The organism is Pseudomonas alkylphenolica, assembly GCF_000746525.1.
Classification (GTDB): domain Bacteria; phylum Pseudomonadota; class Gammaproteobacteria; order Pseudomonadales; family Pseudomonadaceae; genus Aquipseudomonas; species Aquipseudomonas alkylphenolica.
The window spans coordinates 4,414,190-4,469,070 of record NZ_CP009048.1 but is presented as its reverse complement, the minus strand read 5'-3'; the positions used below and the strand labels follow the sequence as shown (position 1 = coordinate 4,469,070).

General features: G+C 59.8%; 56 protein-coding genes, 3 tRNA genes and 1 pseudogene (2 of these 60 running past the window's edge). 38 read left to right on the top strand and 22 right to left on the bottom strand.

The annotated features are described in order from the left end of the window. From truD to rpoS, 5 genes are all read left to right on the top strand, one after another. Positions 1-628: the 3' portion of a tRNA pseudouridine(13) synthase TruD gene (gene truD / locus PSAKL28_RS20500; protein ID WP_038613951.1), read on the top strand. 431 nt of this gene lie to the left of the window's left edge; the window shows 628 of its 1,059 coding nt (coding positions 432-1,059); the start codon falls outside the window, past its left edge; its stop codon occupies positions 626-628. After that, entirely contained in the window at positions 616-1,365 is a 750-nt protein-coding gene (gene surE / locus PSAKL28_RS20495; protein WP_038613949.1) for a 5'/3'-nucleotidase SurE, read from the top strand. Before truD ends, surE begins: the two co-directional genes overlap by 13 nt. Then, entirely contained in the window at positions 1,365-2,042 is a 678-nt protein-coding gene (locus PSAKL28_RS20490; RefSeq protein ID WP_038613947.1) for a protein-L-isoaspartate(D-aspartate) O-methyltransferase, read from the top strand. Before surE ends, PSAKL28_RS20490 begins: the two co-directional genes overlap by 1 nt. Positions 2,043-2,222: 180 nt before the next feature. Beyond that, a complete protein-coding gene (locus PSAKL28_RS20485) occupies positions 2,223-3,104 on the top strand; it encodes a peptidoglycan DD-metalloendopeptidase family protein (protein ID WP_038613945.1) in 882 nt (293 codons plus the stop codon). Positions 3,105-3,211: 107 nt separating this feature from the next. After that, positions 3,212-4,219, top strand: coding sequence for an RNA polymerase sigma factor RpoS (gene rpoS, locus PSAKL28_RS20480; protein ID WP_038613944.1), 1,008 nt, complete (start codon positions 3,212-3,214; stop codon positions 4,217-4,219). A gap of 531 nt (positions 4,220-4,750) precedes the next feature. Here rpoS and fdxA read toward each other — a convergent pair. Next, on the bottom strand, positions 4,751-5,074 hold the full coding sequence (gene fdxA, locus PSAKL28_RS20475; protein ID WP_003252355.1) for a ferredoxin FdxA: 324 nt from the start codon (positions 5,072-5,074) through the stop codon (positions 4,751-4,753). Between the two features lie 140 nt (positions 5,075-5,214). Next, a complete protein-coding gene (gene mutS, locus PSAKL28_RS20470; RefSeq protein ID WP_167335152.1) occupies positions 5,215-7,782 on the bottom strand; it encodes a DNA mismatch repair protein MutS in 2,568 nt (855 codons plus the stop codon). Positions 7,783-8,278: 496 nt separating this feature from the next. On the opposite strand from mutS, the gene PSAKL28_RS20465 reads away from it, so the two are divergent. Together PSAKL28_RS20465 and PSAKL28_RS27775 are read left to right on the top strand one after the other, a co-directional pair. Then, a complete protein-coding gene (locus PSAKL28_RS20465; protein ID WP_038613940.1) occupies positions 8,279-8,932 on the top strand; it encodes a hypothetical protein in 654 nt (217 codons plus the stop codon). 16 nt (positions 8,933-8,948) lie between these two features. Next, the gene (locus PSAKL28_RS27775) at positions 8,949-9,125 is read left to right on the top strand and encodes a hypothetical protein (protein WP_157687059.1); all 177 of its coding nucleotides are present in this window, start codon (positions 8,949-8,951) and stop codon (positions 9,123-9,125) included. Between the two features lie 46 nt (positions 9,126-9,171). Here the strand turns inward: PSAKL28_RS27775 and PSAKL28_RS20460 are convergent, their stop codons facing one another. Both PSAKL28_RS20460 and xisR read right to left on the bottom strand, forming a co-directional pair. After that, complete coding sequence (locus PSAKL28_RS20460) at positions 9,172-10,428, bottom strand: site-specific integrase (RefSeq protein WP_038613938.1); 1,257 nt, start codon at positions 10,426-10,428, stop codon at positions 9,172-9,174. After that, a complete protein-coding gene (gene xisR, locus PSAKL28_RS28775) occupies positions 10,398-10,571 on the bottom strand; it encodes an excisionase family protein (RefSeq protein ID WP_038616903.1) in 174 nt (57 codons plus the stop codon). The genes PSAKL28_RS20460 and xisR overlap by 31 nt, the downstream gene beginning before the upstream one ends. Positions 10,572-10,589: 18 nt before the next feature. Here xisR and PSAKL28_RS27175 point away from each other — a divergent pair. The 4 genes and pseudogenes from PSAKL28_RS27175 to recX all read left to right on the top strand — a co-directional run. Then, positions 10,590-11,015, top strand: a pseudogene (locus tag PSAKL28_RS27175) (lysis system i-spanin subunit Rz); the annotation flags it as partial. 59 nt (positions 11,016-11,074) lie between these two features. Then, positions 11,075-11,557 (top strand): CinA family protein, encoded by a 483-nt coding sequence (locus PSAKL28_RS20445; protein ID WP_038613935.1) that lies wholly within the window; start codon positions 11,075-11,077, stop codon positions 11,555-11,557. A 103-nt stretch (positions 11,558-11,660) separates the two neighbouring features. Further along, entirely contained in the window at positions 11,661-12,728 is a 1,068-nt protein-coding gene (gene recA, locus PSAKL28_RS20440) for a recombinase RecA (protein ID WP_038613932.1), read from the top strand. Positions 12,729-12,736: 8 nt separating this feature from the next. Then, entirely contained in the window at positions 12,737-13,204 is a 468-nt protein-coding gene (recX, locus tag PSAKL28_RS20435) for a recombination regulator RecX (protein WP_038613931.1), read from the top strand. 7 nt (positions 13,205-13,211) lie between these two features. Here recX and PSAKL28_RS20430 read toward each other — a convergent pair whose 3' ends face one another. Next, positions 13,212-14,330, bottom strand: a complete 1,119-nt coding sequence (locus tag PSAKL28_RS20430; RefSeq protein WP_038613930.1) for an LOG family protein — start codon at positions 14,328-14,330, stop codon at positions 13,212-13,214. 396 nt (positions 14,331-14,726) lie between these two features. Here PSAKL28_RS20430 and PSAKL28_RS20425 point away from each other — a divergent pair, with 396 nt between their 5' ends. Next, positions 14,727-14,927, top strand: a complete 201-nt coding sequence (locus PSAKL28_RS20425) for a hypothetical protein (protein ID WP_038613929.1) — start codon at positions 14,727-14,729, stop codon at positions 14,925-14,927. Between the two features lie 2 nt (positions 14,928-14,929). Here the strand turns inward: PSAKL28_RS20425 and PSAKL28_RS20420 are convergent, their stop codons facing one another. Next, a complete protein-coding gene (locus PSAKL28_RS20420) occupies positions 14,930-15,346 on the bottom strand; it encodes a quorum-sensing-regulated virulence factor family protein (RefSeq protein ID WP_038613926.1) in 417 nt (138 codons plus the stop codon). A 238-nt stretch (positions 15,347-15,584) separates the two neighbouring features. Here PSAKL28_RS20420 and PSAKL28_RS20415 point away from each other — a divergent pair, with 238 nt between their 5' ends. The 3 genes from PSAKL28_RS20415 to PSAKL28_RS20405 all read left to right on the top strand — a co-directional run bounded on the left by PSAKL28_RS20415 (position 15,585) and on the right by PSAKL28_RS20405 (position 17,655). Next, on the top strand, positions 15,585-16,295 hold the full coding sequence (locus tag PSAKL28_RS20415) for a tRNA-uridine aminocarboxypropyltransferase (protein WP_038613924.1): 711 nt from the start codon (positions 15,585-15,587) through the stop codon (positions 16,293-16,295). 265 nt (positions 16,296-16,560) lie between these two features. Continuing rightward, a complete protein-coding gene (erdR, locus tag PSAKL28_RS20410) occupies positions 16,561-17,211 on the top strand; it encodes a response regulator transcription factor ErdR (protein ID WP_038613921.1) in 651 nt (216 codons plus the stop codon). Between the two features lie 78 nt (positions 17,212-17,289). Further along, complete coding sequence (locus PSAKL28_RS20405) at positions 17,290-17,655, top strand: diacylglycerol kinase (RefSeq protein ID WP_038613920.1); 366 nt, start codon at positions 17,290-17,292, stop codon at positions 17,653-17,655. On the opposite strand, the gene PSAKL28_RS20400 is transcribed toward PSAKL28_RS20405, so the two are convergent. Continuing rightward, a complete protein-coding gene (locus tag PSAKL28_RS20400) occupies positions 17,652-18,578 on the bottom strand; it encodes a LysR family transcriptional regulator (protein WP_038613917.1) in 927 nt (308 codons plus the stop codon). The two genes, PSAKL28_RS20405 and PSAKL28_RS20400, sit on opposite strands and share 4 nt — an antisense overlap. Positions 18,579-18,697: 119 nt before the next feature. Between PSAKL28_RS20400 and fpr the strand changes: the two genes are divergently transcribed. Further along, complete coding sequence (gene fpr / locus PSAKL28_RS20395; protein ID WP_003222277.1) at positions 18,698-19,477, top strand: ferredoxin-NADP reductase; 780 nt, start codon at positions 18,698-18,700, stop codon at positions 19,475-19,477. 161 nt (positions 19,478-19,638) lie between these two features. Here fpr and tsaA read toward each other — a convergent pair whose 3' ends face one another. From tsaA to PSAKL28_RS20365, 6 genes are all read right to left on the bottom strand, one after another. Next, complete coding sequence (gene tsaA, locus PSAKL28_RS20390; protein WP_038613913.1) at positions 19,639-20,334, bottom strand: tRNA (N6-threonylcarbamoyladenosine(37)-N6)-methyltransferase TrmO; 696 nt, start codon at positions 20,332-20,334, stop codon at positions 19,639-19,641. Positions 20,335-20,341: 7 nt separating this feature from the next. Further along, positions 20,342-20,803, bottom strand: coding sequence for a YehS family protein (locus PSAKL28_RS20385; protein ID WP_038613911.1), 462 nt, complete (start codon positions 20,801-20,803; stop codon positions 20,342-20,344). A gap of 47 nt (positions 20,804-20,850) precedes the next feature. Then, positions 20,851-21,561: an rRNA pseudouridine synthase gene (locus tag PSAKL28_RS20380; RefSeq protein ID WP_038613909.1), complete on the bottom strand. Its 711-nt coding sequence runs from the start codon at positions 21,559-21,561 to the stop codon at positions 20,851-20,853. A gap of 130 nt (positions 21,562-21,691) precedes the next feature. After that, the gene (locus PSAKL28_RS20375; protein WP_038613907.1) at positions 21,692-22,162 is read right to left on the bottom strand and encodes a GNAT family N-acetyltransferase; all 471 of its coding nucleotides are present in this window, start codon (positions 22,160-22,162) and stop codon (positions 21,692-21,694) included. A gap of 89 nt (positions 22,163-22,251) precedes the next feature. Continuing rightward, entirely contained in the window at positions 22,252-23,589 is a 1,338-nt protein-coding gene (gene rimO / locus PSAKL28_RS20370; protein ID WP_038613904.1) for a 30S ribosomal protein S12 methylthiotransferase RimO, read from the bottom strand. A gap of 202 nt (positions 23,590-23,791) precedes the next feature. Further along, complete coding sequence (locus PSAKL28_RS20365) at positions 23,792-24,646, bottom strand: lipopolysaccharide kinase InaA family protein (RefSeq protein WP_038613902.1); 855 nt, start codon at positions 24,644-24,646, stop codon at positions 23,792-23,794. A 207-nt stretch (positions 24,647-24,853) separates the two neighbouring features. Between PSAKL28_RS20365 and PSAKL28_RS20360 the strand changes: the two genes are divergently transcribed. Beyond that, positions 24,854-26,752 (top strand): potassium transporter Kup, encoded by a 1,899-nt coding sequence (locus tag PSAKL28_RS20360; RefSeq protein WP_038613900.1) that lies wholly within the window; start codon positions 24,854-24,856, stop codon positions 26,750-26,752. A gap of 101 nt (positions 26,753-26,853) precedes the next feature. Here the strand turns inward: PSAKL28_RS20360 and PSAKL28_RS20355 are convergent, their stop codons facing one another. The 4 genes from PSAKL28_RS20355 to PSAKL28_RS20340 all read right to left on the bottom strand — a co-directional run bounded on the left by PSAKL28_RS20355 (position 26,854) and on the right by PSAKL28_RS20340 (position 31,279). Then, a complete protein-coding gene (locus PSAKL28_RS20355; protein ID WP_038613898.1) occupies positions 26,854-28,146 on the bottom strand; it encodes a virulence factor family protein in 1,293 nt (430 codons plus the stop codon). Next, positions 28,146-30,788, bottom strand: coding sequence for a bifunctional lysylphosphatidylglycerol flippase/synthetase MprF (gene mprF / locus PSAKL28_RS20350; RefSeq protein ID WP_038613897.1), 2,643 nt, complete (start codon positions 30,786-30,788; stop codon positions 28,146-28,148). Before mprF ends, PSAKL28_RS20355 begins: the two co-directional genes overlap by 1 nt. Positions 30,789-30,994: 206 nt before the next feature. After that, positions 30,995-31,071 (bottom strand) — tRNA-Met (locus tag PSAKL28_RS20345). A 131-nt stretch (positions 31,072-31,202) separates the two neighbouring features. Further along, a tRNA-Met gene (locus tag PSAKL28_RS20340) sits at positions 31,203-31,279 on the bottom strand. A gap of 222 nt (positions 31,280-31,501) precedes the next feature. Between PSAKL28_RS20340 and dinB the strand changes: the two genes are divergently transcribed. Continuing rightward, positions 31,502-32,566, top strand: coding sequence for a DNA polymerase IV (dinB, locus tag PSAKL28_RS20335; protein ID WP_038613895.1), 1,065 nt, complete (start codon positions 31,502-31,504; stop codon positions 32,564-32,566). Positions 32,567-32,646: 80 nt separating this feature from the next. Here dinB and PSAKL28_RS20330 read toward each other — a convergent pair whose 3' ends face one another. The 3 genes from PSAKL28_RS20330 to PSAKL28_RS20320 all read right to left on the bottom strand — a co-directional run bounded on the left by PSAKL28_RS20330 (position 32,647) and on the right by PSAKL28_RS20320 (position 36,818). Next, positions 32,647-33,600, bottom strand: a complete 954-nt coding sequence (locus tag PSAKL28_RS20330) for a lipoprotein (protein WP_038613893.1) — start codon at positions 33,598-33,600, stop codon at positions 32,647-32,649. 18 nt (positions 33,601-33,618) lie between these two features. Continuing rightward, entirely contained in the window at positions 33,619-35,334 is a 1,716-nt protein-coding gene (locus PSAKL28_RS20325; protein ID WP_038613890.1) for a proline--tRNA ligase, read from the bottom strand. A 170-nt stretch (positions 35,335-35,504) separates the two neighbouring features. Further along, positions 35,505-36,818, bottom strand: a complete 1,314-nt coding sequence (locus PSAKL28_RS20320) for an OprD family porin (protein WP_038613888.1) — start codon at positions 36,816-36,818, stop codon at positions 35,505-35,507. 813 nt (positions 36,819-37,631) lie between these two features. Between PSAKL28_RS20320 and PSAKL28_RS20315 the strand changes: the two genes are divergently transcribed. Together PSAKL28_RS20315 and PSAKL28_RS20310 are read left to right on the top strand one after the other, a co-directional pair. Then, positions 37,632-38,057 (top strand): HIT family protein, encoded by a 426-nt coding sequence (locus tag PSAKL28_RS20315; protein WP_038613886.1) that lies wholly within the window; start codon positions 37,632-37,634, stop codon positions 38,055-38,057. Between the two features lie 3 nt (positions 38,058-38,060). Continuing rightward, entirely contained in the window at positions 38,061-38,267 is a 207-nt protein-coding gene (locus tag PSAKL28_RS20310; RefSeq protein ID WP_038613883.1) for a SlyX family protein, read from the top strand. A 67-nt stretch (positions 38,268-38,334) separates the two neighbouring features. Here the strand turns inward: PSAKL28_RS20310 and PSAKL28_RS28425 are convergent, their stop codons facing one another. After that, complete coding sequence (locus PSAKL28_RS28425; RefSeq protein ID WP_038613880.1) at positions 38,335-38,922, bottom strand: cold-shock protein; 588 nt, start codon at positions 38,920-38,922, stop codon at positions 38,335-38,337. Positions 38,923-39,243: 321 nt separating this feature from the next. Between PSAKL28_RS28425 and PSAKL28_RS20300 the strand changes: the two genes are divergently transcribed. The 18 genes from PSAKL28_RS20300 (at position 39,244) to PSAKL28_RS20215 (ending at position 52,885) form a co-directional block, all read left to right on the top strand. Then, positions 39,244-39,714 carry a Dps family protein gene (locus PSAKL28_RS20300; RefSeq protein WP_038613877.1) on the top strand — a complete coding sequence of 157 codons (471 nt, stop codon included), beginning with the start codon at positions 39,244-39,246 and terminating at the stop codon, positions 39,712-39,714. 260 nt (positions 39,715-39,974) lie between these two features. Continuing rightward, the gene (locus PSAKL28_RS20295) at positions 39,975-40,292 is read left to right on the top strand and encodes a ribbon-helix-helix domain-containing protein (RefSeq protein WP_038613875.1); all 318 of its coding nucleotides are present in this window, start codon (positions 39,975-39,977) and stop codon (positions 40,290-40,292) included. A gap of 93 nt (positions 40,293-40,385) precedes the next feature. Continuing rightward, on the top strand, positions 40,386-40,607 hold the full coding sequence (locus tag PSAKL28_RS20290) for an FmdB family zinc ribbon protein (protein WP_038613872.1): 222 nt from the start codon (positions 40,386-40,388) through the stop codon (positions 40,605-40,607). 94 nt (positions 40,608-40,701) lie between these two features. Further along, on the top strand, positions 40,702-42,477 hold the full coding sequence (gene aspS, locus PSAKL28_RS20285) for an aspartate--tRNA ligase (RefSeq protein ID WP_038616901.1): 1,776 nt from the start codon (positions 40,702-40,704) through the stop codon (positions 42,475-42,477). A gap of 120 nt (positions 42,478-42,597) precedes the next feature. Continuing rightward, a complete protein-coding gene (locus PSAKL28_RS20280) occupies positions 42,598-43,344 on the top strand; it encodes a YebC/PmpR family DNA-binding transcriptional regulator (RefSeq protein WP_038613870.1) in 747 nt (248 codons plus the stop codon). A 117-nt stretch (positions 43,345-43,461) separates the two neighbouring features. Next, positions 43,462-43,986: a crossover junction endodeoxyribonuclease RuvC gene (ruvC, locus tag PSAKL28_RS20275; protein ID WP_038613867.1), complete on the top strand. Its 525-nt coding sequence runs from the start codon at positions 43,462-43,464 to the stop codon at positions 43,984-43,986. Positions 43,987-44,094: 108 nt separating this feature from the next. After that, on the top strand, positions 44,095-44,703 hold the full coding sequence (gene ruvA, locus PSAKL28_RS20270) for a Holliday junction branch migration protein RuvA (protein WP_038613864.1): 609 nt from the start codon (positions 44,095-44,097) through the stop codon (positions 44,701-44,703). Continuing rightward, a complete protein-coding gene (gene ruvB, locus PSAKL28_RS20265) occupies positions 44,704-45,759 on the top strand; it encodes a Holliday junction branch migration DNA helicase RuvB (RefSeq protein ID WP_038613862.1) in 1,056 nt (351 codons plus the stop codon). It abuts the gene before it with no gap. 125 nt (positions 45,760-45,884) lie between these two features. Then, entirely contained in the window at positions 45,885-46,340 is a 456-nt protein-coding gene (gene ybgC / locus PSAKL28_RS20260) for a tol-pal system-associated acyl-CoA thioesterase (RefSeq protein WP_051939500.1), read from the top strand. Between the two features lie 2 nt (positions 46,341-46,342). Next, complete coding sequence (gene tolQ / locus PSAKL28_RS20255) at positions 46,343-47,038, top strand: protein TolQ (protein ID WP_038613859.1); 696 nt, start codon at positions 46,343-46,345, stop codon at positions 47,036-47,038. A 14-nt stretch (positions 47,039-47,052) separates the two neighbouring features. After that, positions 47,053-47,505: a protein TolR gene (tolR, locus tag PSAKL28_RS20250; RefSeq protein WP_028943072.1), complete on the top strand. Its 453-nt coding sequence runs from the start codon at positions 47,053-47,055 to the stop codon at positions 47,503-47,505. Next, positions 47,505-48,581 (top strand): cell envelope integrity protein TolA, encoded by a 1,077-nt coding sequence (tolA, locus tag PSAKL28_RS20245; RefSeq protein ID WP_038613857.1) that lies wholly within the window; start codon positions 47,505-47,507, stop codon positions 48,579-48,581. Before tolR ends, tolA begins: the two co-directional genes overlap by 1 nt. Before the next feature lie 47 nt (positions 48,582-48,628). After that, positions 48,629-49,879 (top strand): Tol-Pal system beta propeller repeat protein TolB, encoded by a 1,251-nt coding sequence (tolB, locus tag PSAKL28_RS20240; protein ID WP_051939498.1) that lies wholly within the window; start codon positions 48,629-48,631, stop codon positions 49,877-49,879. 52 nt (positions 49,880-49,931) lie between these two features. Next, positions 49,932-50,429, top strand: a complete 498-nt coding sequence (gene pal / locus PSAKL28_RS20235; protein WP_028943075.1) for a peptidoglycan-associated lipoprotein Pal — start codon at positions 49,932-49,934, stop codon at positions 50,427-50,429. 6 nt (positions 50,430-50,435) lie between these two features. After that, a complete protein-coding gene (gene ybgF / locus PSAKL28_RS20230; RefSeq protein ID WP_038613853.1) occupies positions 50,436-51,251 on the top strand; it encodes a tol-pal system protein YbgF in 816 nt (271 codons plus the stop codon). A 159-nt stretch (positions 51,252-51,410) separates the two neighbouring features. Next, positions 51,411-52,058 (top strand): 7-carboxy-7-deazaguanine synthase QueE, encoded by a 648-nt coding sequence (gene queE, locus PSAKL28_RS20225; RefSeq protein ID WP_038613850.1) that lies wholly within the window; start codon positions 51,411-51,413, stop codon positions 52,056-52,058. A 15-nt stretch (positions 52,059-52,073) separates the two neighbouring features. Beyond that, positions 52,074-52,748: a 7-cyano-7-deazaguanine synthase QueC gene (gene queC, locus PSAKL28_RS20220; RefSeq protein WP_038613848.1), complete on the top strand. Its 675-nt coding sequence runs from the start codon at positions 52,074-52,076 to the stop codon at positions 52,746-52,748. A gap of 61 nt (positions 52,749-52,809) precedes the next feature. Continuing rightward, positions 52,810-52,885: transfer RNA gene (locus PSAKL28_RS20215), tRNA-Lys, on the top strand. 136 nt (positions 52,886-53,021) lie between these two features. On the opposite strand, the gene PSAKL28_RS20210 is transcribed toward PSAKL28_RS20215, so the two are convergent. Further along, positions 53,022-54,881, bottom strand: partial view of a TonB-dependent receptor gene (locus PSAKL28_RS20210; RefSeq protein ID WP_038613846.1) — the 3' portion only. 354 nt of this gene lie beyond the right edge of the window; the window shows 1,860 of its 2,214 coding nt (coding positions 355-2,214); its start codon lies beyond the right edge, outside the window; its stop codon occupies positions 53,022-53,024.

The window sequence follows — 54,881 nt, the reverse complement described above, 5'->3', positions numbered from 1 at the left end:
GGCGTTGAATGCACGCCTGGAGCAACTGCGTAGCCAGGGCGTTCCCAACTATTTTGGCACCCAGCGCTTCGGCCATGCCGGCGGTAATGTTCACGATGCCCGCGACTGGGCCGGGCGCCAGGCGCTGCCGGAACAGCGCAATGTGCGTTCACGGCTGCTTTCCAGTGCACGCAGTTACCTGTTCAACCAGGTGCTGGCGCAACGCGTAGCCGACGGCAGCTGGCAACGCGCCCAGGTCGGCGACCTGTTGGCGTTTACCGACAGCCGTAGCTTTTTTCCGGCTGGCGAAGCGGAGTGTTCCGATCCGCGCCTGGCCATTCTTGACCTGCATCCCACCGGCCCGCTGTGGGGCGAGGGGCAGTCAGGCGCCAGCGGCGCCACTGGCGAACTCGAACAGCGCATTGGTGAGCAGCATGCGTCGTTGTGCCAGTGGTTGGCGCGGGCGGGCATGAGTCACGAACGCCGCATCCTGCGACTGCCCATTGGCGGTCTGACGTGGCATTATCCCGAGCCTGATATTCTGCAACTGGAATTCGTCCTTCCGGCCGGATGCTTTGCCACCGTGGTGGTGCGCGAGCTTGTTGATCTGGTGTCGGCAGGGCAGACGGACAGCCCATGCGTATTCTGATTTCGAACGACGACGGCGTTACCGCCCCCGGACTTGCCGCGCTGCATGCTGCGCTGGCGGACTATGCCGACTGTGTGGTGATTGCCCCGGATCAAGACAAGAGTGGCGCCAGCAGTTCGCTGACGCTCGACCGCCCCTTGTGCCCGCAGACCCTGGCCAATGGCTATATCAGCCTCAATGGCACGCCGACCGATTGCGTGCACTTGGGGCTCAACGGTCTGTTGGAACAGACACCGGACATGGTGGTATCGGGAATCAATCTGGGCGCCAACCTGGGCGATGACGTGCTGTACTCCGGTACGGTGGCCGCCGCGCTGGAAGGGCGCTTCCTCGGTGGTACTTCCTTCGCTTTCTCGTTGCTCTCGCGCCTGCCGGACAACCTGCCGACCGCCGCCTATATCGCGCGCAAGCTGGTCGAGGCGCACAAGACGCTGGAATTACCGCCGCGAACAGTGCTCAATGTGAATATTCCCAATTTGCCGCTCGAGCATATTCGCGGTATCCAGTTGACGCGCCTGGGGCATCGCGCCCGCGCTGCGGCGCCGACCAAGGTGGTCAACCCGAGGGGCAAGGAAGGCTACTGGATCGCGGTGGCCGGTGATGCCGAGGACGGCGGCCCGGGCACGGATTTTCATGCGGTGATGCAGGGTTATGTGTCGATCACCCCGTTGCAGCTCGACCGCACGTTCAACGACGCTTTCGAGCGTCTGGATGGTTGGCTGGAGGGGCTGCTCTGATGCGTGAACAGGAGGATCTGATGCGCCATGGTATCGGTTTTACCTCGCAACGAACCCGTGAGCGGCTGATTCAGCGGTTGATCGAAGAAGGCGTGTCCAACCCCAAAGTGATCGATGTGCTGCGGCATACGCCGCGTCACCTGTTTGTCGACGAGGCGCTGGCACACCGCGCCTATGAAGATACTGCACTGCCGATCGGCAACAACCAGACGATTTCCCAGCCCTTCATGGTTGCGCACATGAGTGAGCTGCTGCTGCAGGCGGGCCCCCTGGACAAGGTGCTGGAGATCGGCACCGGTTCGGGCTATCAGACCGCTATTCTCGCGCAACTGGTCGAGCGGGTGTTCTCCGTGGAGCGCATCAAGGTGCTGCAGGATCGCGCCAAGGAACGACTGACCGAGCTCAACCTGCGCAACGTGGTGTTTCGCTGGGGCGATGGCTGTGAAGGCTGGCCGGCGCTGGCGCCTTACAACGGCATCATCGTCACGGCGGTGGCTCAGGAAGTCCCGCAGGCCTTGCTTGACCAGCTCGCCCCGGGCGGGCGCATGGTCATTCCGGTGGGGCCAACAGGCGACACCCAGCATTTGCTGCTGATCGTGCGTGAAGAGCATGGATTTTCGCAGCAGGTGCTCGGCGCCGTGCGTTTCGTGCCGTTGCTGACCGGCCCGCTGGCCTGATCAGGACTTTTTTTCAGCACCAGCGAATTCCTCCGGTATTGCCCTGTCTATCTGGCGGGCTACCCTGTTCTGTCAGGGTTCACATTTTGCGCAAGCCTGGCATCCGCAAGGCGCATGTGCTCGGTTATAATTGAAACAATATTGCATTTTCGCAACAGTCACCATGAGAGGGAGCGGCGGGTGGGGCACACAATCAATCAGCAGCGCAGGGGATTTTCGAGCGTCAAGCTTCTGGTGATTGCACTTGCCGCGGGTTCACTGCTTTCGGGTTGTTCCAGCACGTCGACCAACAGTGCGCGAGTGGTCGATCGCAACGCGCCGGTGGCCAAGCGTCCTGTTACCACCAGTGGCCAGTATGTGGTGCGCCCTGGTGACACCCTGTACTCCATCGCCTTTCGTTATGGCTGGGACTACAAGGCCCTGGCTGCCCGCAACGGCATCGCCGCACCGTATACCATCCGCCCAGGCCAGGCGATCCGCTTCGATGGCCGCACCAGTGGACCTGCCAGCGCGACCACCACCGTGGTCACCACTTCATCATCGCCTTCGAGTAAAACCACGATCACCACGCGCCCGGCCGGCACTCCAGCCAAGCCTGCGACAGCGCCTGTGACGACTCCCGTGACATCCACGCCAGCGCCTGTAGTAACCACTACCGCGCCGGCTCAGGTGCCTGCTGCCGAGCGAGCCGTAGGCGGTTGGGCATGGCCGGCCACGGGTGTGCTGATTGGCAAATTTGCTTCAAACGGCAGTTTGAATAAAGGCATTGATATCGCCGGTGATTTGGGACAGCCTGTTTTTGCTGCGTCTGATGGTTCAGTTGTCTACGCCGGGAGTGGCTTGCGGGGCTACGGCGAGTTGGTCATCATCAAGCACAGCGACACCTACGTCAGTGCCTACGGTCACAACCGCAGGCTTTTGGTTCGGGAGGGACAGCAGGTCAAAGTTGGGCAGACAATTGCCGAAATGGGTTCCACGGGCACAGACCGGGTGAAGCTGCATTTTGAGATTCGCCGCCAGGGCAAACCTGTTGATCCGCTGCAATTCCTGCCGCGTCGTTGATTGCTAGTACCCGGCCTGTTCCTCGCGTAGAGGGGACAGGCTCCAGCGTTGCCAAGGATATCGGCGCCGCTCGAGTCTGAGTTCGAACTCAGCAAAGGACTATAACAATGGCTCTCAGTAAAGAAGTGCCGGAGTTTGACATCGACGATGAAGTGCTCCTGATGGAGACGGGCATCGTTTTGGAAACGGATGTGGTGTCAGACGAACCTGCTGTATCTTCGGTTCGGACCAGGGCCAAACAAGGCTCTACGCTCAAGCAGCACAAGTACATCGATTATACCCGTGCGCTTGATGCAACCCAGTTGTACCTCAATGAAATCGGCTTTTCGCCTTTGCTCTCGCCAGAGGAAGAGGTTCATTTTGCGCGCCTTTCGCAAAGTGGTGATCCGGCCGGGCGCAAGCGCATGATCGAGAGCAACCTGCGTCTGGTGGTGAAGATCGCCCGGCGTTATGTGAATCGTGGGCTTTCGCTGCTGGACCTGATCGAAGAGGGCAACCTGGGGTTGATTCGCGCGGTCGAGAAATTCGACCCTGAGCGTGGTTTCCGTTTCTCTACCTATGCCACCTGGTGGATCCGGCAAACCATCGAACGGGCAATCATGAACCAGACCCGCACGATTCGCTTGCCGATTCATGTGGTCAAGGAGCTCAACGTTTACCTGCGCGCGGCACGCGAACTGACCCAGAAGCTCGATCACGAACCGTCCCCGGAAGAGATCGCCAGCCTCCTGGAAAAACCCGTTGGAGAGGTCAAACGCATGCTCGGGCTCAACGAGCGTGTATCGTCGGTGGATGTGTCCCTGGGGCCGGACTCCGACAAGACCCTGCTCGATACCCTGACCGACGACCGCCCTACCGACCCTTGCGAGCTGCTCCAGGATGATGACCTGTCCCAGAGCATTGACCAATGGCTGAGCGAGCTGACGGACAAGCAGCGCGAGGTGGTGATTCGCCGTTTCGGCCTGCGTGGGCACGAAAGCAGCACTCTGGAAGATGTCGGGCTGGAGATAGGCCTGACCCGTGAGCGAGTTCGCCAGATCCAGGTGGAGGGCCTCAAGCGCTTGCGTGAGATCCTCGAGAAGAATGGCCTGTCCAGTGAGTCGCTGTTCCAGTAAGCACTGCTTGTAGCAAAGAACGCCTCGACATGATCGAGGCGTTTTTGTTTGTGTACGAAACAGACCACAGGGAGGCATTTCCTGTTGTTACCAGGGAAACATCCGGGTTTAGTCGAAAGCCTCAATCGCTGTTGGCACTGTTGTTTTCCGTGTAAGCCTTCGCTTACCCGTTATGTAAGTCATCGCTATAGGTTTTAGTAAAACGTTGTCGTTTTCCCTGTGGTTATTTTTATAAGCTATTGATAAATAACAAATCTATTGTTTGTTTCAGATACATTTCTGCAGCTTTTTGAGAGCTTTGACCTGTTGAAGGAAATACTGCAAACGCTAGTATCTCAACTGTGTCTACGGACTGACACAGGCTATCAAGGATGACGGCCAGGGACATCGCAGGACGCGATTCATCAGGATGATGAAAGGGAACAAAGGGACTACGGAAAAAATGTGGGCGGGTTAAACCGCCCCCTTTTTTTGCCTGCAATAAACATAAAAAAAGGCCCTCCAGGGGCCTTTTTTAGTGAGCCGGAGTGCTTAACGCTCCAGATCGGCGATCTTGCCTGGTTTGCCATCCCACTCTTCAGCGTCCGGCAGGGCATCCTTACGCTCGGTGATGTTTGGCCAGATCTCTGCCAGCTCGGCATTGAGCTCGATGAAGTTCTCCATGCCACTTGGCACTTCGTCTTCCGAGAAAATGGCTTGGGCAGGGCATTCAGGCTCGCACAGTGCACAGTCGATGCACTCATCCGGGTGAATGACCAGGAAGTTCGGGCCTTCGTAGAAGCAGTCCACCGGACAGACTTCTACGCAGTCGGTGTACTTGCACTTGATGCAGTTGTCGGTGACGACGAAGGTCATTTCTAATTCTCTCCTCAGGCGACGGCAGCGATACCCTTCCAGACAGGGTCGCTCGGTTTGGTCGTTCGGCTGCAGGCCAGGCTAGTAACCTGCAGCACCGCCAAACCGCGCGGGATTCTATCAGCTTGTGCGGGCTCGCGTTATAACAGAGTCTTCAGTGTATAGAGCATTTCGATAGCTTGACGCGGCGTCATGTTGTCCAGGTCGAGCTTCCCGAGCTTCTCGATGGCCGGGTGTGGCAGGCTGGCAAACAGGTCGCTCTGGTGCGGAACATCTTGCGCACCCTTTGGCACTGCAGGCATTTCATGCGGCAGGCTGGCGGTTTCCAGCCGGCCCAGGTGTTCGCGCGCGCGCTGGATCACCGGCGTCGGTACGCCCGCCAGTTGCGCCACGGCCAGGCCGTAGCTCTGGCTGGCAGGGCCCGGCAGCACATGGTGCAGGAACACGATGCGCTCGTTGTGCTCGGTGGCGTTCAGGTGCACGTTGGCCACCAGAGGTTCGCTCTCCGGCAGCACCGTGAGTTCAAAGTAGTGAGTGGCAAACAGCGTGTAGGCGCGCAGTTGCGCCAGACGTTCGGCGGCAGCCCAGGCCAGGGACAGGCCGTCGAAGGTACTGGTACCACGGCCGACTTCGTCCATCAGCACCAGGCTGCGATCGGTGGCGTTGTGCAGGATGTTGGCGGTTTCGCTCATTTCGACCATGAAGGTCGAGCGCCCGCCAGCCAGATCGTCGCTGGAGCCGATACGGGTGAAAATGCGGTCGACCAGTGACAGCTCGCAGCTGGCTGCCGGTACGAAGCTGCCGATATGCGCCATCAGCACAATCAGCGCCGTCTGGCGCATGTAGGTGGATTTACCGCCCATGTTCGGGCCGGTGATCACCAGCATGCGGGTGTTGTCGTCCAGTGCCAGGTCGTTGGCCACGAACGGTGTGGTCAGTACTTGCTCGACCACCGGGTGGCGACCCTGGCTGATGCGCATGCACGGCTCGTCGACGAAGGACGGGCAGTTCAGGTCCAGGTTCAGTGCGCGCTCGGCGAGGTTGCTCAGCACATCCAGCTCGGCCAAGGCCGCGGAGGTGTCTTGCAGGGGCGCCAAATGACCGATCAAGGTTTCCAGCAGCGCGTCGTAGAGCATCTTCTCGCGGGCAAGGGCGCGACTCTTGGCCGACAGCGCCTTGTCTTCGAAGACTTTCAGTTCCGGGGTGATGAAGCGTTCGGCACCCTTGAGCGTCTGCCGCCGAATGTAGTCGGCAGGTGCCTGTTCGGCCTGCTTGCTTGGCAGCTCGATGAAGTAGCCATGCACACGGTTGTAGCCGACCTTGAGGTTGGCCAGGCCGGTGCGGGTTTTTTCCCGTGCTTCCAGATCGATAAGGAACTGGCCGGCGTTCTCGCTCATGGACAGCAATTCGTCCAGTTCGCTGTCGTAGCCGGTTTTCAGCACACCGCCGTCACGGATGACCGCGGGCGGGTTGTCGATGATGGCTTTTTCCAGCAAGTCGGCCAGTTCCGGGTAGGTGCCGGTGATGGCCGCCAGGCGCGCCAGGTGCGGTGCTTCGAGCTCCGCCATAGCGTTTTGCAATTCAGGTAGAGCGCCCAAGGCATCGCGCAGGCGCGCCAGGTCTCGTGGACGGGCGTTGCGCAGGCCGATACGGGCAAGGATCCGTTCGAGGTCGCCGATTTCCTTGAGCTGCGGCTGCAGTTTTTCAAAGCGGTAGCTGTCGAGCAGGCAGCGAATCGAACCCTGGCGTGCCTGCAGCACTTTCAGGTCGCGCAGCGGACGGTTCAGCCAGCGCGTCAGCAGACGGCTGCCCATGGCGGTCTGGCAGCGGTCGATGACCGACTGCAAGGTATTGTCGCGGCCACCGGCCAGGTTTACGTCCAGTTCGAGGTTACGGCGGCTGGCGCCGTCGAGCACCACGGTATCGTCCAGGCGTTCATGCTTGAGGCTGCGCAGGTGCGGCAGGGCAGTGCGCTGGGTTTCCTTGGCGTAGCCCAGCAGGCAACCGGCAGCGCCGATGGCCAGGGTCAGCTTCTCGCAGCCGAAGCCTTTGAGGTCCTGGGTTGCGAACTGCTGGCAGAGGCTCTTGCGTGCCGAATCGCGGTCGAAGTCCCACGGCGCACGGCGGCGGGCGCCACGGCGTTTTTCGGCCGGCAGGCCTTGTGGCCAGTCATCCGGGATCAGCAGCTCGACCGGATTGATGCGTTCAAGCTCGGCCAGCAGGTTTTCCCAGCCCTTGATCTCCAGCACGGTGAAGTTGCCGCTGGTGATATCCAGCACGGCCAGGCCGAACAGGCGCTCGTCACCCAGTACGGCGGCGATCAGGTTGTCGCGGCGCTCATCGAGCAGCGCCTCGTCGCTGACCGTGCCCGGGGTGATGATGCGCACCACCTGGCGCTCGACCGGGCCCTTGCTGGTGGCCGGGTCGCCGATCTGTTCGCAGATCACCACCGATTCGCCCAGCTTTACCAGCTTGGCCAGGTAGCCCTCGGCCGCGTGGAAGGGGATACCGCACATGGGGATCGACTGGCCCGCCGATTGCCCGCGGGCAGTCAGGGTAATGTCCAGGAGTTTTGCGGCCTTCTTCGCATCTTCATAGAAGATTTCGTAGAAGTCGCCCATGCGGTAGAACATCAGTTGATCCGGATGCTGGTTTTTCAGCTTCCAGTACTGCTGCATCATCGGGGTGTGTGCGGAGAAATCGGAAATTGCTTTATTCATCAGGTGGTTAGAGCGACTGTCTCAAAATTGTGGGGCAAATTTGGGGCTTTCTGCTTTCTGCTTTCTGCTTTCTGCTTTCTGCTTTGCGATTTGCAGGTCTAAATGCCACGGCGCGTATGGCCCTGGTCAAATTCTGTGTCACCTGATTGGTGAGTCCCTACATTCCCATTTTGCGCAAGATCGTAGGTTAACACGGGTGCAGAGGCGGCACACGCACCACCGTAGCCGGGTCACATTGCCGATTAGCTATTCGATTCGCCCCACTTAGATCAATTTTTTGCCATTAAATGTGTCGTGTCACAAAGCTTTGCTTGACATCAAATGGCCGCATGACCGAACATTCGCGCATTCCATCGTTCCTGTTTGACTTTTAGGAATGATCGAAAAGCCCGGCTATAGCCGGGCTTTTTTCGACTGTATAGATGGCAAATGGCCATTATTCTGAATGGCTTTTTGCAAAGAACGTGTCATTTAAGGGTCACTCATGGAAGTAGGTGCGATCGCCGAGCAGGATGGAACTGCTGCTGAGTCTGTGATGTCACAGCTTCATGTCGTTAAGAATGATGACAGGGAAACTGTAGAGCTGACCTGCATTGACCCAGCGTCAGTAGGGCCTCTGATTCAGATGCTGCAGGACGCTCCGCTTGGAAAAAAGATCCGTATTTATTTGCGGGCAAATCCTGGTGGGAACGTCGGTCAGCTGCAGGACCTCATTGAAGCTCTGGCTCGTACCAATGCTGACGTTGAGATTGCGGTTGGCAGGTTTGCAATGAGTTGCGCCGCAGTGCTCTGGTTGTGGTTCGCCCTCGACCCGGTCAACCTTGCGAATGACCCAGGCGAAGGTCGCGTTGTTTCTGTTAATCCTCTGAAGCCTGCGGTGCTCATGTATCACCGCCCGCGATGGCCAGATGGCGACTATTACTGCTTCATTGATGACTTCAAGAACAAAACGATCCGAGATAGCGCTCGCGAACAGGTAGATATGTTTGATGACCTGTTCTATCGTTACCTCGATCATCTTGGCCTCAATGGGATTCACACAGCGACATTCTCAACGCCGCAGGCAACGTATAAACATGTGTTGCAGCACATGTTGGAAGCATATCAAAGCAACAAAGATTGCTTTATTCCCTTATAAGGAAAGGAATCAGGTCATGAAAAGCTTTAGCGCTAGTGAGTATCAGAAAAAGCATGCCACGACCCCTCGTAAAGACGGGTTGAGTGGTCGCGACTACACCCTAGCCCGCGTACGTCGTTTCCAAGAGGCTGATCAGAGCCTGAAGGATGCTTGCGCAGAGCTGGGTATTGAGAAGCCCGTCATGATGTGCTGATTTGCAATCCCACAACAAAAAGCCCGGCTATATGCCGGGCTTTTTGTTATGGGCGGGTATTTCTTGTGCTTTGCAATCGAATGCCTGTCCATATGTGCTGCAGTTCTGTCGGTGACTCGTCATCCATCCATTTTGCATAGACCTCAACAAGCATGGTGAAGTCTTTGTGCCCCATTTGTTTGGCGATGAATGCTAGGTTCCCGCGAGCAGTGAGGCACCAGCATGCATAGGTGTGGCGCGTTTGGTACGGTCGCCTGGCCCGGATCCCGGCGCGGCGCTGGATTGCGGCCCACTTCGTGTTCCAGGCGGTTGACACGAACCACACGTTGATCACCCGTTTCCTTGCCTGGGTACCAGGTGATAGAAGGGGGATGACTGACTCGTCCCGCCATTCATGGCGGTTCTGGTACACCCGGATTTGCCGCTTCGGGTGTCCAGCGACAATGCCCATCAGAACTTCGCACGCCTCGATCGCTGGCTGCATCAGCAGTACGGTTCGCGGCTTGCCGGTTTTGGGGACCTTGAAGGTGCCGGTGGCGGTGATGGCCCGAGTGATATCGATCCTGCCGGTCGTCAGGTCGATATCTTCCAAGGCCAGTGCGCACAATTCGCCGAGGCGTAGGCCGGTGTAGACGGCAAGCGTGATCGCCGCCTTGTCTTGTGGGTGTAGGCACCCTTTTGTGAGGAGTTGGTCGAATTCGTCGTGGGTGAGCGGATCGGGCTCTTTTTCGCTCATGGCAAACCGGGTGCATGCCGCAGCGAGTCCGCTCCTGCAGTAGCCATTGCTCTCGCACCAGGTGAGGAAGCCGGAGAACGTAGCAAGGTAATGGTTGGCTGTAGACGGCGCCCGGGTCTCGATCAATTGAGCGCGAAGCGCTTGTATGTCCTCGGGCAGCAAGATGCCAGCGAGGCGGTCCTTGCCGACCAGCTCGACACAGATGTCCAAGGCATAGCCATACTTTTCCTCGGTCATTGGAGTGATGTCCACTGCCTTCAGAGGTTTGTAACGCTCTACCAGTACGCTCAGTCGTTCGTCCTTGGCGCTGCTGTAGTTCGCGGCGTGCTTTGAGTCGGGAAAGTGACGGCCATATTCAAAGGTCCCCAGCTTGATCTCGTGAAGAATTGCCGCCCTGAGCAGGGCGGCATGTTTGATGTTGGCTTTGGTCACCGGTAGGCCGAGAGACTCACGGCAGCGTATGCGGCGCCACATGAAGACGATCCGCAGGTTACCGCCGTGAATCTCAATGCCGGTGTGCTTTGCCAGCTCGGCCTCTAGGCCACTTGTGATGCGCTCTCGGCCCATTTGTCATACTCTGCCATGTTGATTGCGATTCGCCCGTCCGGAGTTTTGCGCCAGACGCGGCCTTGTGCCCAGGTGCCATCCTTCACTTTGTGGCGGATGGCGTCTTCGCTGTACCCAGTAAGTTCGGCGGCACGTTTGATCATTACCCAGCGCGCTAGGCTCAGGCATGGCGATATAGCGCGCAACTGGCGCAGCAGGCACGGACCCACGCCCAGGAGCGCCAGCAACTGGCCGAAGCCCTGGCCAGCCAGGCGCTTGGCGAGCGTCAGCAGCGTCAGGTGCTGGAGCAGCAGATCCAGGCCAACGATCAATCCCATTATCAGGAGTTACTCGATGCGCAACAGACTCAAGCGCGCCTGCGTGACCGTCTTGCCACTGCTGATTTACGGCTGTCAGTCCTCCTTGGCGCCGACGCCGTCTCCGGTGTGCCTGCCGCCCCCGCCACCGGCGGCCTGGATCATGACCCCGTACGCGCCCGACTTGAGCCAGCGCATGCTCGACGAATTATCGCCATCACCGACCGCGGTGATCGGGGACTGATCGCCTTGCGGGCCTGTCAGGCTTATGTACGCGCGCTGCAGCGCTGAGGATTTGTGTCGGACGATAGCTGGTGTAGGGTAGGCGACAGTCTTTCAAGGAGCTTGCCATGGACCCGATCACTGCGCTTTCCGCCCGCCTGGGTGAACACCTGCGCCGCTTCAATGCCCAGGTGACCACTGCCGAGTCTTGCACCGGCGGCGGCATCGCCGAGGCCATTACGCGGATTCCGGGCAGTTCGGCCTGGTTCGAAGCCGGTTATGTGACTTACTCCAACCCCCAGAAGACCCGCCAGCTGGCGGTGCCGCCAACCCTGTTCGCCGAGGTCGGGGCGGTCAGCCAGGAAGTGGTCGAGGCCATGGTCCGCGGCGCCCAGGCTGCCAGCGGTGCGCGGTTCGCCGTGGCGGTCAGTGGCGTGGCCGGGCCGGACGGTGGGTCGCCGGCCAAACCGGTGGGTACCGTATGGCTGGCCTGGGCCGATGGCAGCCATGTCAGCAGCGAGCGTCGGCACTTCGACGGCGACCGCGACGAGGTACGCCGACAAACGGTAATCGCCGCGCTAGAGGGCTTGTTACAGCTTGGTGCAGAGTAAATCGCAATTCGGGGGTAGGCGGGAACAAAACCCTGTGGAATAATACTGGCTACTTATACAGGTGTTCTGGCCGTCAGGCCCTATCGATTACGTGAGGACTTCAATGGACGACAACAAGAAGCGCGCCTTGGCTGCGGCCCTGGGGCAAATCGAGCGTCAATTCGGTAAAGGCGCGGTCATGCGCATGGGCGACCACGAGCGTCAGGCGATTCCGGCCATTTCCACCGGTTCCCTGGGCCTGGACATTGCCTTGGGCATTGGCGGCCTGCCAAAAGGCCGTATCGTCGAGATCTACGGTCCTGAGTCGTCCGGTAAAACCACACTGACTCTGTCGGTCATCGCCCAGGCCCAGAAAATGGGCGCTACCTGCGCATTCGTCGACGCCGAGCACGCCCTCGATCCCGAGTACGCCGGCAAGCTCGGCGTCAATGTCGACGACCTGCTGGTCTCGCAGCCTGACACTGGCGAACAGGCCCTGGAAATCACCGACATGCTGGTGCGCTCCAACGCCGTTGACGTGATCATCGTCGACTCCGTGGCCGCCCTGGTACCCAAGGCCGAGATCGAAGGCGAGATGGGCGACATGCACGTCGGCCTGCAAGCCCGCCTGATGTCCCAGGCGCTGCGTAAAATCACCGGTAACATCAAGAACGCCAACTGCCTGGTGATCTTCATCAACCAGATCCGCATGAAGATCGGCGTGATGTTCGGCAGCCCGGAAACCACCACCGGTGGTAACGCGCTGAAGTTCTACGCTTCGGTCCGTCTCGACATCCGCCGTACCGGCGCGGTGAAGGAAGGCGACGAAGTGGTCGGTAGCGAAACCCGCGTCAAGATCGTCAAGAACAAGGTGGCACCGCCGTTCCGTCAGGCTGAATTCCAGATCCTCTACGGCAAGGGCATCTACCGCAACGGCGAGATCATTGACCTCGGCGTGCTGCACGGCTTCCTGGAAAAATCCGGTGCCTGGTACAGCTACCAGGGTAGCAAGATCGGTCAGGGCAAGGCCAACTCGGCCAAGTTCCTTCAGGACAACCCGGAAATCGCCGCTACTCTCGAGAAGCAGATCCGCGACAAACTGCTCAATGCCGGTGCTGTTGAGGCTGCTGGCAAGGCTGCAGCGGTCAACGCCGAGCCTGAAGACGAAACCGAAACTGAAGCCGGCTACTGATCGTCCCCATGTCCGTCGTACTCGACACTCCCGTCGCCGTAAGGCGGACAGCCATGGACCTGCTCGCACGCCGCGAGCACGGTCGAGTCGAGCTGACGCGCAAGTTGCGTCAGCGCGGCGCTCCCCCCGAATTGATTGACCAGGAGCTCGACCGCTTGACGGAAGAGGGCCTGCTCAGTGAAGCCCGTTACCTGGAAAGCTTTATCAGCTACCGCTCGCGTTCCGGCTACGGCCCGGCACGCATTCGCGAAGAGCTGAGCCAGCGCGGCCTGCAACGCGGCGATATCGACCAGGCCCTGCGCGAGAGCGGTGTGGATTGGGCGGGGCAGTTGCAGGATGTCTGGCAGCGCAAATTCTCCGGGCAGTTACCCATCGATCCGCGCAGCCGCGCACAGCAAACCCGTTTTCTGGTCTACCGTGGTTTTTCCATGGAAATGGTCGGCCGCCTGTTGAGCGGCCGAGGGCTGGACGACTAACTGAGGGTCAAGTGACTTTCAGTGCTTCGCGGGCCCGTTGCGTGGTGTGCATCGGCTCGGGCTTGGCCCAGTTTTCCGACAGGTTGATGAAGTCCACCAATTCGCGCAGGCGCCCCTGGTCGCGGCCGTTGAAGGCGAAGGTTAGCCGTGTCAGGTGACTGAAGCGGGGCTCATCGTGGTGCTCGCCGGCATACGCGTGCTGGTGGTACTGACCACTCAGGCGCAAATCGGCAAACCCCTCCTGTAGATCAAGCAACGCGCCTTCGCTGAGCGGGTGGTGCATGCGAATCACGAACTGGTTTTTCAGCCAGCGGCTGGAGTGGTAGTTGCTGTAGAACTGGTTGATCTCCTCCACGGCTTCTTCGGCACTCTGCACCAGACGCAGCAGCTTCAGGTCGCTGGGCAGGATGTAGCGGTTTTCTTCCAACTGCCGGGTAATGAAATTCAGTGCGTCCTGCCAGAAGGTGCCGCCCGGAGAATCCAGGAGCACCACCGGCACCAGCGGGCTCTTGCCGGTCTGGATCAGGGTGAGCACTTCCAGCGCTTCATCCAGTGTGCCGAAGCCACCTGGGCACAGCACCAGCGCATCCGCTTCCTTGACGAAGAACAGCTTGCGAATGAAGAAGAAGTGAAACGGCAGCAGCTTGTCGGTGCCGTCTACAGTGGGGTTGGCATGCTGCTCGAACGGCAGGGTGATGTTGAACCCCAGGCTGTGATCGACACCTGCGCCTTCGTGTGCGGCGGCCATGATGCCACCGCCAGCGCCGGTGATGACCATCAGGTTGGAACGGGCCAGGGTCGCGCCCAGTTCCCTGGCCAGTGCATACATCGGGTGTTCGACCGGGGTACGGGCTGAACCGAACACGGTGACCTTGCGCCGGCCCTTGTACTGCTCAAGGGTGCGGAAGGCATGGTCCAGCTCGCGCAAGGCTTGCAGGGTAATCTTGGCGTTCCAGCGGTTGCTGTCGTCATGGGCCATGCGCAGGACGGTCAGCATCATGTCACGGTACAGCGACAGGTTGGGGCTGTCGGGGGCAACCAGTTTCAGTTGTTCATCCAGCTTGCTCAGATCGATTCCCTGGTTCTTGAAGTGACTCGACAGCAGTTCATTCGGTTGGTAAGGCATTCAACGTCTCCTTCTGCAGCAAAACCTCTGACCGGACCTGTTTGGTTTCCGGCCGCGACACTACGTGTGTCGCTGGCTGCCGTGGCTCGAGTGTGCGCCTCGAGCATTGCAGTAGACCTGCAAGGTCTTAGTGCAGTGATGATGGGCTCTTTGTTGTTGTCGCTCAGCAATGCTAATGCACGGCGTCGGCAGGCATCCCCCGGTGCGAGCCCTGAAACGGGCGGGCGCTTGCTATCAATCTAGACCCTGGCAGGTATTTGTGCCGAAAGGATCTTCGCTGGGGCAGCGTGATGGGGCAGGTTGGAAACAGACCGCTCGTCAGTCGGGAGCCGATCCTGGCATGGGTCTGGTTAACTGGAAGCCTGAGCGACTGTCGCGGTGCAGGGAGGCTGTCACATGCAACGGCTTAATCTGGAGCTCGATGCGCAGCTGTTCGAGCTGCTCGAGCGCTCGGCCCAGGCCAACAACCTGAGCCTTGAAGAAGAGTGCCTGCGTCGCCTGGGGGGTGGGGTACGGCACTCACGTTACGTCCAGGCCCTGGTGGCCGAACTGCGCGCCGATGAAAAGCAACGGCGCGACAGCGAGCAGGTGGCTTAGGCTTACTTGCTTGGCTTCACACCACAACTCTTGGCATCGAACGCCTGTTCACTGACCGGGCGGTTGGTCTTGTACTCGGTGAAGCGGTAGGTCAGCACCGCACCTTTGGCCAGCAACTGACGGTAGCCGGTGTTCTTGCAGACGCTGTCACCCAATTGGCTGCGCACCCGGTTTGGGTCGGCCTTCATTTTTTCAGCGTGGCTGGGAAGTACGCTGAGGTGGTTGATCAGTTGCTTGCCTTCGACGGTGTAACCCTGGTCGAGGATGTCTTCGTTGATCGCCCGCGGCGTGCCCACGCTGCTTTCAGTGGCAACTTTTTGCAGCATCTTGCTCAGCTCGTACTCCTGCTTGGAGGCCGCATTGGCAGCCAGGGGCAGGGCGAGCAGCAGGCTCAGGGACGGGGCGATGAAGCGCAACATGGGTTTCTCCTGGTTCGGTAACTGGCAATTGGACCGGCAACTGCGCACGGTGTTCCGTCACGCGCGAAGTCGTGGCGCCAGCGGGTAGCGTCAGGCTGCAGATTATAGGGGAGTCGGCGCTATGGCTGCACGGCAAATACCGTCTGCCGGTAGACCGGGTCTGGTAAACTGCAGCGGTTTTCCTGTCTTGCCGAGTCCGCGCAGTGCCGTCCTTTCCTTGCCTATATAGTCTGCTGCCATGAGCCATGCCGTATCGCGCCTGCGCGCCGAGCGCCTGGCGCGCAGTGTCAAACCTTTCGTTGCGCGCGGATCACGGGCGCCACGCTGCCCGCAGTGCCGGGTGATTTTCAGCCATTGCCTGTGTGCCTGGCGTCCACGGGTGCCGTCCGATTCGGCAATGTGCCTGCTGATGCACGACACCGAGCCATTGAAACCGAGTAACACCGGCTGGCTGATTGCCGACCTGATCGCCGACACCTCGGCGTTCGGCTGGCAGCGTACTTCGGTCGATGAGGCTTTGCTGGCCTTGCTCGATCAGCCGCACTGGCAGCCTTACATCGTCTTTCCCGGTGAGTTCGTGGCGCCGCAAAGGGTGGTCAGCGAGGTAGTGCGTGAGCCCGGCAAACGGCCGTTGTTCATCCTCCTCGATGCGACCTGGACCGAGGCGCGCAAGATGTTTCGCAAAAGCCCCTATCTCGATCGCTTCCCGGTGCTCAGCCTGCAACCGGAGCAGCTGTCGCGTTACCGCTTGCGCCGCTCCAAGCGCGACGATCATTTCTGCACTGCCGAAGTGGCGGCCATGTGCCTGGAGCTGGCGGGGGACCAGCGTGCTGCCGAAGCCCTGGATGCTTACCTGGATGTGTTCAGTACCCACTACCTGAGTGCCAAGCACCAGTGGTCAATTGATGAGCAGGATGCCGTCCACCAGCGTTTGCATACCTTCCTATAGTACAAGGGGCAGATATCGCACATTGGGTCATAATGGGCAGGCTGGCGACCATTGCGTGCCTGTCCGGACCGGGCAATCAACTTGACCACCCGGTTCTGGCTCGGCATCCTTGGCGCCGATTCGGGCATATACAAGGCTTGAAACACAGTTTTTCCTGGCCTTGAAGTGCCTTTTGGGTGTGCGGCACCGCCGTCAGCACCTTGAGTTGCCCGCCAGGCGCCTATTCTTCCTCCCTGCGCCTGCACAGAACAGGATCATTAGATCGATGGCCACGTACGAAATCCTGATTGCCGATGACCACCCGCTGTTTCGCAGTGCCCTGCGTCAGGCTGTAACCCTGGGCCTGGGGCCCGATGTCCGCCTGGTAGAAGTGGCGAGCATTGCCGAACTGGAAACCCGCCTCGCCGAGAAGTCCGATTGGGATCTGGTGCTGCTGGACCTCAACATGCCAGGTGCCTACGGTTTTTCCGGGCTGGTCCTGTTGCGCGGTCAGTACCCGCAGATTCCGGTGGTGATGGTCTCGGCTCAGGAAGAAGCCGCGGTGGTGGTGAAGTCGCGCGAATTCGGCGCCAGTGGCTTTATTCCCAAGTCCAGCTCCCTGGAAGTGATTCAGGAAGCGGTGAAAAAGGTCCTTGATGGTGACATCTGGTGGCCGCCACAAGCCTTTGAAAAAGTCGACGTATCGGCTGAAGCCAAGGCTGCCAGTGAAGGCCTGGCCAGTCTCACCCCCCAGCAGTTCCGGGTGTTGACCATGGTCTGCGAAGGCTTGTTGAACAAGCAGATCGCCTACGAGCTGAACGTTTCGGAAGCGACCATCAAGGCCCACGTCACGGCGATTTTCCGAAAGCTCGGCGTGCGTACCCGCACTCAGGCGGCACTGCTCCTGCAACAACTGGAATCGGTTTCGGCGAGCTGAGGCCGTGGCCTTCACGCTTTTTTGACCCGATCTGCACTAGGCTGCAGCGCATTTTTTCAGTGGATGAAGTGACCTTCTATGTCATCGCCTTTCAAGGGCCAGACCGGCCTCAAACGTATTTTCAACGCTGCCGGCTATTCGTTTGACGGTCTGCGCGCAGCTTTCACCGGTGAAGCGGCTTTCCGCCAGCTGGTGCTGCTCAATGTGCTGCTGGTGCCGCTGGCGTTCTGGCTGGATGTCAGCCGTGCCGAACGGGCCATTCTGATTGCCGTGTGCCTGTTGGGCCTGATCGTTGAATTGCTCAATTCGGCAGTTGAGGCAGCGATCGACCGGATTTCTCTCGACCGCCACCCGCTGTCGAAAAACGCCAAGGATATGGGCAGTGCCGCCCAGTTCGTCGCCCTGACAATGGTGGCGGTGGTCTGGGCGGTGATCCTTATCTAGGCAATGTTGGGCAGGACGATTTCGTCACTGCGCTGCACACCGGCGGTAAAGGTACGGCACAGCTCGAGAAACTCGCGCATGGCAGAGGTCTGGTACTTCTGCTTGTGCCAGATGAAGTAGAACTGCCGGGCCAGGTCCAGCTCCGGTGTTTCCACTGCGACCAGGCTGCCGCGACGAAAAGCGTCGCGCAACGCCAGGCGTGAGATGCAACCGATGCCCAGGCCCGATTCGACAGCGCGTTTGATCGCTTCGGTGTGCTCAAGCTCCAGGCGGATGTTCAGGTTGGAGCGGTGGTGACGCATCGCCTGGTCAAAGGTCAGGCGGGTGCCGGAACCTTGCTCACGCAGAATCCACGCTTCGTGGGTCAGCTCTTCCAGGCTGGCCTGGCCGCGCTGGGCCAGCGGGTGCTGTGGCGCGCAAAACACCACCAGTTCGTCTTCAACCCAAGGTTGCACTTCAAGATCAGGATGGTTGCAGTCGCCTTCGATTAGACCCAGATCAATTTCATAATGGGCAACCTGGTGCACGATATGCGCAGTGTTTTGTACGTGGAGCTTGACCTGACTTTCCGGGTGGACCTGCATGAAACTGCCGATCAGCAGTGTGGCCAGGTAGTTACCGATGGTCAGGGTGGCGCCGACCGCTAGTGAGCCGAAACCGGACTTGCCGTTGAGCAGGTCTTCGATTTCCTTGGCCTGGTCGAGCAGCGCCACTGCCTGTGGCAGCAGTTGATGACCCAGGGCGTTGAGGCTCAGGCGTTTGCCGGCGCGGTCGAACAGCTGGCAGCTGGACTGGCGTTCAAGTTCGGTGATCGAGGTACTGGCGGCCGACTGCGATAGCGCCAGTATTCCCGCGGCTCGCGAGACGCTTTGATGCTGGGCTACGGCGACGAAGACCTGAAGCTGACGAAGTGTAAATCGCATATCTATATAACCGATAAGACATATCTTGATAATTCATTTAACAGATATTGTCGCTCGCACTAAACTATCGCGCAATCGCGCTCTAGGTTAGCGCTGCGTTTTATTTCAGGAGCCCGTACATGAGCAACATGAACCACGAACGTGTCCTCAGTGTTCACCACTGGAATGACACCCTGTTCAGCTTCAAGTGCACCCGCGATCCGGGCCTGCGCTTCGAGAACGGTCAGTTCGTGATGATCGGCCTGCAACAGCCCAACGGCCGCCCGCTCATGCGCGCCTACTCGATCGCCAGCCCGAACTGGGAAGAGCATCTGGAGTTCTTCAGCATCAAGGTGCCGGACGGCCCGCTGACCTCGCAGTTGCAGCACCTGAAGGAAGGCGATGAGATCATCATCAGCAAGAAGCCTACCGGTACGCTGGTACTCGACGACCTGAACCCGGGCAAGCACCTGTACCTGCTGAGCACCGGTACTGGCCTGGCGCCGTTCATGAGCGTCATCCAGGACCCGGAAACCTACGAGCGCTTTGAAAAAGTGATCCTGGTGCACGGCGTCCGTTACGTCAACGAAGTCGCCTACCGCGAATTCATCACCGAGCACCTGCCGCAGAACGAGTTCTTCGGCGAGGCGCTGCGTGACAAGCTGATCTACTACCCGACCGTGACCCGCGAGCCGTTCGAGAACCAGGGCCGCCTGACCGACCTGATGCGCAGCGGCAAGCTGTTCAGCGACATCGGTCTGCCACCGATCAATCCGCAGGACGACCGTGCGATGATCTGCGGTAGCCCGAGCATGCTGGACGAAACCAGCGAAGTGCTCGACAGCTTCGGCCTGAAGATTTCGGCGCGTATGCGTGAGCCGGGTGACTACCTGATCGAGCGTGCATTCGTCGAGAAGTAAGCAGCACTGAAACAAGAAAGCAGGCCTCGGCCTGCTTTTTTTATGCCTGTAGGAGCGGGCTTGCCCCGCGATGCTCTATGACTGACAGTCCGCAATCGCGGGGCAAGCCCGCTCCCACCGGAGAGTCTGCTATCTAAGCACTAGGTCAAGACAGTTGCACTTTAGAGATCCAGAACCACTTCCAGCACCCGGATCTGATCCGGCTGCGGATAGTGCCAGCGTACCTGCACATCCCAGAACTTTACCCCGTACACACGCTCCGGTGGCGGGATCTGGTAAGCCGGACGCGGATCCTGGGCCAGACACTGTTCGATCAGCTCAACCAGCGGCTCTTCAAGTCGCAGGGCGTGTTCATGGGCCTGGGGCAGGGCGCTGTCACTCCAGGCAACCGGAATCGGCGCTGGCGGCGCGCTGGCCATCTGGTTGGTCGCACACGTCACCGCGTCGGCATAAGGCACGTAAGGCTTGATGTCGAGCACCGGGGTGCCGTCGAGCAGGTCGATGCCCGACAGCAGCAGACGTCCGGCCTCAACCTTTTCAAGTCGCACCACCGATTGGCCGATGCCGTTGGGCCGGTGCGTCGCCCGGGTGGCGAACACACCCATGGAGGTGTTGCCGCCCAGCCGTGGCGGACGCACCTTGAGCCGTGGCTTGTCTTCCAGGGCCTGGTGGAACAGGAACAATAACCAGACATGGCTGACCTGTTCGAGCCCGGCCACCGCGTCGCCGTTGTCGAAGGGCGGCAGCAGTTCCAGCACGCCGCGCGCAGCGGGCGCCAGCTGGGGCTGGCGCGGGATCGCGAACTTTTCCTTGAAGCAGGAGCGGACGAAACCGATCGGTGCGACGCTGTAGTTCATCGACGTCTCAGCCACGGACCCGCAGGGTCAGGCCCTTGAGGAAATTACGCAGCAGTTGGTCGCCGCACGGACGGTAGTTGTTGTGCCCGACCTTGCGGAACAGGGCGCTGAGTTCTGGCTTGGACACCGGGAAGTCAGCCGCCTTGAGGATCGCGTGCAGGTCGTCTTCCTTGAGCTCGAAGGCCACCCGCAGTTTTTTCATGATGATGTTGTTGGTCACCGGCAGTTCGACCGGCAGCGCAGGGCGGCTGTCGTCCTTGCCGCGCTTGAAGATCACCAGGCCATCGAGAAAGTGCGCGATGACTTCGTCAGGGCAGCGCACGAAGCCTTCTTCGTCTTCTTTCTTGAGATAGGCGACGATGTCGTCGGTGGCGACGTCGAAGCCGCTGAGCTTGATGATGTCGGTCAGTTTGGCGTCGTTGACGTCCAGCAGGTAGCGCAGGCTGCGCAGTACATCGTTGTGAATCATGGTGACAATCCTGTTCGGGGCGTCGCCCGGGTGGCGGCGCCTTGTTGCTAGAATTTTTCGGTGTTCGCCAGATAGCGCCACTGGCCCAGGGGCAACTTGCTCATGGATACACCGCCCAGGCGAATCCGGCGCATGCTCACCGGGGTAACCCCAACGCTGCTGCACAGCAAGGCGATCAGGCCAGGCTGCGGGTTTTTCAGGACCATGCGCAGGCGCGTTTCGTTCTGCCAACTGGCCTTGATCTTCGGCAGCTCCTTGCCCTTCCAGGTGAACCCGCGGTTCAGGCGTTCCAGGCCGTGAGCGATCATGTCGCCGCTGACTTCAACCACGTATTCCTGTTCGAGCTTGGCCAGGTCGGATTCGAGCTTGCGGGTGATCCGCCAGTCCTGAGTGAACACCTGCAGGCCGCTGGCGCCTTGTTGCAGAGGCGCCACGTTATTGAGGCGGGCGAAGTGGCCTTTGAGCGGGCGGCGGCCCTGGCTGTGATCTGCTGACAGGCTGTCGGCAGTGATGCTGTTGCAGGCGCTGTCGAGGTCCAGGTCGGCCGGCTGGTGGAGCAGCAGGGTAACCGGCTCCAGGGCTTCGGCGCGGGCACCGGCCTGCAGTTCGACCTTCTGCTCGGTCACTTTGAATTGCGGCTCGTCGACCACCGCACCGTCCACGGTGACCCAGCCGCCTTCGATGTACAGTTCGGCCTCCCGTCGGGAGCAACCGACCAGTTCAATGAGGCGTTTGGAAAGGCGAATGGGTTCAGACATGACGACAGCCGTAGGCATAGGGAAAGATGCCCATTGTAACCGTGCGGACGGGCCCAGGTCCGGCAACATTCGCCCGTCGGGCCATTTATCTGCGATTTCGCTGCATTTCAGAAAGGTATGACGTCTTCTGTCAGCCGGTTTGAGCGGCTTTTGTCTGAATCAGCCTCAGATGCAGTAAGGGGTAGGGTTGGCCCATGCCATCTGTTTCCGAACGGCCGACCACCTCGAATCCCTGGTGCAAATAGAAGCCCAGAGCCTGCGGGTTTTGTTCGTTGACATCGAGCCCAACGGCGTTGAGTTCGTCGATGGCGTAGTGCAACAGGCGTTTGCCCAGCCCCTGGCCACGCACAGCCGGATCTATAAAGAGCATTTCCACGCGTCCGGCGGCAACCCCGGCAAAACCGGTAATCCGCTGCTTGGCGTCTTTGCAGCAGATCAGCATCACCGCGTCCAGATACTGGCTGACCAGCAGTTCGCGCAACAGACAGATATAGCTGTCAGGCAGGAAGTCATGGGTTGCCCGCACAGACGCCTCCCAGACACGCGCCAGCTCCGGGTAGTCGCTTAATCTGGGGGTGTGCACGCTGATATGCCGGTACATCGCTCTGCTCTCCTTGGGCAACAGAGACAACGATAGTTGCAAAAAAAAGCCCCGCCAGGGTCGGCAGGGCTATTTTCAGCAGGATGCGATCAGATCGGTTCAGCCCACATGTCGTACTCGTCGGCGTCGGTGACCCGGCAGCGTACGGTGTCACCCGGCTTGAAGCCGTGGTTGCCATCGATGAACACGTTGCCGTCGATCTCCGGGGCGTCGAAGTAGCTGCGGCCTACCGAGCCTTCTTCTTCCACTTCGTCGATCAGCACGTCGATTTCGCGGCCGATGCGCAGTTGCAGGCGGGCACTGCTGATCGCCTGCTGGTGGGCCATGAAACGATCCCAGCGCTCTTGCTTGATCTCATCGGGGACGACTTCCAGGCCCAGGTCGTTGGCTGGTGCGCCTTCGACGGGCGAGTACTGGAAGCAGCCGACGCGGTCGAGCTGGGCTTCGGTCAGCCAGTCGAGCAGGTACTGGAAGTCTTCTTCGGTTTCGCCCGGGAAGCCGACGATGAAGGTGGAGCGGATGATCAGCTGCGGGCACTGTTCGCGCCACTTCTTGATGCGCGCCAGGGTCCGGTCTTCAAAGGCCGGACGCTTCATCGACTTGAGTACTTTCGGGCTGGCGTGCTGGAACGGGATGTCCAGGTACGGCAAGATCTTGCCGGCAGCCATCAGCGGGATGATGTCGTCGACGTTCGGGTACGGATAAACGTAGTGCAGGCGAACCCAGGCGCCCAGGCTGCTCAGTGCTTCGCACAGTTCGAGCATGCGGGTCTTGACCGGGCGGCCGTTCCAGAAGTCGGTCTTGTATTTGACGTCGACGCCATAGGCGCTGGTGTCCTGGGAGATCACCAGGATCTCCTTGACCCCGGCCTTGACCAGGCGCTCGGCTTCGCTGAGGACTTCGCCGACCGGACGGCTGACCAGCTTGCCGCGCATCGACGGGATGATGCAGAAGCTGCAGCTGTGGTTGCAGCCTTCGGAAATCTTCAGGTAGGCGTAGTGGCGCGGGGTCAGCTTGACGCCCTGTGGCGGCACCAGGTCGATCAGCGGGTTGTGATCCTGACGCGGCGGAACCACTTCGTGCACGGCGTTGACCACCTGCTCGTACTGCTGCGGGCCGGTCACGGCCAGTACGCTCGGGTGCACGTCACGGATGCTGCCTTCCTCGACACCCATGCAACCGGTGACGATGACCTTGCCGTTTTCCTTGATGGCTTCGCCGATCACTTCAAGCGACTCGGCCTTGGCGCTGTCGATGAAGCCACAGGTGTTGACCACCACCACATCGGCATCCTGATAGGTGGGCACGACTTCATAGCCTTCCATGCGCAGCTGGGTCAGGATGCGCTCGGAGTCGACCAGGGCTTTGGGGCAGCCTAGGGAAACGAAGCCGACCTTTGGCGTGGTTGGCGCAGGAGTGGTGGACATGACTAACCTCGGTGTAATGGGGACAGTCGTACGCAAGCGCCGCTGTCCTGTTGGGCGCTAGCAGCGCCTCTGATCAAAAAGTGCGCAATTCTAGCGGTGCGCAACGGAGTTGACCAGCTTTAAACGGGGAAATACGACGAGTGCTTGGCGATGCCGGACTCCAGCAAAGCGGCTTGCTGCCGCCTGCTGGAGTGCCTGGGGGTTACTGCGCCTTGAACGCCGCTTGCGCCTTCGGGCTGGTGAGGATCGCGTAACGTGTTGTGCGGGATACTTTTCCGGTGAGGAAGCGCTCGAAAACAGGCATGAAAATACTGCGGTCCAACGTTGGCTGTTTGACCTTCAGGTAGTTTTCGCAGCAAGTGCGATAGTCTTCCATGCAGATGAAGCGCTTGATCCAGTAGTGGAAAAAGTAGCCCATTAAAAAACCCAGACTGAAATCGCGATCAATCACCTCGTGTGCGCAACACTCGAAATCGATCAAGCGCAGCTGGCCATCGGGGGCGATCAGGATGTTCTTCGGGTGAGGGTCCATGTGCACGAAGCCTTCGTCGAGCATGCGCGCGAACAGATCAAAGACTTGTGGCAGCAAGGTTGAGGCCTGTTCAGGGTGAGCGATCAAGCGATCATCAACACTGCAATGATCGTCCAGAAAGCTGACCAGCAAGTACTCTTCCTTGAGAAATGGAAAGCGCCCTTTATAGCCAAAGGCGGCAACACTGGGGGCGCAAGCGGATTTGGTGGCCACCGCTGACAGGTTGATGAATTCGTTGGTCAGGTCATGCAGGCCGAAAGTCTTCTTCAGCCCCAGGTAGTTCTGCAGCTGCTTTTTCCAATGGATCAGGCGATTGTGCTTAAGCACCCATTTGCGCTCACCTTCGAGCAGGAAGACGCCGCGGGTCGCTTCTGGCGTGTCCAGCGGGGTGTGTTGTTCGGGTGTTGTGAAGAAGCGCCGAACCGCGGTGGAAAGTTCGTGCTGATGGTGCGGATCAAAATGAAAGGTAACGCCCTCAATGTGCTGTTTGTGCAGCGTTCGGGTAAGGCTCCTGAGGTGACGCATGTACCGCTCCCTGATCGAAAAGTGCGCAATCCTAACGGCTGTAATATCACTTGGCTAGCAACCATGCGTTGTACCCTGGGCTATGCTTCGCGGCTATATGCCTGTGTTTCTATCGGGTCCTGTTGGCGTCAGCGGTGCGGTCGCTAAAGTCTCAGCGTCTGGCGTGTGTTTTTCCGGCCCCAAGGGTCTAGGCTGCGGGAGTAGCGGATGGTTCAGGCAAGCGATCAGGCTGATTCCGGGCATTCGGCGGCGAAGCCGCTGAGCCTGTTGGTGGCGGCGGTAGGGGTGGTGTACGGCGATATTGGCACCAGTCCCTTGTATACCCTCAAGGAGGTGTTTTCCGGCGACTATGGGGTGCCGGTCAACCATGACGGCGTGCTGGGTATCCTGGCGTTGATCCTCTGGTCGCTGATCTGGGTGGTCTCGATCAAGTACGTGCTGTTCATCCTGCGCGCCGACAACCAGGGCGAGGGTGGCATCATGGCCCTTACCGCGCTGGCACGCCGGGCTTCGGCGCCTTATCCCAAACTGCGTGCGCTGATGGTGGGCTGCGGCCTGATTGGCGCTGCATTGTTTTATGGTGACAGCATGATCACCCCGGCCATTTCGGTGCTGTCGGCGGTGGAGGGCATGCAACTGGCCTTCGACGGTATCGATCACTGGGTGGTGCCAATAGCCTTGGTGGTGCTGGTGGCGTTGTTTCTGATCCAGAAGCACGGTACGGCGCGAATCGGCATTCTGTTCGGGCCGGTGATGGTTGCCTGGTTTGTTGTCCTGGCGGCGCTGGGTGTGCACGGCATTTCCCAGAGCCCTGAGGTGCTCAAGGCGTTCAACCCGGTCTGGGCGGTACGCTTCTTCATTGTTCACCCGGGCATGGGGGTGGCCATTCTCGGTGCTGTGGTTCTGGCCCTGACCGGTGCCGAGGCACTGTATGCCGACATGGGCCACTTCGGGCGCAAGCCAATTGCCCGGGCCTGGTTCGCCCTGGTACTGCCGGCGCTGGTACTGAATTACTTCGGCCAGGGTGCCATGCTGTTGCAGAACCCTGAGGCAGCGCGTAACCCCTTCTACCTGTTGGCTCCCGCCTGGGCGCTGATTCCTTTGGTCGGCCTGGCCACCCTGGCGACAGTGATCGCCTCCCAGGCGGTGATTTCCGGGGCCTTCTCCCTGACGCGCCAGGCGATCCAGCTCGGTTATGTACCGCGCATGCAGATCCAGCACACCTCAAGCCACGAACAGGGGCAGATCTACATCGGCGCGGTGAACTGGGCGCTGATGGTCGGGGTGATCCTCCTGGTGCTGGGTTTCGAGTCGTCCGATGCGCTGGCCTCGGCCTATGGCGTGGCGGTGACCGGGACCATGCTGATGACTACCCTGTTGGTGTCCACGGTCATGCTGCTGCTGTGGAAATGGCCGCCGGTGCTGGCGGTACCGGTATTGCTCGGTTTTCTGTTTGTCGACGGCCTGTTCTTTGCCGCCAACGTACCCAAGGTGGTGCAGGGCGGAGCTTTTCCGGTGCTGGCGGGGATTGCGCTGTTCATGCTGATGACCACATGGAAGCGTGGCAAACAGATCCTCGTCGAGCGTCTGGATGAAGGCAGCCTGCCGCTGCCGCTGTTCATTGGCAGTATTCGTGTGCAGCCACCGCACCGGGTCGAAGGCACGGCAGTGTTCCTGACGGCGCGAGCGGATGCCGTGCCACATGCCTTGTTGCATAACATGTTGCATAACCAGGTGCTGCACAACCAGGTGGTGCTGTTGACGGTGGTCAGCGAGGATACGCCGCGGGTGCCGACGCAGCAGCAGTTCGAAGTAGAAGCCTATGGTGAGGGCTTCTACCGGGTGTTACTGCATTTCGGTTTCATGGATGAGCCCGATGTGCCTGCAGCGCTGAAGCTGTGCCATCTGGAGGGGCTGGACTTCAGTCCGATGCGCACCACCTATTTCCTGAGCCGGGAGACTGTGATTCCTTCGCGCCTGGTGGGGATGGCGCGTTGGCGGGCAATGTTGTTTGCGTTCCTGTTGAAGAATGCCAACGGCACGTTGCGTTTCTTCAACCTGCCGTTGAATCGGGTGATCGAGCTGGGTACGCAAGTCGAGATTTGACCTGCACAGTGGGAGCGGGCTTGCCCTGCGATGCGATGTGGCTGACAACATGCTATCGCGGGGCAAGCCCGCTCCCACTGGCAGACAGTTACTTGCCCAAATCAGTGCTCGGCAACGCTGGTCTTGCCCTGGCGATTTTCGATATCACCGATCAAGCGCTTGGCCAGCGCCGGGTAGTTCTCGTCAAAGTGATGCCCGCCTGGCAGCTTCAGGCGCTCGCCAACCGCGGTGTGGTCGGTGCAGCCACTTTCATCGGCTTCTTCCTCGCCATAGATGCAGATCACCTTCGCGGCCGGCAACTTGGCCATTTCCGGTCCGGTCGGCGCTTCCTTGCCGGCGTTGCCCAGCCAGCCCTCAACTTCGATCTCGAAACTGCCGCTGCGGGCAAAAGCCAGCAGGATGACTGCGTCAACACGTTGCTGGTCTTCAGCGGGAAGACGGTTGTAGATCGCAGGCAAGACGTCTGCGCCGAACGAGTAGCCGGTCAGTACGAAGCGCTTGGTGCCCCATTTCTGACGGTAGTGCTGCATCAGCTCCGACAGGTCAATGGCACTTTGTTCCGGTGTCTTGTGCTGCCAGTAGTAGCGCAGGGTGTCGATGCCGACCACTGGATAGCCAAGCTTGGCCATCTCTCCGGCAACGTCGCGGTCCAGGTCACGCCAGCCGCCGTCGCCGGAGAGGAACAGGGTCACGGTGTCGGTGGTCTGGCCTGCCGGGACCTCGACCACCGGGATGCTCATGGCATTGCCTTCTTCACCCACCAGAGCCTGGGTCAGTTGTGCCTTGAGCACTTGCGGCAGGTGGATGTCGTAATCGCTGATGCTGGTTTCGGCGTTGGCTTGATCGCGTACAAAGGCGGCGCTAGCGTCGTCCGGGTTGTCGTTCCAGGCGACGCTCCAGTGGCCGTGAGCCGCCGACTTGGGCAGCGGTGTGGCGCAGCCCGGGCGTTCAACACTGAAATCTACTGAGATAGCCTGGGCTTTGTCATCGCTTTGGCCAGCCAGCCAGTCCCAGGCTTGCGCGGCACCGGGGCCGATGCCGGCAACCAGGGTTGCCGGGCCTTGCAGTTGTTGCAGGGCCTGTTGCAAGGCGGCTTTTTGCAAGGTGCAGTCGGCTGGCGGCAGGATCACTTGAACCATCTGCGCCTCGCCGCTCTGGCTCAGGTTCAGCAGTTGCTTGTCGGTCAGCGCCTGGTCCGGGAGTACGGCGATGGCCACGCGGGCTTTGGCATGGGTGCCGGGGGTGACCCGGGTCAGGCTGCTGCCATCAAGCTGGGTCAGATGTTCCAGCTGTGGCTCAGGAGCCGGACGGGTCCACAGCCAGAAGCCCAGGGCTGCGACCAGCAAGCCAAGAAGCAGTGTGGCCAGAAGGTGTAACCAATAGCGTCGAATCATCAGCGTTTCACCAATCCAGTCAGGCCGCCGGCGATCAGGGCGGCAGTGTCAGCCAGTGCCACCAGCGGATCGAGTCCGGCAGGCACGGCCATGTAACGGGGTTCCCAGTCAGGCTGGAACTTGTCCTTGAAGCGTCTCAGGCCCTGGAAGTTATAGAGCTGCTCGCCGCGCTGGAACACGATTGAGCCCAGGCGTTGGGTCAGCGGTGCGCCACGGCGCGGCTGCAGTCCGGAAAGAGGCACCATGCCCAGACTGAAGCGGGCGTAGGCCTGGTGCTTATAGTGCTGGATCAGACCGATCATCATGAACTCCATGGTCAGCTTCGGCGCCTGTGGATGGGCGCGCATCAGGTCGAGGCTGGCCAGTTCGCGGCTGTGGGTTTCCAGCAAGTTGGCAAAGGCTACCGGGCGTCCCTCGAAGCGGATCAGGGCAATCCGGAAATGTTGCAGGTATTCTGGGCTGAATCGGCCTAGAGAAAAGCCTTTCTCGCGCACGTTCTTGCCGCTCAGCCAGGCGTCGGAGATAACCTTCAGCTCCTCAAGCGGGGCTTGCCCCGGTTCATGTACTTCCAGGCTCAAGCCGTCGCGACCACCGCGGTTCCAGGTGTAGCGCAGGTCTTTCATCTCCTTGCCCTTGGCATCCAGGTCAAAGCGTTTGAGATCGACCCGCGCCTCTTCGCCGAGCTTGATCGCGGTCAGGCCGATGTCCATATAGAACGGCAGGTTCTCGGCACGCACCTGGTAGAACACCGGGCGGGCATGGTGCACGTCACACAAGTCGCGGAACTGCCAGATCATTTCGGCACGTTTGTGCGCCGGGCCGATCGGATCGTACAGGGCGACCAGGCTGCGGCCTCGGTGAGCGTACATAAGGAAGGCATCGTCATCGGGGTGGAACAGCAGCGCCTTGTCCCCGGTCAGCGCCAGGCCGCCGTCGGGTTGATCCGAGGCTTGCAGAATGCGGTTGGCGCGTTGCAGCTCTTCGGTGTTTGGCAGGTGAATCACCGGGCGCGCGGTACGCAGCAACCAGGTCAGGGCGACCGCTACCAGCAGTACCGCGCTGCCCAGGGCCGAGCGCAGGCCGCGCGGGGCGTCGGCGTCCAGGGTGAATTGCCACCACAATTGATGGCTATAGGGCACGTCCTGATAAGCGAACAGCAACAGCCAGATCGACGCGCCAATGACGCAAGCGCTGGCTGCCAGATAGACCGGTGAGAAGGGCAGCTCCAGCAAGCGGCTGGGGCGGTAGAAGGAGCGCCGGAACAGTGCCAGCAGGCAGGCGGTGAAGGTCAGGATACTGGCCTCTTCCCAGTCAAAGCCCTTGAGCAGCGAGAGCAGGGCGCCGACCAGCAGCAGGATGGTGGTCAGCATCCAGGCGGCGGACAGGCGACGGCGCAGGCCCTGGGCCAGCAGCAGGCACAACACGCCAATCAGGCTGGCGCCGAAATGCGAGGCGTCGATCAGGCGATGGGGAATAAGGAAGCCCAGGTGTTCGAGACGTTCGTCGATTTCCGGGGTGGCGCCGGAAAACAGCAGCACTACACCAGAGAGAAACACCAGTACTGCCAGCACTGGGGCAGCCAGTCCGGATGCTGCCTTGATGGCCTGACGGGTAACCAGATACCGCCGTGCCTCGCTGCTCAGCAACAGGGCGCAGGCCAGAAGTAATGGCAGTACCACGTAGATCAGGCGATAGAGCAGCAGGGCGGCGGCCAGGGGCGCGGCACCAAGTTGATCGGCGAAAGCGGCCAGCAGAATCGCCTCGAACACCCCGACGCCCCCGGGAACATGACTCAGCACTCCCGCAGCCAGGGCCAGCAGGTACACCAGCAGGAATGCGCCGAAGGGCGGTGCTTCAGGCAATAGCAGGTACAGCACCGTCGCCGCGGCGGCAACATCCAGGGCGGTGATCAGCAATTGCAGGAAGGTCAGGCGTGCGCCGGGCAGGCGCAGGGTGCGGCGGCCGATGCGCACCAGCAGGTTGTCTACCTGCGGCTGCTCCGGCAGACGACGACGGTACAGGCCGTAGGCCAGCAGCGCAGCCAGGCCCAGCACAGCCAGTGCAATACCGGCCAGCAGTGCTTGTGGAAGATGCAAGGCTGCCGCTGCTGCTGGCAGATTGCTCAGGGTTGCCAGGGCTGCCAGCGGCGGTAGCGCACAACCGAGCGAGAGGCTGGCGAACAGGGTCATGCGCGCGACTTCAGCGGCACCAATACCCTGGCGGGCATACAGTCGGTAACGCACCGATCCGCCGGAGAGCAGTGACAGGCCGATGGCGTTGCCTATGGCGAAGGCGCTGAAACCACCCATGACCAAGGTCCGCGGCGGCAGTTGAACGCCGGCATAGCGACTGGCAGACCACTCGTAACCCAAAAGGATGATGAACCCTGCAATCGTTGCCATGAATGCTCCGGCCAGGGCCGTGGGTGGCACGCTGAGCAGCGAATCATGCAGGGCATAGATGTCCAGCTCGCTGAGCAGATGACGGCAAGCGATCAGGGCGATGGTGAACAACAGCAAGGTCACCGCCAGGCCAATTGGCTGGCGATAACGGCTCAAGCGGTCAAGCCAGCGTAAATGCTGGGCGGCGTTGGGCAGCGCAGAGGTGACAGGTGCTTGTGTTTCGGGTGTCTGGCTATGCATCAAGCACCTCGTGGGGGGTGCACGCCAGGAGGAGCGTATCCAGCCAAGGTACCAATCCCTATGGAAAGTAGTGGCGACTATGATCGGGCCACTGCCTGTCCAGAGGATAGTTAAAGAATATTTATATTGCCGCGCGGGCGTGGGGAGGGGGCTGAATCGCAGATGCAAAAAAGGCCACTTTTTTCAAAGTGGCCTTTTCTGTTGTTTGGTTGCGGGAGCCGGATTTGAACCGACGACCTTCGGGTTATGAGCCCGACGAGCTACCAGACTGCTCCATCCCGCGTCTGTGGGGCGGATTCTACAGCGTTTGGACCAGCTGTCAACGCTTAATTGTTGATTTACAATAAATTTATGCCCGAGCACTTTCTTCAGGCAAAGAAAAAGGCCACTCCGAAGAGTGGCCTTTCCTGAATCTGGTTGCGGGAGCCGGATTTGAACCGACGACCTTCGGGTTATGAGCCCGACGAGCTACCAGGCTGCTCCATCCCGCGCCTGTGAGATGAATTCTACAGTTATGCGCCGGGGTGTCAAGCGCTCATTTCAAGAAATCCTTTTTTGTTCAAATGCTTAGCGCTCTCTTTTAGTACTGCAAGGCAGCTGTGCTGGGGCTTGTAGGGTATGAGTGTGTATGTTTATCCAGTGCCTGTGGTGCGTATGGCGCAGTGGAATGAGATACTGCCTACACGATTGTTCACCTGTAGCTACGGTTGCCGATGTCCCAGCGCAAGATCATCCATATTGATTGCGATTGCTTTTACGCCGCTATTGAAATGCGTGACGACCCGCGTCTGGCCGGGCGGCCGCTGGCTGTCGGTGGCTCGGCTGAGCGCCGCGGGGTCATCGCCACCTGTAACTACGAGGCGCGGGCCTATGGTGTGCGTTCGGCAATGTCGTCCCGGCATGCTCTCAATCTGTGCCCTGATCTGCTGATCGTAAAGCCGCGCATGGATGCCTATAAAGAAGCATCCAGGGAAATACACACGATCTTTCGCGACTACACCGATCTGATCGAGCCCTTGTCGCTGGACGAAGCCTACCTGGATGTCTCGGACAGCTCCTGGTTTGCCGGTAGCGCAACGCGGATTGCCGCGGATATTCGCCGCCGGGTCGCCCAGCAACTGCACATCACCGTGTCGGCCGGGGTGGCGCCGAACAAGTTCCTGGCCAAGATCGCCAGTGATTGGCGCAAGCCCAACGGCTTGTTTGTGATCACGCCCAACGAAGTCGAAGCGTTTGTTGCTGCGCTGCCGGTCAGCAAATTGCACGGCGTGGGCAAGGTGACTGCGGACAAGCTCGGCCGCCTGGGCATCACTAACTGCCTGGAGCTGCGCGACTGGAGTCGCCTGGCGCTGGCCCGCGAGTTCGGCAGTTTTGGCGAGCGTCTGTGGGGGCTGGCGCGGGGTATCGATGATCGTGCGGTGCACAACGACAGTCGTCGTCAATCAGTCAGTGTCGAAAACACCTACGACACGGATCTCCCCGATCTGGCCAGCTGCCTGGAGAAACTGCCGGAACTTTTGGAGACCCTGGCCGGACGCATGGCGCGTATCGATGACAGTTACCGGCCGGGCAAACCCTTCGTCAAAGTGAAGTTCCACGATTTTACCCAGACCACCCTGGAGCAGGCCGGTGCCGGGCGTGACTTGGGCAGTTATCAGCAATTGCTCAGCCAGGCCTTCGCCCGTGGCGGCAAACCGGTGAGGCTGCTGGGTATCGGCGTGCGCTTGCAGGATTTGCGCGCGGGCCATGAGCAGCTGGAGCTGTTTAGTCGCGACTGAGGGTGAATGCAATCGCGGGGCAAGCCCGCTCCCACAGGACTTTCATCATCCCGGTGGGAGCGGGCTTGCCCCGCGATAGATCAATGCACGCCAGGGTCGGCGACCAGACGGCCGGCATCCTTGGTCAGTGACTGGAGAAACTCCTGTTGCAGCTCAGGATCGTTGCGGGTGAGTTCGATCAGGCTCTGCTCCAGCTCGCTGGCTTCTTCTTCCAGGCCCAGTTCAGATAGGCGTTTGACCCGGTGCACCCACTGACTGACTTCATCGTCTTCAAGGTCGTCGAAGATCAGGTCGTGGGCTTCCACCAGCTTGTTGCGCAAGGTGCTGCTGATCAGCAGGCTGGCATCGCCACGGACGTTGTTGTCTTCATCGGCGACCTGCAGGTGCAGGGTGCCGATGTGGGTCAGGTTCTGCTCGGAGAACGGGCTGTCGAGCAGATTCAGCAACAGCACCCCGTTGCGATCGGTAGTCAGCGTATGGTTGACCTTGCCGGCCTTGACCTCAACCGGACGATCGCTCCACGGCAGGCTGGTGTACTCCTGGCGTTTGTCCTTCTGGACCTCGTTGATCCCGGCAAGGTTCTGCTGGGCGCGGCCATTGGACTGGGTGTTCATGAACGGGTTGAGGCCGTCGACACCGTAGCTGAACCAGTCGCGGGTAACACTATCGGGCAGGTTGCCCAGCGCGAAAATATTGACCACGTTGGCACCGACGCCGGCCACTACAGCCACCGCGCCCAGGGGAATCTCGTAGACTTCCCGCCAGGGTTGGTAGGGCGTGTAGCGATCATATCGACGGGTGACTTCGAACTCGGTGACTTCGAAGTTCTTCTGTTCGTGAATGCGCACACGCCGCTGGGGCAGTTCGAGTACCTTCGGGTCCCCGACATCGATCTGCAGGCTGTGTTCGAGCAGCTTGCGCTCGATGCGTTCCTCATGCTCGCTGCGCTGGGACATCTGGTTGGCGCAACCGCTGAGCAACAGGGCGCCGCTCAGTGCGGCGCCCCCCAGGGTAAAGGTACTTCGCTTGAACATGATTACTCTTGCGTTGGCTTAGCGGCGGATGCGGGCTTGCAGGAACGACAGCACCTCGGCCACTGGCAGCGGTTGCGCGTCACGTTCGGTGCGGTGCTTGTATTCCAGGTTGCCATCGGCCAGGCCGCGGTCGCTGACCACAATGCGGTGCGGAATGCCGATCAGTTCCATGTCGGCAAACTTGATCCCCGGGCTGGTCTTTTTGTCGCGGTCGTCCAGCAGCACGTCGAAACCGGCGGCGGTCAGTTCGGCGTAGAGCTTGTCGGTGGCTTCGCGAACCTGTTCGGTTTCGTAGCGCAGCGGTACCAGGGCGACCTGGAACGGGGCCAGGGTGTCGCTCCAGATGATGCCGTTTTCGTCGTAGTTCTGCTCGATAGCCGCAGCCACCACGCGGGACACGCCGATACCGTAGCAACCCATGCTCAGGGTCACCGGCTTGCCGTTTTCGCCCAGTACCTGGCACTTGAGTGCTTCGCTGTACTTGGTGCCGAGCTGGAAGATGTGCCCGACTTCGATGCCGCGCTTGATCACCAGGGTACCCTGGCCATCCGGGCTTGGGTCGCCCTCGACGACGTTACGCAGGTCGGCCACTTGTGGAACGGGCAGGTCACGCTCCCAGTTGACGCCGAAATAGTGCTTGTCGTCGATGTTGGCACCCACGCCGAAGTCGCTCATCAGCGCAACCGAACGGTCGATGATGCATGGCAGCGGCAGGTTCAGCGGGCCGAGCGAGCCTGCGCCAGCGCCGATGGCGTCACGCAGTTCTTCGTCGCTGGCCATGACCAGCGGGCTGGCGACTTCCGGCAGGTTGGCGGCCTTGATTTCGTTCAGTTCGTGATCGCCACGGACGATCAGGGCAATCAGCTTGCCTTCTTCGGCCGCGTGGACGATCAGGGTCTTGACGGTCTTTTCGATCGCCAGGCCGTAGTTTTCCACCAGTTGCGCGATGGTCTTGGCGTCCGGGGTATCGACCAGGCGCAACTCTTCGCTTGGCGCAAGGCGCACGGTTTCCCGTGGAATGGCCTCGGCCTTCTCGATGTTGGCGGCGTAGTCGGAGCTGTCGCTGAAGATCACATCGTCTTCACCGGACTCGGCCAGTACATGGAATTCGTGGGAGTAGCTACCGCCGATCGAGCCGGTGTCGGCTTGCACAGGACGGAAGTCCAGGCCCAGGCGGGTAAAGATGTTGCTGTAGGCCAGGTGCATGCGGTCGTAGGTATCCTGCAGGGAAGCCTGGTCGGCATGGAAGGAGTAAGCGTCCTTCATGATGAATTCGCGGCCACGCATCAGGCCGAAGCGCGGACGGATTTCGTCACGGAACTTGGTCTGGATCTGGTACATGTTCAATGGCAGCTGTTTATAGCTGTTGAGTTCGTTGCGGGCCAGGTCGGTGATCACTTCTTCATGGGTCGGGCCCACGCAGAAATCGCGACCGTGACGGTCTTTCAGACGCAGCAGCTCAGGGCCGTACTGTTCCCAGCGGCCGGATTCCTGCCACAGCTCTGCAGGCTGGATGCTTGGCATCAGCACTTCGAGGGCGCCAGCGGCGTTCATTTCCTCGCGGACCACGGTCTCAACCTTGCGCATTACCCGAAGGCCCATCGGCAGCCAGGTATAAAGGCCGGATGCGAGCTTGCGGATCATGCCGGCACGCAGCATGAGCTGGTGGCTGATGACGACCGCGTCGGAAGGGGTTTCTTTCTGGGTAGCGAGCAAATATTGACTGGTGCGCATGGTAGGCCGTTGTCGGTTGCTTAAGACTTTAAATGACCCCGCATTGTACGGGGGCGATTCGGTGGCGTACAGGATGCCGGAGCACGAAGGCGTTGTCAGCCCGAATCGAGACAAGAAAAAGCCCGGCAATGCCGGGCTTTTTCGTACTGGGGATACTGAAAGCCCGGGGCTTACAGGATGCTCAGCGGGTACTCGACGATCAGACGCAGTTCGTCCAGCGAGGACGAACCGTAGTAAACGCCGTCGGCGGAACGGTAGGTGGCCTGACGCACGCGGAAGCTCAGGTCCTTGGCAGGGCCTTCTTGCAGGACGTACTTGGCTTCGATGTCGCGTTCCCACTCTTTACCGTTGGTGGTGCCTTCGACGTTGGCACCTTCACCGGTCACGTAACGGGTCATGAAACTCAGGCCTGGTACGCCGTAGCTGGCCATGTTCAGGTCGTAGCGAGCCTGCCAGGAGCGCTCGTCTTCGGCGTTGAAGTCGGAACGGGCTACGGAGTTGGCCAGGAAGATCGTGCCGCCACCGTCAATGCCATAGCCGTAGTCGCCTTCACCGGTTATACGCTGGTGAGCCAGGGTGAAGGTGTGGGCGCCAATGTTGTAGGCCGCCGACAGGCTGAATGCCTGGTTGTCCAGCTTGTCGCCGTCATAGGCGGTATACAGGGCAGCGCCGTCGCTCTTGGTGTCATAGAAGTTGACATCGAACACCAGGCCTTGGTCATCATTGATTGGCAGCGCCCAGTTGACGTTGGCGTAGTACTTGCGCCAGTAATCTTCAACTTTGGAGTAGTAGAGGCTGGCGCTCAGGTTGTCGGTGAAGGAGTAGCTACCACCGAGAACGTCGGCACTGGTCAGGCCAGGGCCCTTGATGCCTGTCTGGCGATCCTTGCCACCGATACTGTCGTGATACGACTGCGATTGAGCGTTGAGCGCGGTGAAGTGACCGGCGTTCAGCTCCAGGCCGTTGATTTCCTTGCTGGTGAGCAGGAAGCCTTCAATGGTTTCTGGCAGCAGGCGGCTGTCGTCGGTGGCCAGAACCGGCAGGGCGGTGAACTGGGTGCCGTACTTGAGGACGGTGTCAGAGATGCGCATTTTGACTGCGCCGCCGCCTTCAGAGAAGGAGTCTTCGGAGCGACCGTCAGATCCAGTAGGGAACTGACCGGTACCGGCACGGCCCTTGCCGCTGTCCAGTTTGATCCCGAGCATGCCGATGGCGTCAACACCGAAGCCTACAGCGCCTTGGGTAAAGCCGGACTCGTAGGTGCCGAGAAAGCCCAGGCCGGTTTCTTCGGAGCGTCGTGGGCTACCATCTGTCGGAGCCGTGCTGTTGCGTGGGTCACGGCTGAAATACAGCATGCGGGTTTTGACGTTCAGCGAGCTGTCTTCAACAAAGCCCTTGGATTCACTTTGCGAAGAGGCGAATGCCATTTGCGAGGTGCCTGCTGCAACAGCCAGGGCGATTATGCTCCACTTCATCACGCGCATCGTGATTTGCTCCTTTGGTTTTTAGGAAGAGTACTGCCGTCGCCCATTGATTTTTTTATGTGGCGCGGCTCTTTCTTTTTGTGTCGGCGGAAATGTATATCACGCAGACTGTAGTTGGCGATATGGGGGCAAAGAACCTTTCGGTAACTTTACGGTCATGTCGCTAACGGTTAAGTCCCTGTCGCAAATCACGTCCCGATTTTACGGGGCGTACAACGCCAGCGCTGTTCCGGACGGCTTAAGGATAGGTAAAAACAATCTAGCCCCCCGGCCCCGGTACTCCCTGGTTTACCCATGCAACTGTTGTTATTTGTCGCGCTTCACCGCATCACTGCAGCTGTCGTGCCGACTGTGGCGGATGAGAATGCAACAAGCGTGCTCAAAAGCGCGAGTGGTTCACAAAAATTTCACATCCTCCCGTGAGAGGGCCGCCAAGTGCCGTAAATCCGGGGGGCTAAGATCGAAAGATTCGTTTGCGTGGGTTGTTCTGGAATAAGGGAAAAACTGTCCTTTAAGTCAAAGCGTTACCGTGGAAACGCTGTGCTGGGTAGTTTGCGGATACTTTGGGTGCCAGGCGCATGAGGCAAGCCTCATTTTGGTGCGAAAAGTAGCGTTTCCGGGGGCGGCGGGCTGTTACCGGTACGTCTGTCGAAAGCTGGAGGGAGAAAAGCGGCCAAACCGGTGCGTTTCCACTTTTTACTGGCTACCTGGCAATGCTCCGCTACGCGAACAGGGGTATCCTGCAGCATTCGGTCTGTGGCGCGGGGTTGGCTGTGCATGGGCCAGGTATTAAACAGTTGTAGGAGATACCCTGTGTTTGATCTGGATCCACGTCTTCAAGAAGACACCTATGTGCTTGGGGACTTTCCTCTTTGTCGGCTGTTGCTGAGCAAGGACGCCAACTATCCCTGGTTTATTCTGGTGCCGCGTCGTGCTGATATCAGTGAATTGTTTCAACTGGATGACAGTGATCAGGCGCAACTCTGGAAAGAAACCACAGCCTTGGCCGAAAACCTCAAGGACAGTTTTGCTGCCGATAAAATGAATGTCGCCACACTGGGCAATGTCGTCAGTCAACTTCATATGCATGTCATCGTGCGGCGACGTAACGACCCGGCCTGGCCTGCTCCTGTCTGGGGAAACAAACCGGCAACTACTTATAGCGCCGAGCAGCTTGCCGATGTTCGCAAGCGTCTGGCGACAGTGCTCGATGACAACTTCACATTCGCCGAGGTGTGAGAAATGACACTTGAAGCGCGGGTAACCGAGCTGGAAAGCCGTGTGGCCTTCCAGGACGATACAATCCAGGCCCTTAATGATGTGCTGGTCGAGCAGCAGCGGGTGGTTGAGCGCCTGCAGTTGCAGATGGCGGCACTGCTCAAGCGTTACGAGGAAATGGTCGGCCAATACCAGAGCAGTGAAGAAGAGGCCCCGCCACCGCATTATTGAACGCTAGCGTTCAGGCATAAAAAAACCGCGGTCGCCCAGGCGCCGCGGTTTTTTATTTGTCACGGGATCAGCGCCGTGGGGCGGCGATCACGTCTTCGGCTTGCAGGCCTTTGTCGCGATTCATCACCGAGAACTCCACACGCTGGCCTTCGACCAGGACACGGTGACCTTCGCCGCGAATAGCGCGGAAGTGGACAAAAATGTCATCTCCCGAATCGCGGGAGATGAAGCCAAAGCCCTTGGACGTGTTGAACCACTTGACCGTACCGGTATCGCGGTTGCTCATGTCGTACTGGGTGTGCTGGCTGCGCGCGCTGGTGCTTTTGAGGAAGCCGGCGATCAAGTGCAGCGCAACGGCCAGCAGGGTGACGCTCAGCGCTGGCAGATTGCCTAGTTCCGGGCGGGCCAGCAGGGTCAGGGTTTGCAGCACCACGGCCAGTACCAGCAAAACACTGGCCAGGCGCTGGACGTGCAGGCGTGCGCCTTTGTAGTGCTGGGGGACCACGGGAGCGAGAAGCAGGTTGAGCAGGCCGAACAGTGCCAGGTAAATGGCCTCCGGTTGCTGCAGCAGGGGCACTGCATCGGTTCTTAGACTGGGTATGAAGGACAGCAGCAAAGCTGCAGCGCCCGTCAACAGGTGGACGATCTTGAACATGTTGGTTGGCTCACATTGATAAGGCATATCACAGGAAGAGCTGACATCACGGCGCGCATTGGCTTGAAAAACGCAAAAACGTGAGAAAAGGCCAGCCTATGCGCCCCTGCACTGACAATCGTCAGGGGCGGCACGCCGCCTATTTAACAGCAAAGCCCAAGGCTTCTCAAATCATCGGCAAACCGTGTGTCGCCTGCTCCGGGCCAGAACCGTCGGCGCCTGCAGCGCCGTGTCGCAGGTGCAGCACTGCAGGCAGTGACAAGTCTTGGTACAGTGGGGTGTACCTGCTTGATCATCAAACATCATGGAAAGGGGAATCGCATGGCTATTGATATCGGTATCAGCGAAGAAGACCGCAAGTCCATTGTCGATGGGTTGTCGCGGCTCTTGTCGGATACTTATGTACTCTATCTGAAGACCCATAACTTCCACTGGAACGTGACCGGCCCGGCCTTTCGCACATTGCACTTGATGTTTGAAGAGCAATATAACGAACTGGCCCTGGCCGTGGACTCCATTGCTGAACGCATCCGTGCCCTGGGTTTTCCGGCGCCCGGTGCTTATTCGATCTACGCCCGTTTGTCTTCGATCAAGGAAGAAGAGGGCGTGCCGCCTGCCGAGGAAATGATCAAACAGCTGGTGGAAGGGCAGGAGGCCGTGACCCGCACGGCGCGCAGCATTTTCCCGCTGCTCGATAAAGTCAGCGACGAGCCGACTGCAGACCTGCTCACCCAGCGCATGCAAGTGCACGAAAAGACTGCCTGGATGTTGCGCTCGTTGCTGGAAGGTTAATAGTCCGGCAGGGCAGTAAGTGCTTAGGCATAGATGCCCGGATCTCTCATGGGGCCGGGCATTGATCGTTAATAAGGAAGGCGTTCTATCGTGATGCGATCCATGTTGTCTTGCCGAGCAATCCTACAGCGAGAGTAAGCCGGTCTGCTGGAAGCAAACCGCACCACAGCGCTTTATTAGGGTATGTCTCTGAGTGAAAACCATTGCTCAGGGTTATTTCCCTGTTAGTCAGATCGCGTGGTGCTTGTATGTCTTCATGGATGAATCGCGCAGGGCGTGGGGCGGGCGGGCCGGGCAAGGAAGGGGTCGATCCGTTCGAGGCGAACTTCAATATGGGCCTGGCCCAGCCGCTGTCCCGCTCGGTGCGCTTGAATGGATTTGCCACTTGTCTGCGACTGGAAGAGGTCTATTGGCGAATTCTTGAGCGGATCGCCGAGGTCAACCAGTGTTCGGTCAACGCCGTGCTGTCCTACGTGGACCGCGAGGTACACCTGCGTTATGGCGGGGTGAAAAATTTCAGTGGCCTGATCCGGGTGGTCTGTGTGGTCTTTCTGCTGGGCACGCAGGTGACACGCTAGTCGGTTGCCGGGCTGCACAGCACTCCTTAACCATATATAATCCCGCTCTTTACTGCCTGAACCAGCCTGCGCTGTGGTTAACGAGACACGCCTATGCCCCTGTACGACTATCAATGTGCTTCCTGTGATCACCAGATGGAAGTCCTCCAGAAGATCAGCGCCGACCCGCTGACCGATTGCCCGGCGTGTCAGAAGCCCGAGCTGAAGAAGCTGATTTCTGCCCCGGGGTTCCGCTTGGGCGGTACAGGCTGGTATGAAACCGACTTCAAGACCGGCGCGAAAAAGAACCTTGCAGGCGGCGACAAGGCCGACTGAGTTGAATTGCACCGGCAGGGTCTTGCACTATTAGCCCTTTGTGGCGTCAAGACCTCCACTGAACACACGAATGACGAGAAGCGAAACCACCATCATGATGCGCAGCCATTATTGCGGCCAACTGAACGAGAGCCTGGAAGGTCAGGAAATTACCCTTTGCGGATGGGTCCATCGTCGCCGCGACCACGGCGGGGTGATTTTCCTCGATATCCGTGACCGCGAAGGCATGGCTCAGGTCGTTTTCGACCCGGATCGCGCAGACAGCTTCGCCGCCGCCGATCGCGTGCGCAGCGAATACGTGGTGCAGATCACCGGTAAGGTGCGTCCGCGTCCCGCTGGCGCTGTGAACGCCAACATGGCCTCCGGTGCCATCGAAGTGCTGGGTTACGAGCTGACCGTGCTCAACGAAGCCGAAACCCCGCCGTTCCCGCTCAACGAGTACTCCGACGTCGGCGAAGAAACCCGCCTGCGCTATCGCTTCATCGACCTGCGTCGTCCGGAAATGGCCGAGAAGCTGCGCCTGCGCTCGCGGATCACTTCCAGCATCCGTCGCTACCTCGACGAAAACGGCTTCCTCGACGTCGAAACGCCGATCCTCACCCGTGCCACCCCAGAGGGCGCGCGTGACTACCTGGTGCCGAGCCGCACCCACGCTGGCAGCTTCTTCGCCCTGCCGCAATCGCCGCAGCTGTTCAAGCAACTGCTGATGGTTGCCGGTTTCGACCGCTACTACCAGATCGCCAAGTGCTTCCGCGACGAAGACCTGCGTGCCGACCGTCAGCCGGAATTCACCCAGATCGACATTGAGACCAGCTTCCTCAATGAATCCGAGATCATGGGCCTGACCGAGAACATGATCCGCAAGCTGTTCAAGGAAGTCCTGGACCTGGAGTTCGGCGAATTCCCGCACATGACCTTCGAAGAAGCCATGCGCCGCTACGGTTCCGACAAGCCGGACCTGCGTAACCCGCTGGAACTGGTCGACGTTGCCGATCAGCTCAAGGACGTCGAGTTCAAGGTCTTCAGTGGCCCGGCCAACGACCCGAAATGCCGCGTTGCCGCCCTGCGTGTGCCTGGCGCTGCCAGCATGCCGCGCAGCCGCATCGACGAGTACACCAAGTTCGTCGGCATCTATGGTGCCAAGGGCCTGGCGTACATCAAGGTCAACGAGCGCGCCAAGGGCGTCGAAGGCCTGCAGTCGCCAATCGTCAAGAACATCCCGGAAGCCAACCTCAATGTGATCCTCGATCGCGTTGGCGCGGTCGACGGCGACATCGTGTTCTTCGGTGCCGACAAGGCCAAAATCGTCAGCGAGGCGCTGGGCGCCCTGCGCATTAAGGTCGGTAACGACTTCAACCTGCACACCTGCGAATGGGCGCCGATGTGGGTTGTCGACTTCCCGATGTTCGAAGAGAACGACGACGGCAGCTTCACTGCATTGCACCACCCATTCACCGCGCCGAAGTGCTCGCCTGAAGAGCTGGAGGCCAACCCGGCCACCGCGCTGTCGCGTGCCTACGACATGGTCCTCAACGGTACCGAACTGGGTGGCGGTTCGATCCGTATCCACCGCAAGGAAATGCAACAGGCGGTGTTCCGTCTGCTGGGTATCGAAGCGGCTGAACAGGAAGAGAAGTTCGGCTTCCTGCTCGACGCCCTGAAATTTGGTGCACCGCCACACGGTGGCCTGGCCTTCGGTCTGGACCGTCTGGTCATGCTGATGACCGGCGCCCAGTCGATTCGTGAAGTCATCGCCTTCCCGAAAACCCAGAGCGCTGCGTGCGTCATGACCCAGGCGCCAGGCCTGGTCGATGCCAAGGCCCTGCGTGAGCTGCACATCCGTCTGCGCGAACAGCCCAAGGCTGAGTAAGCGGACCCCGGGCGCATCCAAATGGATGCGCCTTTGCGTTAAGCAGTACTGATTTTATGGTTCCTGCCCGGTTTGCGCCGGGCAGGTGCATGGCATTGTTACAAAGGATTCGGAGTCGTTATGGCTGGTCATTCCAAATGGGCAAACATCAAGCACCGTAAAGAGCGTCAAGACGCCAAGCGGGGCAAGATCTTCACCAAGTGGATCCGTGAACTGACCGTCGCCGCCAAGCAGGGCGGCGGCGATCCGGGCTCCAACCCGCGTCTGCGTCTGGCTCTGGACAAGGCCCTCGGTGCCAACATGAGTCGCGACATCATCGACCGGGCGATTGCCCGTGGCGCTGGCGCGACCGAAGCCGATAACGTTGAAGAACTCAGCTACGAGGGCTACGGTCCGGGTGGCGTGGCGATCATGGTCGAGGCTATGACCGACAACCGCAACCGTACCGCTGCAGCCGTGCGTCACGCCTTCAGCAAGTGTGGCGGCAACCTTGGCACCGACGGGTCGGTGGCTTATCTGTTCGAACGCAAGGGGCAGATCAGCTTTGCCGCGGGCGTTGATGAAGATGCGCTGATGGAGGCGGCGATGGAGGCCGATGCTGACGATGTGGTCAGCAATGAAGACGGCTCCTTTGACGTGTTCACCTCGTTTGCCAGCTTCTATGCCGTGCGTAACGCGCTGGAAGAAGCAGGCTTCAAGGCGGCGGATGCGGAAATCGTCATGCAGCCGACCACCAGTGCCGAACTGGACCTGGATGGCGCGCAAAAGGTGCTCAAGCTGATCGATATGCTTGAGGATCTGGATGACGTGCAGAACGTCTATTCCAATGCCGAGATTCCCGACGAAGTCATGGAAAGTCTCGGCTGACCTACAGCCCTGGCTGGTTGGAAGCCGGATCCACCTGCAGTCGCCTTGCGGCTGCAAGCGGGTCCGGCTTCTGTCTTTACAACGACGCGTAGATGCGTCATTGAATATGCAGGCGTTATGACTCTGATTCTTGGCATCGACCCTGGCTCGCGCATCACCGGCTACGGCGTGGTGCGCCAGGGGCCTCGGGGCTGCGAATATGTGGCTTCCGGGTGTATTCGAACCGGTAGCGGCGAGTTGCCGGAGCGCTTGCAGATCGTGTTTCGCGGTGTACGAGAGATCATCAGCCAGTACGGCCCGGTGACCATGGGCATCGAACGGGTGTTCATGGCGCGCAACGCCGATTCGGCGCTGAAGCTGGGGCAGGCGCGTGGCGCGGCCATTGTCGCTGCCATTGAAGAAGGGCTGGAGATCGCCGAATACAGCGCAACCCAGGTCAAGCAGGCCGTCGCCGGTACAGGCGGGGCCAACAAGGAACAAGTGCAGATGATGGTCATGCATCTGCTCAAGCTGACCCAGAAACCGCAGATCGATGCCTCCGATGCCCTGGCCATCGCCCTGTGCCATGCCCACACCCGCTCCAGCCTGTTGCCGCACGGCCTGGGCACCGCGCGCAGCCGTAGCGGACGCTTGCGGCTCTGATAGCATCATGCGTTGAAACAAATTTTGACCGGGCAATGCCATCGGCCATTGCATTTGCTGTTAGGGTTGACCGGTTGTTTGCCGGCGCCCATGAGGAAGGATTGCAACGTGATTGGACGTTTGCGCGGCACTCTGGCTGAAAAGCAGCCGCCGCACCTGATTGTTGATGTCAATGGCCTGGGCTACGAGCTCGAAGTGCCAATGACCACGCTGTACCGCCTGCCCAAGGTGGGCGAGGCGGTGACCTTGCACACCCACCTGGTGGTGCGTGAGGATGCTCATCTGCTCTATGGCTTCCATGAGAAGCGCGAGCGAGAGCTGTTTCGTGAGCTGATCCGGCTCAACGGCGTCGGCCCCAAACTGGCCCTGGCGCTGATGTCGGGCCTGGATGTCGATGAGCTGGTGCGCTGCGTCCAGGCTCAGGATGCTTCGGCCCTGGTCAAAGTGCCCGGTGTCGGCAAGAAGACCGCCGAGCGCCTGTTGGTCGAACTCAAGGACCGTTTCAAAGCCTGGGAAACCTCACCGGCCATGTTCGCCCTGGTGCCCAATGGGCCGCTGCCGCTGGCCACCGTCTCCAGTGCCGAAGCCGATGCCGTCAGTGCCTTGATCTCCCTGGGTTACAAGCCCCAGGAAGCCAGCAAGGCAGTGGCTGCTGTCGATGCCAAGGGGCTGAGTAGTGAAGAACTGATCCGTCGCAGCCTGAAGGGAATGATCTAAGTGATAGAAGCCGATCGACTGATAGCCGCCACCGGGCGTGACCGTGAAGAGGTCCAGGACCGGGCGATCCGCCCGCTGCGCCTGGCCGAATACATCGGTCAGCCAGTGGTGCGTGAGCAGATGGCCCTGTTCATCGAGGCGGCGCGCGGGCGCAGCGAGTCGTTGGATCACACCCTGATCTTCGGCCCGCCGGGTCTGGGTAAAACCACCTTGGCCAATATCATCGCTCAGGAAATGGGCGTGTCGATCAAGAGTACTTCAGGGCCCATTCTCGAGCGTCCGGGTGATTTGGCGGCGTTGTTGACCAACCTTGAGCCGCACGACGTGCTGTTCATCGACGAAATTCACCGTCTGTCGCCCATTGTCGAAGAAGTGCTGTACCCGGCCATGGAGGACTTCCAGCTCGACATCATGATCGGCGAGGGGCCGGCGGCGCGCTCGATCAAGCTCGACCTGCCGCCGTTTACCCTGGTCGGCGCCACCACTCGCGCCGGCATGCTGACCAATCCGTTGCGTGACCGCTTCGGTATCGTCCAGCGCCTGGAGTTCTACAACACCGAAGACCTGGCAACCATCGTCAGCCGTTCCGGTGGCATCCTCGGTCTGCCGATTGAGGATGAAGGTGCCTTCGAGATAGCCCGGCGGGCCCGTGGCACACCGCGAATCGCCAACCGCCTGTTGCGCCGGGTGCGCGATTTTGCCGAGGTGCGGGGCAAGGGCCATATCACCAAGCCGATCGCCGACATGGCGTTGAACCTGCTGGATGTCGACGAGCGCGGTTTTGATCACCAGGACCGCCGCTTGCTGCTGACCATGATCGAGAAGTTCGACGGTGGTCCAGTCGGCGTCGACAGCTTGGCGGCGGCCATCAGTGAGGAGCGCCATACCATCGAGGATGTGCTCGAGCCCTACCTGATCCAGCAGGGCTATATCATGCGCACGCCGCGGGGGCGGGTGGTAACCCGGCATGCCTACCTGCACTTCGGTCTGAACATCCCCAATCGCCTCGGCGAGTCGGTCAATGGCGAAGGTTTTTCCGCCCCGCCCGATGAATGACAGATTTATCTGCTGTTTTCGTGGTCCTATCGGCTGTCATGGAAGGACCACGCTGGCAATACGACATAATCGATGAAAAACAGTTGCCGGAGCGGATTGGCAAGCTGAGGAGTAAGCACTAGAGTATGCGCGCGCAAAATGGGCTTGAGCCGTTCGCACATCATTGTCGGGTCTATTACGAAGACACTGATGCGGGCGGCGTGGTGTATTACGTCAATTACCTGAAATTCATGGAGCGTGCCCGCACCGAGCGGTTACGCGCACTGGGCTTTGCCCAGTCGGCCTTGGCGCAGGACAACCTGCTGTTTGTGGTCCACTCCAGCGAGGCGCGCTATCACGCGCCAGCGCGACTGGACGATGAATTGCGGGTTACCGCGCAAGTGCTTGAATTGAACCGCGCCAGTCTGCGCTTCGTGCAGCAGGTCTGGCGCGAAAAAGATGCAACGCTGCTCTGCGAAGGGCAGTTCCTGGTGGCCTGTGTGCGCGCCGATACTTTCAAACCCCGGGCCATTCCCCCAGCGCTACGTACGGCCTTTGCCGAGGCTGGCGATCCGGGTACTCATTCAAATGCAGGAGATTAAGCGTGGAAGCTAACGTCGTCGACCATACCTCCATGTGGAGCCTGGTCAGCAATGCCAGCATCGTGGTACAGCTGGTCATGCTGGTTCTGGTTGCCGCATCGGTAACGTCATGGATCATGATTTTCCAGCGCAGCACCATGCTGCGCGCCGGTCGTCGAGCCCTGGAAAGCTTCGAAGAGCGCTTCTGGTCGGGAATCGACCTGTCCAAACTGTACCGCCAGGCGGGCAGCAACCCGGACCCGGACTCGGGTGTCGAGCAGGTTTTCCGTGCCGGCTTCAAGGAATTCTCCCGCCTGCGCCAGCAGCCTGGCGTTGATCCTGATGCGGTCATGGAAGGTGTTGGCCGGGCGATGCGCGTAGCCATCTCCCGTGAGGAAGAGAAGCTCGAGCAGAGCCTGCCGTTCCTGGCTACCGTCGGCTCCACCAGCCCGTACATCGGTCTGTTCGGTACCGTGTGGGGCATCATGAACTCCTTCCGCGGCCTGGCCAGCGCCCAGCAGGCAACCCTGGCTACCGTCGCCCCGGGTATCGCCGAGGCCCTGATCGCTACCGCGATCGGCCTGTTTGCCGCGATTCCAGCGGTTATTGCCTACAACCGTTTCGCTGCCCGCAGTGAAGTCTTGATCGGCCGTTACTACACGTTCGCCGACGAGTTCCAGGCCATCCTGCACCGTAAAGTGCACACCAGCGAAGAGTGATCAGGTAAAAGCCCATGGCCCGAGTTCGCCACAAACGCAAGCCGGTCGCCGAGATGAACGTGGTGCCTTACATCGACGTGATGTTGGTACTGCTGGTCATTTTCATGGTGACCGCACCGATGCTCAACCAGGGCGTGAAGGTCGATCTGCCCAAGGTTTCCAGCGAAGCCTTGCCGCAGGACAACAACGTCCAGGTCCTGACCATTTCGATCAAGGCTGACAAGACCTACTTCTGGAACCTTGGCAGCGAAGTCGACACCGAAAAGCAGATGGACAAGGCTATGACCTTGCCGCAAATGACCGACGCCGTGACCAAAATCATCGCCGCCGGACGTGACCAGGGCAAACAGACCCAGGTCTTCATCCGTGGCGACAAGTCCGTCGACTACGGCGCGGTCATGGGTGCCATGGGCGGGTTGCAGAAGGCAGGTGTCGGTAACGTTGGCCTGATTACCGAGGCGCCCTGATGCAACAGCGAGAGCCATCCGCCTCGGAAAGCTATTTCTGGCCCAGCGTCTGGGCCATTGCGCTGCACGTTCTGGTGTTCGGCATGCTGTTCGTCAGTTTTGCCATGACCCCGGAGTTGCCGCCGTCCAAGCCTATTGTCCAGGCAACCCTGTACCAGCTGAAATCGAAAAGTCAGGCCACCACCCAGACCAATCAGAAGATTGCGGGTGAAGCGAAGAAAACCGCTTCGCGCCAGACCGAAGAAGAACAGATGGAGCAGAAAAAGGTCGAGCAGCAAGCAGTGAAGGCTGCGGAACAAAAGAAGGAAGAAGCTGCTCAAAAGGCGGAAGAAGCACGCGCCGAAGCCGAGGCCAAGAAGTCCGAGGAAGCCAAGAAGGCTGACGAAGCGAAGAAAACCGCCGAAGCCAAGAAAGCCGAAGAGGCCAAGAAGGCTGCCGAGAAGCAACAGGCTGATATCGCCAAGAAGAAGGCCGAAGAGGAAGCCAAGAAAAAGGCTGACGAAGAGGCCAAGAAAGTGGCGGCTGAAGAAGCCAAGAAAAAAGCAGCCGAGGACGCCAAGAAGAAGGCGGCCGAGGATGCCAAGAAGAAAGCCGTGGCCGAAGAAGCGAAGAAAAAGGCCGCTGAAGACGCCAAGAAGAAAGCTGCAGCTGATGCAGCCAAGAAGAAGGCCCAGGATGCAGCCCGCAAGGCGGCGGAAGACAAGAAAGCCCAGGCCCTGGCCGAGCTTCTGTCCGATACCACCGAGCGGCAACAGGCATTGGCAGACGAGCAGGGTGACCAGGTAGCCGGCGACTTCGACGACCTGATCCGTGCACGTGCGGCCGAGGGCTGGGCACGTCCACCTTCTGCGCGCAAGAACATGACGGTGGTTCTGCAGATTGGCATGCTGCCTGATGGCACCATTACCTCGGTGAGCGTAGCGCGCTCCAGTGGCGATGGTCCGTTTGACAGCTCGGCAGTTGCCGCGGTCAAGAACATTGGTCGTTTAACCGAGATGCAGGGCTTGAAACCGAGCGAATTCAATCCCTATCGTTCATTCAAGATGACATTCACACCTGAGGATCTAGCCTTGTGATTAAACTTCTTCGAGGACTGCTGGTCGTTCTCTGCTGCGCAGCAGGAATGGCCGTGGCAGAAGAAAAGAACATTCTGGTCACCAGCGGCAGCGACCGTGCCACGCCTATCGCAGTCGTGCCTTTCGGTCTGCAGGGCGGTAGCGTGCTGCCGGAAGACATGGCTGACATTATCGGTAATGACCTGCGCAACTCCGGTTATTACTCGCCGATCCCGCGGCAGAACATGATCAGCCAGCCGAGCCAGGCCAGTGAAGTGATCTTCCGTGACTGGAAAGCTCTGGGCGCCCAGTACGTCATGGTCGGTAGCATTGTGCCGGCCGGCGGTCGCCTGCAGGTGCAGTACGCACTGTTCAACGTCGCCACCGAACAGCAAGTGCTGACCGGCAGCGTCACCGGCGGTGTCGATCAGCTGCGCGACATGTCTCACTACATCGCTGACCAGTCGTTCGAGAAACTCACCGGCATCAAGGGTGCGTTCTCTACCCGCATGCTGTACGTGACCGCTGAGCGTTTCTCCACCAATAACACGCGTTATACCCTGCAGCGTTCGGACTACGACGGCGCGCGTGCGGTGACCCTGCTGCAATCGCGTGAGCCGATCCTGTCGCCGCGTTTTGCACCCGATGGCAAACGTATCGCCTATGTGTCGTTCGAGCAGAAGCGTCCGCGCATCTTCGTTCAGCACATCGATACCGGTCGTCGTGAGCAGATCACCAACTTCGAAGGCCTCAACGGTGCTCCGGCCTGGTCGCCGGACGGTTCGCGCCTGGCGTTCGTGCTGTCCAAAGACGGCAACCCGGACATCTACGTGATGAACATGGGCTCGCGCCAGCTGTCGCGTGTTACTGCGGGTCCTGGTATCAACACCGAACCGTTCTGGGGTAAAGATGGTTCGACCATCTATTTCACTTCCGACCGTGGCGGCAAACCACAGATCTATAAAACCAATGTTTCCGGTGGTGGTGCCGAGCGTGTAACTTTTGTAGGCAACTACAACGCCAACCCTAAACTTTCGGCGGATGAAAAGACCCTGGTGATGATTCATCGTCAACAAGGTTTCACCAACTTCAAGGTGGCTGCACAAGATTTGCAACGCGGTAGTGTAAAGATTCTCTCTGAAACAAGTCTTGATGAGTCTCCTACTGTTGCGCCCAACGGCACCATGCTAATCTACGCCACCCGCCAGCAGGGCCGGGGAGTCTTGATGCTCGTCTCTCTCAACGGACGCGTGAGGCTCCCGCTTCCTACCGCTCAAGGCGAAGTCAGAGAACCGTCCTGGTCCCCTTACCTGAACTGACGCGGCGCTTTACGTTTTACTTAACACATTGGGGTTCATTAGGAGTTTCACGATGGAAATGCTGAAGTTTGGTAAGTTTGCTGCGCTGGCTCTGGCCATGGCCGTAGCTGTAGGTTGCTCTTCGAAAGGCGGCGACGACGCTGGTCAAGGCGCTGTTGACCCTAACGCTGGCTACGGTGCCAACACTGGCGCTGTTGACGGCAGCCTGAGCGAAGAAGCAGCTCTGCGCGCAATCACCACCTTCTACTTCGAATACGACAGCTCGGACCTGAAGCCAGAAGCCATGCGCGCTCTGGACGTTCATGCCAAGGACCTGAAAGGCAACGGCGCTCGCGTCGTGCTGGAAGGTAACACCGACGAGCGTGGTACTCGCGAATACAACATGGCTCTGGGCGAGCGTCGTGCGAAAGCCGTTCAACGCTACCTGGTTCTGCAAGGCGTCTCTCCTGCCCAGCTGGAACTGGTTTCCTACGGCGAAGAGCGTCCAGTTGCCACCGGCAACGACGAGCAGTCCTGGGCTCAGAACCGTCGCGTCGAACTGCGTAAGTAATTCGATATGCGAATGTGCCGTCGTGCTGTAACCGTCCTGGCGCTCAGCCTGCCACTCGTGGCTTGGGCTGAGGTTCCTGTTGTTGATGACAACGCTGGCTATAGCGGCGCAAGCAGCTATCCGCCATCGGGTTATGGTACGAACGGCGCCTACGCCGGGGGAGGGGTTACCGCCCCTGCCTCGGCGCAGGGTCAGTTGTTCCTGCAACTGCAGCAGATGCAGGATCAGCTGTCGCGTCAACAAGGCATCATCGAAGAGCTGCAAAACGATGTTGCGCGCATGAAACAGGAAAGCCTGGAACGTTACCAGGACCTGGATCGGCGTATTGGAACCGGCGCTCCTGCCGAAGCTCCACAGAATTCTCCAGCGGGTGGCGAAGCCGCCGCCGGCGCTGCTGCAGGTGCTGCCGCCGCGCAACCGCCCGCAGCCAGTAGCGAACCTGGCGATCCGGCCAAAGAGAAGCTCTATTACGACGCTGCCTTTGACCTGATCAAAGCCAAGGATTTCGACAAGGCCAGCCAGGCGTTCAACGCCTTTCTGCGCAAATACCCCAACAGTCAGTACGCCGGCAACGCCCAGTACTGGCTGGGTGAGGTGAACCTGGCCAAAGGCGACCTGCAAGCGGCAGGGCAGGCCTTCGCCAAGGTCAGCCAGCTGTATCCCAAGCACAACAAGGTGCCGGATTCGCTGTACAAGCTGGCCGACGTAGAGCGCCGCCTGGGTCACACTGACCGGGTCAAAGGCATTCTGCAGCAAGTCATTACCCAATACCCGGGTACTTCGGCTGCACAACTGGCCCAGCGCGATCTGCAGAAGCTCTGAGTCAGCCGTTTAGAAAGAAACCCGCGCTAGTCGCGGGTTTTTTCGTTAGAATCTCTGCCCTTTTATTGAAATACGCTGCTGTGAACTACGCGATGACGGGTTTTCAGCGGTGCCTGACGGAGGCGGACAGCCTGTTTAGCTGTTACGCCCGTGGCGACTATGCAAGACACATTACGAATTACCGAAGTTTTTTACTCTTTGCAGGGTGAAACGCGTACCGCTGGCCTGCCCACGGTTTTTGTCCGTCTCACCGGCTGCCCGCTGCGCTGCCAGTATTGCGACAGTGAATACGCCTTCAGTGGCGGCACTGTCCGCACCCTTGATTCGATCCTCGAGCAGGTCGCAGGCTTCAAACCGCGCTATGTCTGCGTCACCGGCGGCGAACCGCTGGCCCAGCCCAATGCCATTCCTTTACTCACGCAGCTGTGTGACGCGGGCTATGAGGTTTCGCTCGAGACCAGTGGCGCCCTGGATATTTCCAGAGTGGATCCGCGTGTCAGCCGGGTCGTTGACCTGAAAACCCCAGGCTCCGAGGAAGCACATCGTAACCGTTACGAGAACATCGAGCTGCTGACCGCCAATGATCAGGTCAAGTTCGTCATCTGTTCGCGTGAAGACTACGACTGGGCGGTGTCCAAACTCATTCAGTACGGCCTGGAAAAACGCGCAGGTGAAGTGCTGTTCTCGCCGAGCCACCATCAGGTGAGCGCCACCGACCTCGCCGACTGGATTGTGGCTGATAATTTGCCGGTTCGTTTTCAGATGCAGTTGCACAAACTGCTGTGGAACGACGAGCCGGGACGCTGACAGGAGCGCGATGCAATGACTGAGAAACGTGCGGTAATTCTGCTTTCCGGTGGCCTGGACTCGGCCACCGTGGTCGCCATGGCCAAGGCCGAAGGTTACAAGTGCTACACCATGAGCTTCGACTATGGTCAGCGCCATCGCGCGGAGCTGAACGCCGCTGCGCGGGTCGCCCGTGACCTGGGTGTGGTCGAGCACAAGGTCATCGGCCTGAGCCTGGACGGCATCGGCGGCTCGGCCCTGACCGACAGCAGCATCGACGTGCCTGAGGCTCCGAGCGAGGGGATCCCGGTCACTTACGTCCCGGCGCGTAATACGGTGTTCCTGTCCCTGGCCCTGGGTTGGGCCGAGGTGCTTGAAGCGCGGGATATTTTCATCGGCGTCAACGCCGTGGACTATTCCGGTTATCCGGATTGCCGTCCGGAATTTGTCGAGGCATTCGAGCGCATGGCCAACCTGGCCACCAAGGCTGGTGTCGAAGGCCAGGGGTTCCGTATCCAGGCACCGCTGCAGAACCTGAGCAAGGCGCAGATCGTCCAGGCCGGTATGGCCCGCGGCGTCGACTACAGCCTGACGGTGTCCTGCTACCAGGCTGACGATGAAGGCCGTGCCTGCGGTAAATGCGACAGCTGCCGCCTGCGTGCTGACGGCTTCAAAGCGGCGGGTGTAGAAGACCCAACACGATATTTTTAAATTATTTTGCGATGGGGTGTTGATTTCCTGTTAGAAATCAGTATTATACGCGCCATCCAACGGGTCGTTAGCTCAGTTGGTAGAGCAGTTGGCTTTTAACCAATTGGTCGTAGGTTCGAATCCTACACGACCCACCATATGCTGTAAGTCAAAGCCCGCGTCCTGTAAAGGTCGCGGGCTTTTTCGTTTTGCCTGTCGAGCCCGGTGGCGGGGCTTGCCTTGGAGCGCGGTGTGACTGACACACCGCGATCGCAGGGCAAGCCGGCTCTTACCTTAGAACGCGTAGGTAGCCGAGAGGATCGCCGAGCGGGCATCGCCATATTCGATGGCCGACGAGCGTGCATCGGTACCGTTCTGCTGGCGCACACGTTCGACGTAGTCTTTGTCGAACAGGTTGTTGACGTTCAGCTGCAGGTCGAGGTTGTCGTTGACCCGATAGGCCACCATCGCATTGTGTAGCCAGTAGGCATCAAGCTTGGCGCTGGTGCTGGAGGTTACGTTGCGCTCGCTGACGTAGCGTGCGCCATAGCCAAGGGTCCAGCCAGCGGGCAGCTCATAAGTGGTCCAGAGGTTGAACGAGCGCGGTGGCGTGTTGCCAAGCGCCTGGCCTTCCCGGGCGATGCCAGCGGCGGTGTCGGCGGCTTCCAGGGTTTCGCTGTCGAGGAAGGTGTAGTTGGCGAATACATCCCATTGTTCAGTGATGTGACCGGTCACGCCCACTTCCACACCTTGCACGCGCTGTTTACCCGCCAGTTGGGTCGAACCGTCGGCCATGGTTTCGCGGGCGTTGCTCTTCTCTACACGGAACAACGCTGCATCCAGCTCCAGACGCTTATCCAGCAGCTCCCATTTGGTCCCCAGTTCCCAGGTCTCGTTTTTCTCTGGCGCCAGGTCTTCGGTCGCGGCAGTCAGGCCACCACCGGTGGAGGCCAGGCTTTCGGCGGAGGGGTTGAACGAGTTGCCCCAGGCGACGTAGATGCGCCCGTTCTCGGTCGGTTTGTAAACCAGGCCCGCGCGGCCGCTGAGCTTCTCGTCGGTGGACTCGAAGTCGGAGGTTTTGACATGAGCGGCGGAGTAGCCCTGAGCTTCACCTTTGAACTTGTCATAGCGCAGCCCCAGGTTCAGGTCCCATTGCTCATGCAGAGCGATGGTATCGAACACATAGAGCGCCTGGTTTGTCAGTTCAGTCTCGGTGTAGCCGCTGGTGGCCTTGTTGATCGGGCCAGACCAGTGACCGGGCGGATTGCTCAAGTCGTAACCTTCGCCTGGGTACAACGTAGTGCCAAGGCCATGGTTGTAGGTCTTCAGGTCCAGGGTTTCTCGTGAGACCTCCACGCCAGTGACCAGGTCATGACGCATGCCCAGCACATTGAAGTTGCTGATCAGGTTGGTCTGGTTGATCCACATTTCGGTGGTCGCATCGCGGCCATAGCCCTGTGGGCCTGCCGGACGGTAACGGCCCGGTGGGACACCCTCGGTGTTTACGTGCGAGGCGGACACCGTGGTGTCACGGGCGATATGGCTGTAGCGGGTGAGGTTCTGCAGGCGCAGGTTATCGTTGAAGTCGTGCTCGAAGTTGGCTGTGAGGGAGCTTTGCTCGATCTCTTCTTTATCAAGGTTTTTCCAGCCGAAATAGTCTTCGCGATCGACACCACCCATTTTCTTGCCGTCGAGGGCCGGTACGCCATAGTCAGGCAGGTTGTCGTCCACCTGATGGAACGCACTCAGCGTCAGCCGCGTGGACTCGCTCAAACCCAGGCGCAGGGACGGGGCGACCCCCCAGCGCTCACGGTCAATTTCTTCGCGACCGGCGACATCGTTCTGGTGGCCCATGAGGTTGATCCGCAAGGCGCTGTTATCACCCACGCCCTCCAGAGGCTGGTTGCTGTCCAGGGTCATGCGGTAGTAATTGTCGGTACCGACACTGCCACCCAGGCGGGTGAAGGCGCGATCCTGCGGCTGCTTGCTGATGATGTTGATGCTGCCGCCGGTTGTGCCGGCACCGCCGAACACCGAGTTCGGCCCTTTGATCACTTCGACTTGCTCGACATTGAAGGTGTCGGTGCGATTGGTCTGGGCGCTGTCGCGCAAACCGTCAATCTGGATGTTGCTGTTGGCCGAGAAGCCACGGAT

Excerpts from the sequence above, each read along its gene's own strand:
- PSAKL28_RS20405 (WP_038613920.1), top strand. The coding sequence starts at position 17,290 with ATGTCATCGCCTTTCAAGGGCCAGACCGGCCTCAAACGTATTTTCAAC.
- PSAKL28_RS20375 (WP_038613907.1), bottom strand. The coding sequence starts at position 22,162 with ATGTACCGGCATATCAGCGTGCACACCCCCAGATTAAGCGACTACCCG.
- dinB (WP_038613895.1), top strand. The coding sequence starts at position 31,502 with ATGTCCCAGCGCAAGATCATCCATATTGATTGCGATTGCTTTTACGCC.
- PSAKL28_RS27775 (WP_157687059.1), top strand. The coding sequence starts at position 8,949 with ATGAAAAGCTTTAGCGCTAGTGAGTATCAGAAAAAGCATGCCACGACC.
- surE (WP_038613949.1), top strand. The coding sequence starts at position 616 with ATGCGTATTCTGATTTCGAACGACGACGGCGTTACCGCCCCCGGACTT.
- ruvC (WP_038613867.1), top strand. The coding sequence starts at position 43,462 with ATGACTCTGATTCTTGGCATCGACCCTGGCTCGCGCATCACCGGCTAC.
- ybgC (WP_051939500.1), top strand. The coding sequence starts at position 45,885 with ATGCGCGCGCAAAATGGGCTTGAGCCGTTCGCACATCATTGTCGGGTC.
- PSAKL28_RS20320 (WP_038613888.1), bottom strand. The coding sequence starts at position 36,818 with ATGCGCGTGATGAAGTGGAGCATAATCGCCCTGGCTGTTGCAGCAGGC.
- PSAKL28_RS20360 (WP_038613900.1), top strand. The coding sequence starts at position 24,854 with ATGGTTCAGGCAAGCGATCAGGCTGATTCCGGGCATTCGGCGGCGAAG.
- fdxA (WP_003252355.1), bottom strand. The coding sequence starts at position 5,074 with ATGACCTTCGTCGTCACCGACAACTGCATCAAGTGCAAGTACACCGAC.
- PSAKL28_RS20380 (WP_038613909.1), bottom strand. The coding sequence starts at position 21,561 with ATGTCTGAACCCATTCGCCTTTCCAAACGCCTCATTGAACTGGTCGGT.
- tolB (WP_051939498.1), top strand. The coding sequence starts at position 48,629 with ATGGCCGTGGCAGAAGAAAAGAACATTCTGGTCACCAGCGGCAGCGAC.
- PSAKL28_RS20300 (WP_038613877.1), top strand. The coding sequence starts at position 39,244 with ATGGCTATTGATATCGGTATCAGCGAAGAAGACCGCAAGTCCATTGTC.
- PSAKL28_RS20280 (WP_038613870.1), top strand. The coding sequence starts at position 42,598 with ATGGCTGGTCATTCCAAATGGGCAAACATCAAGCACCGTAAAGAGCGT.
- PSAKL28_RS20445 (WP_038613935.1), top strand. The coding sequence starts at position 11,075 with ATGGACCCGATCACTGCGCTTTCCGCCCGCCTGGGTGAACACCTGCGC.
- tsaA (WP_038613913.1), bottom strand. The coding sequence starts at position 20,334 with ATGAACTACAGCGTCGCACCGATCGGTTTCGTCCGCTCCTGCTTCAAG.
- PSAKL28_RS20325 (WP_038613890.1), bottom strand. The coding sequence starts at position 35,334 with ATGCGCACCAGTCAATATTTGCTCGCTACCCAGAAAGAAACCCCTTCC.
- aspS (WP_038616901.1), top strand. The coding sequence starts at position 40,702 with ATGATGCGCAGCCATTATTGCGGCCAACTGAACGAGAGCCTGGAAGGT.
- PSAKL28_RS20355 (WP_038613898.1), bottom strand. The coding sequence starts at position 28,146 with ATGATTCGACGCTATTGGTTACACCTTCTGGCCACACTGCTTCTTGGC.
- ybgF (WP_038613853.1), top strand. The coding sequence starts at position 50,436 with ATGCGAATGTGCCGTCGTGCTGTAACCGTCCTGGCGCTCAGCCTGCCA.
- fpr (WP_003222277.1), top strand. The coding sequence starts at position 18,698 with ATGAGCAACATGAACCACGAACGTGTCCTCAGTGTTCACCACTGGAAT.
- PSAKL28_RS20490 (WP_038613947.1), top strand. The coding sequence starts at position 1,365 with ATGCGTGAACAGGAGGATCTGATGCGCCATGGTATCGGTTTTACCTCG.
- rpoS (WP_038613944.1), top strand. The coding sequence starts at position 3,212 with ATGGCTCTCAGTAAAGAAGTGCCGGAGTTTGACATCGACGATGAAGTG.
- PSAKL28_RS28425 (WP_038613880.1), bottom strand. The coding sequence starts at position 38,922 with ATGTTCAAGATCGTCCACCTGTTGACGGGCGCTGCAGCTTTGCTGCTG.
- PSAKL28_RS20330 (WP_038613893.1), bottom strand. The coding sequence starts at position 33,600 with ATGTTCAAGCGAAGTACCTTTACCCTGGGGGGCGCCGCACTGAGCGGC.
- tolR (WP_028943072.1), top strand. The coding sequence starts at position 47,053 with ATGGCCCGAGTTCGCCACAAACGCAAGCCGGTCGCCGAGATGAACGTG.
- recA (WP_038613932.1), top strand. The coding sequence starts at position 11,661 with ATGGACGACAACAAGAAGCGCGCCTTGGCTGCGGCCCTGGGGCAAATC.
- PSAKL28_RS20430 (WP_038613930.1), bottom strand. The coding sequence starts at position 14,330 with ATGCCTTACCAACCGAATGAACTGCTGTCGAGTCACTTCAAGAACCAG.
- PSAKL28_RS20365 (WP_038613902.1), bottom strand. The coding sequence starts at position 24,646 with ATGCGTCACCTCAGGAGCCTTACCCGAACGCTGCACAAACAGCACATT.
- PSAKL28_RS20290 (WP_038613872.1), top strand. The coding sequence starts at position 40,386 with ATGCCCCTGTACGACTATCAATGTGCTTCCTGTGATCACCAGATGGAA.
- PSAKL28_RS20460 (WP_038613938.1), bottom strand. The coding sequence starts at position 10,428 with ATGGGCCGAGAGCGCATCACAAGTGGCCTAGAGGCCGAGCTGGCAAAG.
- recX (WP_038613931.1), top strand. The coding sequence starts at position 12,737 with ATGTCCGTCGTACTCGACACTCCCGTCGCCGTAAGGCGGACAGCCATG.
- queC (WP_038613848.1), top strand. The coding sequence starts at position 52,074 with ATGACTGAGAAACGTGCGGTAATTCTGCTTTCCGGTGGCCTGGACTCG.
- PSAKL28_RS20400 (WP_038613917.1), bottom strand. The coding sequence starts at position 18,578 with ATGCGATTTACACTTCGTCAGCTTCAGGTCTTCGTCGCCGTAGCCCAG.
- PSAKL28_RS20425 (WP_038613929.1), top strand. The coding sequence starts at position 14,727 with ATGCAACGGCTTAATCTGGAGCTCGATGCGCAGCTGTTCGAGCTGCTC.
- erdR (WP_038613921.1), top strand. The coding sequence starts at position 16,561 with ATGGCCACGTACGAAATCCTGATTGCCGATGACCACCCGCTGTTTCGC.
- queE (WP_038613850.1), top strand. The coding sequence starts at position 51,411 with ATGCAAGACACATTACGAATTACCGAAGTTTTTTACTCTTTGCAGGGT.
- xisR (WP_038616903.1), bottom strand. The coding sequence starts at position 10,571 with ATGATCAAACGTGCCGCCGAACTTACTGGGTACAGCGAAGACGCCATC.
- PSAKL28_RS20310 (WP_038613883.1), top strand. The coding sequence starts at position 38,061 with ATGACACTTGAAGCGCGGGTAACCGAGCTGGAAAGCCGTGTGGCCTTC.
- PSAKL28_RS20415 (WP_038613924.1), top strand. The coding sequence starts at position 15,585 with ATGAGCCATGCCGTATCGCGCCTGCGCGCCGAGCGCCTGGCGCGCAGT.
- mprF (WP_038613897.1), bottom strand. The coding sequence starts at position 30,788 with ATGCATAGCCAGACACCCGAAACACAAGCACCTGTCACCTCTGCGCTG.
- tolA (WP_038613857.1), top strand. The coding sequence starts at position 47,505 with ATGCAACAGCGAGAGCCATCCGCCTCGGAAAGCTATTTCTGGCCCAGC.
- PSAKL28_RS20295 (WP_038613875.1), top strand. The coding sequence starts at position 39,975 with ATGAATCGCGCAGGGCGTGGGGCGGGCGGGCCGGGCAAGGAAGGGGTC.
- PSAKL28_RS20465 (WP_038613940.1), top strand. The coding sequence starts at position 8,279 with ATGGAAGTAGGTGCGATCGCCGAGCAGGATGGAACTGCTGCTGAGTCT.
- rimO (WP_038613904.1), bottom strand. The coding sequence starts at position 23,589 with ATGTCCACCACTCCTGCGCCAACCACGCCAAAGGTCGGCTTCGTTTCC.
- PSAKL28_RS20420 (WP_038613926.1), bottom strand. The coding sequence starts at position 15,346 with ATGTTGCGCTTCATCGCCCCGTCCCTGAGCCTGCTGCTCGCCCTGCCC.
- pal (WP_028943075.1), top strand. The coding sequence starts at position 49,932 with ATGGAAATGCTGAAGTTTGGTAAGTTTGCTGCGCTGGCTCTGGCCATG.
- PSAKL28_RS20385 (WP_038613911.1), bottom strand. The coding sequence starts at position 20,803 with ATGATTCACAACGATGTACTGCGCAGCCTGCGCTACCTGCTGGACGTC.